The following is a 55,374-nucleotide window of genomic DNA, read 5'->3' as shown; positions in this document are numbered from 1 at the left end:
CGCGGGACTTCGGGCAGCTGTGCATCCACATCTTCAGCACAGCTATTTCTTCTGCCCTCTGGCCGAGCTTCCGGTGGACGACGGCTGCCTGCTCGGTGTAGCAGGGAGCGGGCTCCCAGCCTCCGCTGTCGCGTTTGGCCGCTTCGTAGCAGAGGACCAGGGCTTCTGCGAGCCTGCCTTCGCGCTTCAGCTGCTTGATCGGCTTCACGAGCTCCAGGTAGTGGATCCCATCAACCCTGCCGCGCCTGAATTGCTGCGCCTGCTCCCCTTCACCCTGCAGAGCTTCCCGGACCATCGTTGCCTTCTGAACGTGGGAGTGGTTGATCCGCTCCTTCGATGTCAGGGCGGGCGGGTTGTCCCGGGTGTGGGCCCATTCCGGCTCGCCGGCACCCAGCCAGACGAACGCCTTTGGCGAGCAGCTTCTGATCCCACAGCACATGCAGCTGATATGGCGCCGGCCGGCAAGGGAAGGTCCTTTGCAGCGTACGACGGCAGGCAACCCACCTTCTCGCCATCAACCAACACAGCGACGGCGTGCGGATCGACAGGCTTCTCAGGATTCCGTTGCAGTTGGGCCTGGCCCTCGTAGTATCCCCGCTCGCCGAGCCCCTTCCGGTCAGCAAGGGCTGCGACGGCGTCGTTGGCGAACGTGGTCGTGCCGGCCACTTCCAGGCAAGGGCTGAAGTGCATGGGGACTCGTATTTTCAATGCCTGCTGGCTGGGCGCTTGAGCACCAGAGGTATCAAGGACTGGCTCCGCGTGCGAGCCCCCTCCTAATGCGCTACGCAGCCAGCTTCCAAGCCCCACTAATGCCCCAAAAGTCCTTGGCGATTCTGGTCCGCCGGGGCTGACTTTACCAAGCAGCCATCAGCAACCGCGCACCCTTGCCGTACGCGGCCGCGTAGTCAACTGGGCTCCAGCCACCGCGCCTACAGCTCGCCACTCTCTTTCAAACCACCCCGAGTAGGCCACGCCGGCGGCGATGCTCAGCTGAGCTGCAGTGATGAGGCCGACAATTGGAAGCACCTCCGGAGACCTGCCGTTGGGTGTGAACAGGACCAAGCCGGCTGCGATCAGCACCGTACCGATCACCGAGACTTTGATGACGTTCGGATTGATTCGGATGCTCTGCTCCACGCGCGGGATGTCAGAAGCAGGCTTCGGAAGCTTGCGCGAGAACCGCACCCCCAGCGTCAGGAGCCAACCCAGGGCGGAGATGGCGGCACCAAGGACCATCGTGATGACTCCCCGTCCCGGATCCTGACCGAGGAATCCGGCCAGCAAGGCATCCAACGCTTCCGGGGATCGCGATCACAGCCCTGTACCACCAGGCAAAGAAAACCCAGGACCGGCGCTGCGCGTAACCGAAGGCCTCGGCCCGCGGATCTGTTGCCGCCGCGACCGCGGCACCCCCCAATGTCATGGGTCACGCAATATCCGCTAAGTCAGCGCGGGGACCATGACGCACACCGTGGCGTTCCTGCCGCATCCGGAGTTCCTATCCGGCAGCGGCGTCGAGAGGCCGTCCGCTTTCATCAAGTGGTACGCCCCGCTCGTCGATCAGGAAGTCCTCGATGACTGCCCCCGAGGCGGTATCGATTATAACGATGGAGTCAGCCGGCCAAGCGGGGTCGGGGACAAGGTCGTAGTCAACATCTGAAATGAGCGTGCTGTTTTTCGCCCTGTTGAAGGCATCAACGATCTTTCCGGTGCGCGTGTTGACGGTCACGGTCTCCTGGGGAAGGCCATCTGCGCTGCTGGAAACAGGGGTCGAGTTCCACCACCCCTCATAGCCGCCGATTGGACGGTCTGCCACAGGCGTCCGAGCCACTGGCGTTTCACTGGAGTAGCCTGCGTGAATGCCGATGGCGGCGCCGCCGACAAGGATGGCGGCCGCGCCGGCTATGCCCAGGATCAGTTTCATGTTTTCCCCCTTTGTGATGCGTGACAGCACCATGCCGCCGCGGTGAAGCAACTCGTAGGTCCTTGCCGTTGCCGATGAGCACAGAGCTCCGAAAAGCAATGACTGCACGGAGATGCCAACGGCCGGACCGTCACGCAGATCGGCTCGCCACTGTTCCTCACGGTCTTCCCTGAGGCGAACCGGAGTCAAGGCCACGGAGACAGCAAGGACAGCCTCAATGAGCCTCATGCCCCTTGCCACTGGCCCTCAAAGGTAGCGGGCGAAGGCCTGGTCGCAGTCGTCCGGACCCGAAGTCGGTAGGTGTTCACGTAGTCCTGCGCCAGTGGCCGGGCTTCAGCCAGCAGCCGGTAGTAGCGCCGGCGGGGCCCCTTGCGATCCTGGCTGGAGTCCCATTCGCCCTGGATCCACCCGGCAGCTTCAAGGCGGTCCAAAATCGGGTAGACAGTGCCGGGCTTCTTGCCGACGTCCTTCACAATCTGCAGGCCCCACACACTCTCGGCTGACAGCAGTGCCTCAAGGACCAGTGCGGTGGCGGGTGTGACCCGCCCCAAGTTCTCCATGCACTAAATCTAGCTATATAGATTTAGAAGTCAAATGCAAAGCTCCAGGTACCGTCTGCCCGCGTTCTACAACAGATGGACCGATGGCAGTCGTGACGATGCTCCGGTTTCTCACGAACTCTAGCTTGCGCGACACTATCTCAAAGGTTCCAAAGAGGCTGAGCATCGCCGCCGGCGTGGCCTACTCGGGGTGGCTCCCGAAGAACCGCGCCGAGTTGTACTCACGGTGGCTGGAGCGCCGCTGACCGTGGCCACAACCAATCGAATGAACATGGGGACCGATTTGTGTGATCGACGCCTAGTGGTACCAGGGACGGCCTGAACTGAAGGTCGAAGGAGGCATACTTCGCCCACGCGTCGAGGAGCTCGTCATTGACCGGCGTGCAGAAGGGGCGGTATGCCACCCTCCAACGGGCCTGCGGCTTACCACCGGCGGCGGCGATCGCGGCGCACGGCCCCGACGCAGAGGATGATCGCGCCGGCCACGAGCACTGCCCCGATGCCCTGCAGACCCGGGGAGTCATCTGCGCCGCCGAGCACGAAGACGGCCACGCCAATCGCCACGATGAGAAGTGGCACCAACCAACTCACGACTTCTCCGTGACGTCCCCAGCAGCGTCGTCGTCGGCGACCCACTCGAGTAGGTCGCCCGCTTGGCACTCCAGGACCCTGCACATCGCGTCCAAGGTGCTGAAGCGGACCGCCTTGGCTCGGCCGTTCTTCAGCACCGCCACGTTGGCAGGGGTGATCCCGACGCGCTCGGCGAACTCCCCAACGCTCATCTTGCGCTTGGCCAGTTCTACGTCGATGCGGACGACGATGGCCATCAGATCACACCTTCCATGTCGGTCCGTAGTGACGTCGCCTGCCGCAGCAGATCCCGCATCACCACGATTAGCAGAACCAGCACCGCACCGATCAGCGTTATGCCGATCAACACCGCAGGCGACCCGGGGTCGCGCAGGTCGGGGGTGAAGTAGATGTACGCGATGAGTGAGCTGGCCATGGCAGCCAGCAGCAGCCACGCCACGACGAACGCCCACATGATCAGGTCCACCCACCGCAGCGAGGCCGCGGTGAAGATCCGGTCGCGCTGAACCAGGGTCAACAACCGCCAAACACACACGATTACAACCTGCAGACACAGGGCTTCCAGTTCCCAGAACAGCAGCATCGGCCACCGCCAGGGATCGAATGCCGGCCCCTCCTCGGTCGTGAAAAGAAACTCGCCGGGAAGCGACAGGACTTGGGCGACCAGCAACCCAAGGAACACCATTACCAGCAGGACCCGAAGCGGGAGGACTAATCGAGTAACAATATGCATGCGTTAAGAGTCGTTTGTATTCTATCGAAAGTCAATGCGTTGTGGTGATGGAGGCACACCACGCGGCCCACGTACAGAAGAGGAGTAGAGTCGAGTTCGCAAAGGATCGCTTGGCAATGATGAAGCTGCCTGAAGGCGGGTATCTCGATGGTGGGTGTCGGCACGGACGGCCCTTGCAACTGAGATGGCCCCAATTAGAGCCCAAGTCGACATTCCACTGAATATGGGGAAAAGTGCTGCCAGAAGTTGAAGTTTGCTGCCAAGTGCTGGGACGCACGTCCTTTTGCGCAGGGCCTTAATTCCCACTGAACCCTCCCGACCAACTCTCAACGGAGCCCCTGGTCAAAGCGAGTCGGTCTTCCGCCCCGTTTCGCCATCGATGAACACCTGCACCGCCACGACATGCGCTTCCGTCAGGCCCTCTTCGGGTACCGGCTTCTCCAATAGGACAGGCTGGTTAAGGTGATGGGCCCAGTCGTGCACATCAGGTCCGAGGACGTCATCGATCCAGACGACCGAGTCCCAGTCCGCCTCACCGGCAGCCTCCATCCGTTCCAGCCACCGAGCCACTGACGACAGTTTGGGTGTCGGCTCTTCAGCGTCGCTGTCCTGCATTTCCACCGTCACGCGCAGGGGTTCCACGTCGAGTTCAAGCTGTGCGTCCAGGTCGGCCACGACGTCCGCCGGCGAGGTCGTCACCCAGGCGATCCGGCCTTTGGTAGCGAGCCGTCGCACCAGGGCAACCTTCGCGTCCGAGAGATGCAGGTCCGGACTGTCGCCATCACCATGATGGACCTTCGGGTTCAGTACTCCGTCGACGTCGAGGAGGATGATCGGCTTCATGAACGTGACCTTAGTCCGTCTTATAGCCGCGCGGTAGCCGGTAACTAATATCTGCCTGCTGGCAAAAATCGCTCTCTGCTTCGACGACCACCGGAGCAACCAGGGCACCGGCCCCTGTTGGGACTTTCCCCGGGCGTTACTAACCGGTAACCGCTGGCTGGCACAGGCCGGTAGCGGACGTGCGTTGCTAAACTGCCGTCCATAAGCGGTGCGACCTCGAGGAGGGCCAGAGGGTGGAGGCAGACATGCCCTGGACGCCTCGTGATCCGTGGTGGGTGCGGGACAACCTGCGCGAAGCCATCGACCGGCTGGTCGATCTGGGGTACACGGTCCGCGGGGGACAGGGCGAAGACCCGGAACTGATTGATCCCGGTGGATCGGCGGTGCAGACCTGGCGGGAGGACTATCCCTACGAGCAGCGGATGTCCCGTGAGGAATACGAGGCCGAGAAGTACCGGCTGCAGGTCGAGTTGCTGAAGTTTCAGTACTGGGGCCAGGACCACGGACTCAAGAGCGTCATCGTTTTCGAGGGCCGCGATGCCGCCGGTAAGGGCGGGACTATCAAGCGCTTCACCGAACACCTGGATCCCCGCTCGGCCCGGACCGTAGCGCTGGGCAAACCCTCGGACCGTGAACAGGGCCAGTGGTACTTCCAGCGTTACATTCAACACCTGCCCACGGCCGGCGAGATCGTGATGTTTGACCGGTCCTGGTACAACCGCGCCAACGTGGAGCGGGTCATGGGCTTCTGCACTGAGGAGGAGTACAGCACGTTCATGGGGCAGGCGCCCCTGTTCGAGAAAATGCTCGTCGAGTCCGGGATCCAGCTGAACAAGTTCTGGTTCTCGGTCACCCGCCACGAGCAGCGTACCCGCTTCGCCATTCGACAGATTGACCCGGTCCGGCGCTGGAAGCTCTCACCCGTGGACCTTGCCTCGCTGGACCGGTGGGACGACTACACCGCGGCCAAGGAGGAAACGTTCCTGCGCACCGACACCGACCACGCGCCATGGATCACCATCAAGTCCAACGATAAGAAACGCGGCCGGATCAACGCCATGCGCTACTTCCTCAATCAGTTCGAGTACGACGGCAAAGACACCTCCATCGTGCACGACTCCGATCCGCTCATCGTCCGGCGGGGACGCGAAGCTGTCGGCGACTAGGGCGTGTCGCTTTATTGCCGTAACCAGATGACGACGGCGTAAAGGACGACGCCGGCGCGGTAGGTTAGTGCGAGCTTGTCGTATCGGGTGGCGATGGCGCGCCATTGTTTGAAGTCGAAGTTCACGGGGCGGCCGCGCCGTGAACCGCGGCGCTTGCGATTCTCGATCTGATCAGAGGGTTCAGGGATGACCGTCCTAATGCCACGGTTACGCAGCAGTGACCGGTTTGCCGAGATGAGTACGCTTTGTCACCCCAATACTGCGTCCGGCCGGGTTCTAGCGCGGCCACGGCCAAGACGAGGGACGCGCACTGCGTCCATCACGACGGGGAACATCGGTGAATCTCCGGCCTGGCCCGGGCAAGTCCGCGAGTTCATTGACGCAGGCCGGATCGGCGAGGTTGTCTCAATGCACGCGCGCTTCCACTTCGTGATGGACCGCAGCCCGGGATGCTATGCCATCGACATTATGAACATGGTGATGGGGCGGGGCCCGGTGAGCGTATACGCCAAGGGGACGAGCCCGACGGACACTGTGGAGACCACTGTCGCCGCGATCCTGGACTACGACGGCGTCATCGGAACCCTGAACTGCGGCTTTGAAGGACCCCGCACCAACATGTTCCAGAGCATCGGCACAAAGGGACAGATCACACTCGACAAGGCGTTCGACCCGGACCCCGGGGACGCGGCACGGGTGACGGTCTCGCTCAGGGACGGCAGCACGGAAGTCTTCGATATCAACGAAAACCCGGTCACCGTCGAAACCGAATGGTTCAGCACATGGGCCCGCAGCGCGGGGCAAGAGGTTGTCCATCAGGAACTGACCGAGCAAAACCTGGCCGTCCGGCTCGCCATCCATGAATCCCTCGCCGCGGGACTCCCACGCAACGTAGAACCGGTGCACGCCGTGGAACACCACTTACTTCAGGAGCAATAACAATGACGTCATCAACCACTTCATCAGCGGATCCGAGGCTGCAAGCACCGAACCGACACCAAGCCCGTCTACAACTCCGCCACCGGCGCCGTCACCGCAGAGCTGCGGCTGGCCAGCCAGGCGGATCTTGACGCGACCGTCGCTGCGGCCAAGGCGGCCGCTGTCACCTGGGGCGACATCTCCTTGGCCTAGCGCACCGCAGCGCTGTTCAAGTTCCGCGAACTCGTCGCATCCCACGTGGACGAACTGGCGCAGCTCACCACCGCAGAGCACGGCAAGGTGCTCTCTGACGCAAAGGGCGAGATCGGCCGCGGCCTGGAAGTCATCGAGTTCGCCTGCGGAATCCCGCAGCTGCTAAAGGGGGGGAATACTCGGACCAGGTCTCCCCGGTATCGACGTGTTCTCCTTCCGGGAGCCGATCGGCGTCGTCGCGGGCACACCCTTCAACTTCCCGGTCATGGTGCCGTTGTGGATGGCGCCGATGGCCCTCGCCATCGGCAACACCTTCATTCTCAAGCCCTCCCACCGGGTTCCGTCAGCAGCCATGCTGCTGGCCGATCTCGCGGATCTGCTGGTCAAGAAGGTCGAGGAGCGCGCCGTGGCCGTCAAGGTCAAGAACGACACGGGACCCGACGCCGCCATGGGACCGGTCATCAGTTCCGACTCCAGGAACTTCATCGTCAGAACCATCACCGAAGCGGAAGCCGCGGGAGCGGCGATGGTGGTGGACGGCCGCGACCTGGTGGTCGCCGGCCATGAGGAAGGCTTCTGGGTGGGCCCCACCGTCATCGACCACGTCAGGACCGAAATGAGCGCCTACACCGAGGAAATCTTCGTGCCGGTCCTCGTGGTGGTCCGTGTGCAGGACCTTGAGGAGGGCATCCGGCTCATCAACTCCAACCCGTACGGCAATGGCACAGCGATCTTCACGTCCTCCGGTGCCGCTGCCCGGAAGTTCCAGCGGTCTGTGGATGTTGGGATGATCGGCATCAACGTGCCCCTGCCGGTCCCGGTTGCCTACTACTCGTTCGGCGGCTGGAAGGCTTCGCTGTTCGGCAACAAGCACATCCACGGTCCTCAAGGGGTGTCCTTTTACACCCGCGGCAAGGTCATCACGTCCCGCTGGCCCTAAGCAAGCCACGCCTCCGGTGCATCGTACAGCTTCCCCTCCAATTGAACGGCTCCCGGTACGGGCAGCCCTCACCGAGGCGTTGAAGGACCGGCTGCGCTCATAGTCAACGCAGCCGGTCCAGTCTCGCCCACGGCCAGTGATGATCGTCTGGTCCAGGTTGACCCGTAACCCCTAACGCTGGCTCGCGAGGACCCGCCCGGCGATCATCGGGCATATCAGAATGAACAGGAGTCCTTGCCGCGAGTCACCGCTCAGGAGTTATTGAAGTGCCGGCTCAGCCCGGTGTCAACGGTGGGGGCTTTGGATGGTTTGATTAGTCGGTGCTCCGTCTCAGACGCCTCGTGGTCCTTATCCTATTTGCGGTTTGTGTCACCATCGCTCTTTCGTTTTGGGTGCTTGGGCAACCTGCCGCCGACGCCAGTCGTGCCTTTTCTCCACCGCCGCGAGCGGAGGCTGAGCTCGAAATGCTGTCCCCAGGCATGACCACCGCCGTGAACGTAACCAGAAACCCGGAGGCCGATTGGGTTATCCGGGCTGCAGGGCAGACCGGAATCCCTGAACGCGCGCTGCGGGCGTATGTTGCCGCGGCTGTGACCGTGAATGCTACTGCTCCGACGTGCGGGATCGGTTGGAACACTGTGGCGGCCGTTGGTTCCGTCGAAACAGCACACGGGACTTACGGCGGCGGCAGCCTAACCGCGGCGGGGCAGGTGAGCCGCCCAGTTGTGGGCCCCGTTCTCGACGGTGCCGGATTCGCGGCTATCGCCGACACAGACGGGGGTGCCCTGGACGGGGATACCCGCTGGGACCGTGCTGTGGGACCGATGCAGTTCATTCCTTCCACGTGGCAGCTCGTGGGGCGGGACGGGAACGGGGATGGAACGGCGGATCCGTTCAATATCGACGATGCCGCCCTCAGTGCCGCGACCTATCTGTGTGCCCACGGCCGTGACCTCACCACCGCGGACGGGTGGACCGACGCGATCTACGCCTACAATCAGTCCGATGTTTACATCCGGCAAGTGCGTGATGAGGCAACGGCATACGCAGCAAACGCAGGCACCGCAGCAAACGCAGGCACCGCAGGATGAGACCACGGTTTGATAGTCAATGCTCTCCTGCGTACGAAGAAGTATCGGATCTGTTCACGGCCGGGAGGGGGCCGAGCGTAGCTTCGTTGGAATAAGCGTCGTGAGTCTCCAGCTAACGCCGCAAGGGTTCTGCAGCCCTCGAACTGTCTTGGATTCCGCATGTTTTGGCGAATTTCCTGTGTTTGCAAGGGCCGGAAGACAGTCCGAGTCCCACCTCGGGAACAAGCCGATGCACCTCTCAGCCCGGTTCTAAGAATCGCCCGAGCACGACGACCTAGCAGGCCGACCAAGCAGTGGACGTGTGGCCGGCACCACGGACATGCCTACCCAGGGCGTGCGGTGGTTGAAGTTAGCGTGGAGTAACCCCTTCTAACCATTAGGACCATGAAGACCACCTGTTCTCCCGCCAAAATCCTGACCGCTGTGACCGCCTTCATAGTGGCGGGGTCGCTAGTAGGTTGTGATGCTGCAGCCAACGCCCTTGAGGTCCTCGAGCTTCCTCCAAGCATCGTTGCCGATGCGCCAGCTCCGGCCGGGCCGGCCTCTGCCAGTGACGCCGCCAAGGCCCTAGTTCAGTTAGAGAGCATCCCGGTGAAGGGCCGCGCGCCTAAGACTGGTTATACCCGGGACGAGTTCGGACCGGTGTGGTCGGACACGGACCACAACGGCTGCGACACCCGCAACGACATCCTCGCCAGGGATCTGACCAACGAAACGTTCAAGCCCGGCACCAACGACTGTGTGGTCACCGCCGGAACCCTGGCCGACAAGTACACCGGCACGACCCTTAACTTTGTCCGCGGCCAGGGAACGAGCTCGGAGGTCCAGATAGACCACATCGTTCCACTCAGCGACGCATGGCAGAAAGGCGCACAGCGGCTTAGTGCCGTCCAGCGCAAGCAACTCGCCAACGACGCCCTGAACCTTATGGCAGCTGACGGCCCGACTAACAGTGCCAAAGGTGACAAGGACGCCGCCACCTGGCTGCCGCCGAACCGGGCGTTTCGATGTGAGTACGTGGCACGCCAAACTGCCGTCAAGGCCAAATACGACCTCTGGGTCACCCAGGCGGAACACGACACGATCGCTGGGATTCTCGAAGGCTGCAGGTAGACCCAAGGAACCGCGGGAGCCTCCCCACCGGCTGCATCGACGCAGAAAGCCTTTTGATGCAGGTGGGATGCGCACGAAAGCGTGGAACGGATGCACGGACCCCCTGGTTTGGTAGCTGAAGGCGGGAAATTATGTGCGGCCCCGCCGGCGCAGGTAAGTCGACAATCGCCCGACAGCTTGCGAGCGCTGGGATGGTGCCGCTTTCTTTCGACGAGGCTGCATGGCACATGAGCCGCCGCCCATGCCTCTGGCTCCGGAGACTCAGCGCGAGATCGAAGCAGCCCTTCAGGCCGTTATAACTGTCATGTAGATGGTTTCGCTTGCGCGCAAGGAAATGACCCTCCTGCTGTGCCGGAGGCTTGCAGCGCCTGCGGAGTTATCACGCCTGCGAGCAGTGCCTGTCGGACGGTAGAGGCCCCACCGGCGATGTCCACGCCCTTGTCGCCGGCGGCCTGGCGCGCTGCGGAGTAAGCTGCCTCGAAGCCCTCGGTCGCGAAGTGGAATGTCGTCCCGCCGTCCATCTGGATCGGACTACGTCAGTGAAGGGTCAGCACGAACACCGGCTTGGTACGGCGGTTCGGAACCCCACCACCCGGTCCACACCTCATCCCAGTACGCGCCGCGCTGACGCATGAGCCAGTTATTCGCGACCCTGTCGGCATCGTTGGCCCGCGGGTCGCCGATGCAAACGAACTCGTCCAGACCTCGCCAACTTCCGCACCTGTAGGGTTCTACAGATGGGGGACTGGAGATACACTCGCGGGCGTCAAAGATTTGCTAGGACTGGTATGTGGCTTGGATTCGCCGCGCTAACAATCGGTATTCCCGCCTACTGCGCCTCGGTTTTCTGGATCCAATGTCCGCCAGAATACGGCTACTCACCAGGGCAGACGTCCTGCAGGGAAGTCGAGAATATTTCAACGTTCACGGGCTTACTAGTCTTACTCTCCGGTCTTACCGCTGTTATTGGTGCAGGATACGGGGCCGCTGCCCTGGTCCGACGAGAACAGCCCTGGCCTGCCTTGGTCCCCGTCGCCATCGTGGCTGCCTTACTGGTCAACTGGATTCTTCGCTAGTAGTGCACGCTCGTTGGTCCTGAGCGTAAGCCGGCAAGCTGCGCAGCAGCTCGCTGGCCGCCGGGCCAGGCATCGCATGGGGGGCTGCGATGCCAGGCCCGGCGCTCTGACTGTGTGAGTCATGGGGGCTAACTCCTAAGCCAGACATGCAAAGCATGCAGTGATGACCTTGGGAAAACCCTTCGACCGTGACCTTGCAGAAACCTTGCGAAAACCCTATGGACTGGAACTCCAAGGCCCCTGGCCGCTTCGTGCAGTGTCTACGGGCATCGGCGACACCCCCTGACGTAGGCAATCATTTGAATCCTTGCGCACGGTGGGTGGGCGGACCCGGGCTTCCGGACGCGTGGCTGGAGCGACTATCAGTAGCGGGGGTCCACACAAAATTCGCTATAGCCTCCGCCTTATGAGCGCATATGATCAGGCCTCGTTGACCTCTACGACCAAGGCAGTCCAGATGGACCAGATCACAACTTCTATCGCGCCCTTGCCGATGAAGTCTCCGCTCAATCGGTCCTCGATCTTGGATGCGGAACTGGCATCCTCACCGTCACTTTCGGGTGGAGGACGAGAAGTTGTGGGTATAGACCCGTCGCCCGCCGTGCTCACGTACGCACGTTGCAGGGCGGGAGCCGATACTGTCGAGTGAATTCGCGGTGACAGCAGCAGCATTCCCCGAGGCGGATTCGACTACGCAATGATGACGGGCAACGTGGCTCAGCACATTCCCGCCTCCTCGAAGAGCAGCTACACACAACGGGCTTCGAAATCGAAGCTACTTACGGTGGCTGGAAACGTACGCCTTTTACTGAGAACAGTCCCCTCATCGTCCTTTTAGCTCGGGCCCGGCATCGACTCCGAGCCACCAATTGAGGAAGAACGGTCATCATGCTTCATTCCCGAAAGAGTTCCGCAGTTTAAGCGCACTTTTGAGGAATAGGCCCGAACCCCCTGCAAAACTCAATTCAGCGCTCACGGAGGGCGCTCCAGCATTCCATTGGGGACACATTGAAAATCAGATTAGCGCTTGTCACAGCGCTTTCTTTCGGGCTGCTCTTCACCGGCGTCACTGCACCAGCGGAGGCCAGTACTCCTACCTACGTGACTAATCTTCGCGCAGCAGTTCGCGCACTGCCCGTAGCGGCAGAGAACAACGCCGGGTACGACCGGAACCGATACTTCGGGCAATGGAATGACCAGAACAGGGACTGCCAGAACACTCGCGCAGAAGTTCTCGTTTCCGAGAGCAGAGTCGCCCCTAAGTACACGACTTCCCGTCAATGCACCGTTGCAAACGGTAAATGGGTGACCACGTTCGATAATCGCACGCACACCTCAGCAAGTACCGTGCAGATTGACCACATGGTGCCCGTGCACGAGGCGTGGGGTTCGGGCGCCAGGGCGTGGACGCAGGCGCGCCGGGTCGCGTTCTATAACGACCTTGGGTACGCGGGCTCGCTGAGCGCCCAGACCAGCAGGTTGAACTCCTCCAAGCAGGCTTCCGGGCCTGAGCAGTGGCTGCCGCCGGCTAACGTCTGCTTGTACATTGCACAGTGGGCCACTGTGAAGGCCCGTTGGAGGCTGACCGTGGATAAAGCGGAAAAGGCCGCGCTGATCAGGCACGCGGATAAGTGCGCGCCGATGCGGCTCTCCATCACCAGGGCATAGGCCGGTCCGTCGCACGCCACTGCAGCAGGCGATACCTCATATTTGAAGCACAAGTCTGCAGCAACACTCGTTGTGGTTCCTTCGCGCTATCGTTTCCCGTAATGCGTGCGGCTTCTGGCGGCCGCCGTGGGCGGGTTGGTACCAACGGCAGGGACACACACAAGGGGTTCCAATGGGTGATGGACTGACCACTGGCCGGTTGGAGCGTCTGTTTACCGGGTCGGTATGGGCAGAGGGCCCCTTATGGGTTCCGTCGTCGCAGACGGTGCGCTGGAGCGATATCCCGAATGACCGCATTCTCGAGTTCGACCCGGCCACGGGGAACACCAGGGAATACGCAGTCGGGGTCGAATTCACCAATGGCCGAACCATCGACGCCGAAGGCAGTGTTGTGCAGTGCAGTCACGGACGCCGCCGGGTTGAGCGCGACCGCGGGGGCACAGTGACACGATTGGTCGATTCCTTCCAGGGCCGCCGGCTGAACTCGCCTAACGACGTCGTAATTGCCCGGGACTCGAGCATCTGGTTCACCGACCCGCCGTACGGGATCCTTCCCGGCACGAAGGAAGGGCACGAGGGAGAGCAGGAGTACGGCGGCTGTTACGTGTTCCGCTTCGAGCCTGCTTCGGCAACCCTCACTCCGGTGATTACCGACCTCGTCTACCCGAACGGCCTCGCCTTTGCACCGGATGAGTCTGTCCTTTACGTTGCGGACACAGCCGGTCCCGGTCGCGGGGTGCCGCTGAGGATTGCCGCCTACGACGTGCGCGACGGCGCGTGCAACCCCCGCGGAACAGTTCTTGAGCTTGAAGAAGGCCATGCTGCTGACGGCTTAAGGGTAGACGTCCAAGGCAGGATCTGGACCTCTGCCGGCCCCGCCGTCCGGGTTTATTCACCGTCCTTCGAACTCCTGGGCACAGTGGCAGTGCCCGAGAGAGTATCGAACTTGTGTTTCGGCGGCCCGGACGGCCAGGACCTTTACATCACCGCCACCACCAGCCTGTACCGGATCCGCACCACCACACGCGACGCGGCGCTGAACCATCAGCCCACCGACAACTGATCACGAGGATCAGCATGCAATACCGAACCCTGGGCGGCCGAACCGGCGCCGTCGTTTCTACCTACGCGCCGGGAACCATGACCTTCGGTGCCGAGGCCACCGAGGAGAACTCACGTGCCATTCTGGACGACTACTTCGCCGCGGGCGGCAATTTCATCGACACCGCCGATGTCTACAGCGCCGGGGTGTCGGAGGAGGTCATAGACCCGCCGGTTAGCCTGCAGCCCTGTACAGCCTGCTGGTCCGGGAAATCGAATCTGAAATTGTTCCGGCAGCGCTCGACGCCGAAATCGGCCTGTTGCCCCGGTCACCTTTGGGCGGTGGCTGGCTATCGGGCAAGTACAAGCGGGACCAGACTCCGACGGGAGCCACGTGGCTGGGGGAGAACCCCGAACGTGGCATGGAGGCCTGGAAGGGCCTATCCATACGGACCCATGGCGCAGGAGCAGCGCAACTGCAAAATTGAGGGTGGACGGTAGGCACTAGCGGATAACCCGGTAACGAACGTGCGTTACAAGGCGGGTGCTGCTCACTTCCGTCGGTTCAAGCTTGAGGTTCCCGACGCCGTCGAGCAGCCGCTCGCCTCCTCCGAGGACGAGCGGCGCGATGTGGAGCCGCAGTTCGTCGATCAGTCCGGCCGAAAGGAATTGGCGGGCAGTTTCGGCACCTCCAGCTACCGCTACGTCTCTGCCGGCAGCCGCTGCCCGCGCCTGGACCAGTGCCGACTCTATTCCGTCGTTCACGAAATGAAACGTGGTACCGCCCTGCATCTCCACTGGCGGACGTTCATAATGCGTGAGGACAAAGACGGGGGCGTGGTATGGAGGTTCTTCGCCCCACCAGCCGCGCCAGTCCTCATCCCACGGGCCTGTTCCCGGACCGGCGAACATGTTGCGGCCCATGATGTATGCGCCCGCGGAGAGGATCCCCTCCAGTGCCGCTGCGTTGGCCTCGGGTTCCTCGAACTGCCACCGGTGCAGTTCCTCCCCGCCTTCGCCCAACGGGTTGGAATGGCTCTGATTCCGGCCGGCAAGGAAGCCGTCGAGGGATACGGTGAGATCGCAGGTGACGCTGTTCATGGCTTCCTTCAGCGGTGGCCGTTTGTTCAGGGCGTGGATCGATACCGGCCATGCTATTGGCGTTCGACGGCGGCCGGAAGAGGCAACAATGACGGTGCCCTTGAGCGGGCGGCGGGTTAGGATCGGCCGCATGGAATCCGTCGTTATGTACAGCCTCAGTGAGGGCGTCGACCGGTCACGCGTTATGGAGACTTACCACCGCCATCAGGAGTACTTCGAAGCGTTCCGCGCCGCCGGCGGCGGGCTACTTGCATTGGGCCCGTTCCTCACCGCGGATCCGGCCGGCGCGTCGATGGGGATCTTCACCTCGCGGGAGGAAGCCGAGCGGTTCATCGCAGACGATCCCTTCGTTATCGAAGGGCTGGCCGTTCCACGCGTCCTCGAGTGGGATGCGGTGCGGTTCGACAAGGCGGATTAAGTTCCTTGCTTATTGGAACACGGCGGCAACAGCGCTGATCTCGACCCTAGCGCCGGGAACCCCCAGCGCTGCGACCCGCGCTCCGGTCCACGGCCGGTTCGGCGGATGCGAGCTCCGGCCCGATCGCTCCGTAGGCCGCTGCCAGGTCGACGCCTTCAACGAAGGGCACCGTCCACTGCACGACGTCGCCGACCGTCGCGCCGGCAGTTGCAAGGGCGATTTTCGCGTTTTCGAGGGCGCGGGCAGACTGCGCAAGCAGAGGGGTAGACCCGGCCCCTTGAAGGTCTGATCGCTTCGGGGATAGCATTTCCGGCACCTGCCATCAAAGGAGACGGTCATGGGAGAGACAACGAGCCAGGGGCCATCAGCCGAACTCATGGTTGACCTCATCATTTCCCTTGACGGGTACGCCTCGGCCGAGGGATGGCCCGGCTGGTGGGGCCTGGAGGGGCCGGAATACCTGGCCTGGCTCGAGGAGGAGGGGAAGAAGGACTACGCCTTCCTGATGGGCGCCAACACGTACCGGCTAATGTCCAGCATGTCGGATGAGGCCGCGGCGGAAGGCTCCGGATTTTCGGAGGAGGAGGGTGCTAGCCTCACCGGCCTGGCCGCCGTGCCCAAGGTCGTCTTCTCCTCCACCCTGCGGGCGCCCCTGACCTGGCCGAACTCGGAGCTGGTGGCGGGTGACGCGGTGGAGGCCGTGCGGGAGATGAAGCGGACCGGGACCAGGCCTTTGAGTACCCTCGGCAGCCTAAGCCTCAGCCGGTCGCTGCTGGCCGCCGGTCTCGTGGACAGGTTCCGGCTGGTCGTGTTCCCGGTGGTCACGGGCAGCACGGGGCGGGAGCGCATCTACGATGGCTATCCGGACGTGGCACTGGAGATGGTGGACAGCAGGACTTTCGATTGTCGGCTCCAGTTGCTGGAATACGTCCCGACCATCCTCGACGGACCGCCTGGCAACCGCTGAAGCTGTTGCAGGAGACATGCGGTGAACAGTATTTTGGGGCATGGCCAAGAGGATTTCGGATGCGGAGTTCTCGGACGCTGATGGCGTAGCGGATTGGCGTGTACTTTTCTGGGGTGCGAAGACCAGCTTCGATACGGACGATTTTGCACACCACGTGGTGAACATCGCTACCTGGCAAGGGCGCGAATAACGACCGCTGGATTGTCCGGTTTACCCTATGACCCGGTCCGGATGCCGTTTTCCGCAACAGGCGGCATATGCACGATCGTCCATATTCGCGCGCGCTTATGCCATGGGAACAGGCTGCGGAAGTCCATAGGCTTGCAACCGTGATGGATGCCAACGAACACAAGAGCCACATTGTTTTGCCCGACGCGCCGCCCGAGCAACAGGCGGTCCTGGAGGCAGGCGGCGTTGCCTGCTGGTCCGAGCCGGTCTCGATTGATACCTATGCCCCGGGGGAGCCCGACCGGTATCCGCTGTTCCTGGACCGGCGCGTGTACCAGGGTTCCAGCGGCAAGGTTTACCCCATGCCGTTCATCGACACCATAGAGGCATCCAAAAAAGCCCACCTTTGGCATGCCATCCACCTGGAGAACGAGTACGTCCGCCTGATGCTGCTTCCGGAGATCGGCGGCCGCATCCACATCGGCTTCGACAAGGCCGCAGGCTACGACTTCTTCTACCGGAACAACGTGATCAAGCCCGGCCTGGTGGGGCTGGCGGGACCTTGGATCTCGGGCGGTGTGGAGTTCAACTGGCCGCAGCACCACCGCCCCGCCACCTTCCTTCCCGTGGAAACCTTCGTAGAGAGGAACGACGGCGGCGGGGTCACCGTGTGGCACTGCGACCTGGACCCGCTGCAGCGGATGCGCGGAACCCACGGAGTCCGGCTTCGCCCGGGCAGTTCCCTGATCGAGGTGGAAGCCCGGCTGTACAACCGGACGGATGAGCCACAGACCTTCCTGTGGTGGGCGAACGTTGCCGCCCGCGTCCATGGGAAGTACCAGTCGTTCTTTCCCACCGATGTCCGGTACGTGGCGGACCACGCCCGGCGCGCGATCACCGCCTTCCCGAGAGCGGACCGGCCCTACTACGGGGTGGACTACCCGGCGCTCGCCGGGCAGGGTGTCCAGCCGCATGCGGACCGCATTGATTTCTACGTGAATGTCCCGGTCCCCACCTCCTACATGATCACTGACACCGAAGACAGCTTCTTCGGCGGCTACGACCATGAAGCTGAGGCAGGGTTCGTGCACTGGGCTGACCGCAGCATCTCCCCGGGCAAGAAGCAGTGGACGTGGGGGAATGGTCCGGTGGGCAAGGCGTGGGATGCGCACTTAACGGACGACGACGGCCCTTACGTTGAGCTGATGTCCGGCGTCTTTACGGACAACCAGCCTGACTTCAGCTACCTGGCCCCCGGGGAGACCCGCACCTTCAGCGAGTTCTGGTACCCGATCCGCCGCATGGGTCCGGCGCACCAGGCGAACCTCGACGCCGCCGTCTCACTCCAGCTCGACCTGACAGGGGGCAAAGCCACCGTGGGCGTCTCCAGCACGGCCCACCGGGAGGTCACCGCTATTGTCCTCAAGCTCAAGGGTGAAAGCATCCACTCGTGGACTGCCCGGATCTCACCCGCCCACCCGTTCTCCGAGACCGTCGAGTTGCCCGCCCCAGCGGAGGAAGCCGACCTTACGCTGCAGGTCCTGGACGGGGACCGGGAACTCATTTCGTGGTCCCCGCGCAAACAGGAGGACAACCCCGAGGAGCCCTGGGTGGCTACTGAACCGGAGCCGCCGTCGGCCATGGAGAGCCAGGACGAGCTGTACGTCACCGGAACACACCTGACGCAAAACCGGCACCCCACCCGGTCACCCCTGCCGTATTTTGAGGAAATGCTCCGCCGGGATCCACTCGACTCCCGCGCTTCCGTCGCGCTGGGATCAGCCAACTACCGGGCGGGACACTATGAGCAGGCACGGACGCTCCTGGAAAACGCCCTTGCCCGGCTGACCCGCCGCAACCTGAATCCGCCCAGTGGGGAGGCCAGCTACCGGCTCGGCCTCGTCCTCGAGCGGATGGGCCGGATGGAGGACGCACAGGAGCGTTTTGGGAAGGCGGCCTGGGACAAGGCATGGGCGCATCCATCGCACCTGGCCCTGGCACGCCTGGCCCTTCGGGCAGCACAGCCGGCTGAAGCACAGCGGCACGCCGAAACCGCAGTGCGGCTGGACCTGGCAAGCCCCGAAGCGAAGCACTTGCTGGTCCTGGCCTTGAAAAAGGCCGGACGCCGGGACGAAAGCTCCCAACTGTTGCAGGACGTCCTCGCGTCTGATCCGCTGGACCCCGCGGCGTTGGCGCTTGACGGCTCCCCCAGCGCAGCGGACCCTAAAACGTCCCTGGCCGTTGCTTGTTGGCTCGCCCGCGCCGGCCAGTGGCAGCTCGCGCTGGACCTCACCGGCCGGGCTGCGCCGGCTGACGCCAACAAAGTATTCGGAAACCCGGAGCCACTCCGCCGCTACCTCCGCGCGGGCTGGCTGGACGAACTGCTGGACCCGGAGGCTGCCTCCGCGGAACGTTCCGCGGCCAGGCACACTGACACCACCTACGCGTTCCCTTACGGGCTGGACGACTACGACGCGCTGCACCGAGCCCTCGAGGCAGACCCCAGGGACACAGTGGCGCATGGGTTGCTGGGGTGCTGGCTGCTCGACGCCGGCCGCACCGGGGACGCCTTGGCCCACCTGGAGCAGTCCATGGCATGCGGATCCCAGGATCCCGTCGTGTGGAGGAATGCAGCAATCGCCAGCGTCAACACTGGTGGCGACACGGGCACGGCTGACTCGTACTTGGAGCATGCCCTGGAACTGAGCCAGGACGACGCCCGGCTCGTTTTTGAACGTTCCGTCCTGGCGGGCCTTCGAGGGGTGCCCGTCAAAGATCGGATTGCCGGCATCGAACGCCATGGCCGTTCCGTCCTTGACCGTGATGACCTGGCGCTGCTCTACGTGAACCTGCTCATCGACGCCGGGCGGGTGGAGGAAGCCCTGGACCTCATGTGCACCCGAACCTTCCAGCCCTTCGAAGGTGGCGAGGGGATGGCGCTCGCAGCCTACGACCGGGCGGCGGTCCAGCACTCCCGGACGCTGATGGAGCAGGATCCGACGGCGGCGCTCACCTTGCTGCGCGGCGGCCTGGACGCTCCCGCCAACCTGGGCGAGGGCCGGCACCCAGCGGACAATATGGCCGAACGCCTGGTAGCGCTCGGCGACGCGCTCGACCTGTCGGGGGACACAAAGGCTGCAGCCGACGCATGGAACCGCGCCTGCCAGGACAGCACGCTGGCTGTAGGCACCACGCCCACCGGCTCCGCTGATTACTGGAAGGGCGTGGCCCGCACCAGGCTCGGAGGGCATACCGAGGCGGAAAGGGTGTGGCAAAGCCTGGAGGCCCGGGCCGATGAGCTGGAGGCCACACCCGCCGCACCCGACTACTTTTCAACATCCCTCCCGGAACTGCTGCTTTTTGAGACCGACACCGCAGCCGCGCGGAAGAAAACGGCTAACACCCTCCGCACCCTGGCCGCAGACGGCCGCGCCCTGCAGCAACGCACCCACCAGAAAGAAGGGGTAAACCTGTGACCGAAGAACCGAGATATCTCGGGTCCGGAGCGATCGACAGTGACACTGCCTCCCTGACGGGAGCGCCGCCGTCGCACCTTCCAGCACGCCTGACCATCAGCCTCTGGGACTTCTCCTGGTACACCCGCGCAGAGGACGGCGGCCCGTACGCCGACCTGGACGCCGCCTGCGCGAAGGCGGCAGAGCTCGGGTACAACACCATCCGGATCTGCGCCGCCCCGCTGCTGCTTTTCGGCAACCTTGGCCTCGACGGCCTGGCCACTGATCTGGAGATTGAGGGGCTCGGGAAGTCGCCGGACGGCGGGTTTTACGGCAGGGGCACGCGCTGGTACGACGCCCCCGGAGGCTATCGCCTCAACCTGCAGGAGCGGCTCCTGGATCTCTTCGAGGCCGCCGCCCGGCACGGACTCGTTGTCATCCTGGCCAGCTGGGAATACCAGCAGTCGACGGTCTTCGCGGGCACGCCGGCATGGTTTGACGCCATCGACGCCGTCCCGCTCCATGGCAGGTACCGGGTCCTGGCGGACGCTTGGGACCGGCTCATCGGGGCGCTTACTGCAGCCGGTCACCGGGAACGCATCGCCTTGGTGGAATTGCACAACGAGGTGGACTTTTCCATCCTGCCAGCGCTCGCCGACGGTGGCACCGAGCAGCTGCACCGGCTCCGCTCGCTGCATCCGGACCTGCTGGTTACCGCCAGCTATGGCAAACCTCCCCACCTGGCCATGCACGCCATGGCCGACGGCCTCGGCGCGGCGCAGTTCCACGTCTACAGTTACGGAGTGCTGGACGCGCTGCAGCAGCAGATCGACGTCCGCTCTGACGGGACTTTCGGCTTCCCCAATCAGGCCCTGTCTGCCCTTCTGCGGCCCGACGCGCCGTCGGTTGCGGAGTACGGACGCCTGGCCGACTGGAAGTACCGTGCCACCGTGGTGACCGACCAGATGTTCTACGGCTACGACTGGATTGACCCGGACACCTGGGACGCGTGGCTCTACAACGAATACGGGACGTACCGGGAGGTGATGCGGCGGGAGATCGAGTCGCGCGTCAGCGCCATTGCTGCGTGGGCCCGTTGGAAAAAGGTCCCCGCGGTGGTTGGCGAGGGATGGATCGGCTACACCCCGCTCCACGGCACGTTCGAGGAAGGGCCCATTGGACGGGACCTTGCCGAATGCGGCATCCGCACGGCGCTGAACCACGGAGTGTGGGGCATGGTCCTATGTTCCAACGCGGCTCCGCATCACCCGATGTGGGCCGACGAGGTGTGGCAACGCCGCATGAACAGCCTCATCCTCGCCGCCGCTGCCAGCTGAAAGAATCCACACATGCGCTTTGATCACAGCATTCTCGAACACAGCACCCTCGAACAACAGGGCCCCCTCGAAGAAGCGGGCAGCGTCCAATTCCTGAAGGCAACCCACCGGCCCCACGAACTGGGCCAGCAGTTCCCGCCCATGAGCAACACCGAGGACCCGCACAGCAGGTGGCGGCTCACCAGCCACTACATCGAATGCGCGGGCCGTCCCGCGGTGCCGGTGTCAGGCGAAATCCACTTCAGCAGGCTGCCCCGGAGCCGCTGGGAAGAGCGGCTGCGGCTGATGAAGGCCGGCGGCATCACAGTAGTCGCCTGTTATGTCTTCTGGATCCACCACGAACGATCCGAGGGTGCGGCGCGCTTCGACGGCAACCTGGACGTGGCCGCGTTCGTCCGGCTGTGCGACTCTCTTGGCTTGGACGTGGTTCTGCGCATCGGGCCGTGGGCGCACGGCGAGGTCCGCAATGGCGGCTTCCCGGACTGGGTGCAGGCGGCCGCCGTCGAACACCGCACAAATGATCCCGCCTACCTGGCCCTGGTGGAGCGCTGGTTTAACCGCCTGGGCGGGGAACTGCGCGGGCTGACCGGCCCGGACAGCAACGTGGTTGGCATCCAGCTGGAAAATGAACTTTACGACCAGCCCGGACACATCACCGTGCTCAAGAAGCTGGCCCGCTCGGCCGGACTCAGCGCCCCGATCTGGACGGCGACTGCCTGGGGCGGAGCTGATATCCCTGAAGATGAGGTCCTGCCGGTCTTCGGCGGCTATGGTGACGGTTTCTGGGTGGACGCCGATGCCCCCTGGGACCCCACGTTCCGGCAGCACTACTTCTTCAGCCACCAGTGGGACGACCCCGGCATCGGCGCCGACCTCCGCCAGCACTTCTCCGGCAGCGATGCAGCATCACCGCGCTCGCCGTCCGCCCTCTACCCGGCGGCCACGTGTGAGCTGACCGGCGGCATGGCGACGGCGTATCAGCGCAGGCCGTGGCCCAAGGGCAGGGATGTGGCCGCCGTGGCCAACAACAAGATCGGCAGCGGCTCCGGCTGGCAGGGCTACTACATGTTCACCGGCGGCACGAATCCTCCCGGCGGCCTGCAGGAATCCCAGGCAACGGGCTACCCGAACGATCTACCGGTGTTCGACTACGACTTCCACGCCCCCATCGGCGCTACCGGCAGGCCGGCTCCCAGCTTCGGCCTGCTGCGCAAGCAGCACGCCTTCCTTGCCGCCTTCGGCGACCGTTTGGCACCGATGCCGTCGACCCTCCCGGACCAGGTGCCGGCCGGCATCGAGGATTCGGAGACGCTCCGGTGGGCGATGCGCTCGGACGGGTACTCAGGGTTTGTGTTCATCACCTGGCACCAGCCCCATATCCCGCTGCCCGCCTTCGCCGCAGCGCAGTTCAGCCTGTCAATCGGCGAGGACAGGGTGACCTTCCCCAGCAAACCCGTCTCCATCCCCGCCGGAACCATCGCCGCCTGGCCGGTGAATCTCGAAATAGCGGGAGTGCGCCTCAACTGGGCCACGGCGTCACCGCTGACCCTGTTGGCTCCGGAATCCTTACCAACCCTGGTTCTCGCTGCCGAGGCCGGAATATCGCCGCAGTTGTGCCTGCCGGAGGGAACAACGCTTGAAGGGCCTGCTTCTGCCTTGGGTGGCAACGCGTACGCCATCGATGCCACACACCCAGTAACCCTGACCGCGAAGTCCCCGGAAGGTTCCTTGAATATCCTCGTCCTGCCGCCTGAGCTGGCCGACCAGGCGTGGGTTTTGGACACACCGCGTGGACGGGATCTGGCCCTGTCGGTAGACCCGCTCTGGGTCGGTGCGGATGGGCTCCTGGCCGGGAGGTCGCTCGGATCTCCTTCCGTTCGGCGGTACGCGAGTGGGACCGCCCAGTTCGAGGACGTCGACGCGGCGGCGATGCAGCCTGCACGCGTGCGGGTGGCACTCAGTGCAGAAGGGATCCGTGCCGCAAAACCCGTCCCTGCTTCCTTCGGTTCCCTGGCCGGCCGGGCGGCCGCCCCCAATGATGCCGCCATCGAGGAACTGGCGGAGGTTTACAAGATCGACCTGACGACGGCGGGATACCTTGCCGAGGCCGGGCATTCGGAACTGGAGATCGAGTGGGCCGGCGACGTTGCCCGGCTGCTCGTTGACGGCTCATTGGTTGCCGACCGCTTCTGGGACGGTTCCCCGTGGGTCATTGACACGCACGACGCCGGCATCCGCCCCGGCTCGGAGCTCCAGCTTCAGATCCTTCCGCTCCCGAAGAACGCGAAGGTGGGGCTGCCGCTGGCAGCCCAGCACCGGCGTGACTCGCTGGACGGTGACCTGGCCGCCCTGGATAAAGTGGAGCTGCTCCACTGGACGCCGTGGCATGAAAATCCCGCCTGACCGAATCCTTCCGGCATAGTATGGACGTTTCGTGACGGAGGGAGCGGGCTTGGAGCGGGCAACGGGGTTCCAGAACCAGCGGCTCGTGGTGGTTCCGCGGCCGCTGGTCGCAGAGGCACTCACCCGCCCAATCACCCGTCGTCTCGTCGTCACCGACGCGGGGGTCTTTCCCGCTGCTGAGGCGCATGGGCGGTACCGTCCGCAGGGCGCAGAGGAAACCATCGTTATCCTCTGCGTCGCGGGAACGGGGTGGGTGGAAGTCGCCGGTTCCCCGTACGACGTCGGCAATTCCACCGCCGTCGTAATCCCCGGCGGAAAGGGGGAGGCACATGCGTACGGTGCCTCGGGAGAAGACCCATGGACGATCTGGTGGTGCCACGTCCGAGGTTCCGACGCCGCCGAGCTCGTCGAGGAGTGCGGAGTGCATCCGGGCCGGCCCGTTATTCCGCTGGTGGCCGTGGACCGGCTGACGGCCATGCTGGACGAGATCATCACGGCTCTGGAACAGGACCAGTCGCCTGCCCGGCTGGTGGCCACGGCAGGGATGGCCTGGAAACTGCTGACTACGCTGGCTGTGGACCGCAGGCTCCCCGAACAGGGGACCCCACTACAGCAGGCGATGAAGTTCCTGGAGGACAGGGTGGACGGTGCCATCCGGCTGCCAGAGCTGGCCAAAGTAGTGGGCGTATCGTCGTCGCAGCTGAGCAAGCTGTTCCGGGAGGCAACCGGCGGGGGAGTGCTTGCCCACCATACTGCCCTGAAGATGGCCCGGGCGCGGCTCCTGCTGGATACCACGGACCTGACAATGGCGGAGGTGGGGCGCGAGATCGGGCTGAACGACCAGTTCTACTTCTCCCGCCAGTTCCGGCGGATGCACGGGGTCAGTCCCAGCACGTACCGGGCGGAACGGAAGGGCTGACGGGGTTATTGCGGCCGTCTGCCCGAACCCCGATGGGCGTCCCGCCACCGCGCTGGCCGGAAGGCGTAATCGCGCGGGCTGAACAGGAGCGGCGGTCGTCGCCCCCGATGTGCCGCCGATCCAGCCAGTGGCCGATTTCGTGCGTCGCGGTCCGGCCCAGTTCGAACGGAGATTTGGCCGTTCCACCCTTTCTCGAGGGAACTTCGCCCTGGGTTTGATCAGTGCGCGTTACCGGTGCGTTGCAGCGGCCAGGGCGCCGGGCCGTGGCTGTCACGATAGTCGTCCGCCGTTACTGCAGTGTGGCGACGGAAACCCCTTCAAATGGCGCCGATCTTTGGCAGTCCGGCACAGACTGCGGAAAGTGGTTGTTGCATTTGTTCCAGCCCCGCGCTGAAGTTCGGGAGTACGCATGGGCAATGACGGCTATCGTCTGCAGTTGAGGCTGCTGCGAACGTGGCAACTTCGTCGGGACACCGAGGTCCTGCATGTCGCGACACGGCAACAACGGCTGATCACCCGCCTATCGCCGTCCCGTGCCGCCGCCAGCCAACGACTGAGGAGGGGGCACAATAGGTGCCATGGCTGATTCTGAAGCGGTGACAACCCAAAGCTCAACGGTCGAGGAATGGACGCAGGAACTGGCAGAGTCCAAGGGCTCGCCGGGCGGAGGGGCAGGAACGGGCGTCATGCTCGCCATCGCCGCGTCACTGGCGTCCATGGTGGCGGGCTATACAGAACCAAGCCCGGACCAGGGCGGGGAGCTCGCAGACGTCCACGCGCGTGCGCGTTTACTCCGAGAGGCCGCCCTTCAACTGGCCGACGACGACGCTGCCGCCTCCGAAGCGTTCGGTGCTGCTTTCCGCCTGGAACCAGGGCAGGAGCGCGACGACGCGATCCACCGCGCGTCCGTGAACGCCGCGAAGGCATCGGCCGTGCTGGGCGAACGGGCCATGGCAGCCATTGAAGACCTTAGCTGGCTCGCTTCCAACGGGAACCCGGCCCTCATCGCCGATGTCACCGTCGCATTCGGTGCCCTCCGGGCTGCAGTGACTGGGGCGCGCACGAACGTCAGTTTTGACCTCGCAACGCTTCGATCCGCCGGTGCCACGCTCGAAGGGATCCGCGAAGAGCATCCAGTTCTGTGGACGACTGTCCAGCAGCTCAACTCGGCCCTTGACCGGATCGACCAACTGACAGCCGGGGTGGATCACCGGGCCGCCCCCACCGACACCGGCACCTTGGACTAGAAGGATGCGAGCCAGGAAACCCTTATTTGCGCGGGTCCTGCACAGCTGCAGGTCGATTCGCTGCGTGGGCCCGCCTGGTGTCCTAAACGAGCGGTCACGGGTAGCGCCTGCCGGTGGGGTCATGTGGCAGCATGCCGTTCCGCAGCACGCGCCGCACCCGTCGCTGCAGGGCAGCAACTTCGGCGGCGTCGAGTAGCTCCGCGACGTCGGAAGGAACGGCCTCCGCGAGGGCAGTGATGTCCTGCAGCAGGGAGACAGGGATTGGTTCGCCTGCGAAATCCCAGATGACAGTGCGCAGCTTGAAGTCGGCGGCGAAGCACAGCCCGTGATCGATGCCCCATACCCGTCCATCGTGGCCGCGCAGTACGTGTCCGCTTTTGCAGTCGGTGTTGTTGGTGATGAAGTCGAACAGCGTGATCTGGGACAGGGCGCCATGGGTTTCCGGCGAGTCCTCATAAAGGGTGAAGTAGTGCTCCCGGTAATCGCACGCCACGAACCATTGCAACGAGCCGATCCCCAGGGATGCGTGCGATCAGTTCCACCCGTCCTTCTCCGAGCAGCGTCAGTTCCCGCGCCGGCACCTGCGGACTCTTTCATCCTGTCCCAATCCAGGGGGCCTCGTTTCACGGCGTCCTCAATCCGCTCAGGGGATCCGATGTCGAATTCACCTTCAGTACAGCAGGCGCCTGCCCATCAGCATAGGAAATGGCCGGACACAGAGGCAGGGCTGATCACGATCCGCTGAAACAGGTCCAGATGCGTTCCCAGGGCGTCGGCGACGGCGGCCTTGATGGGATCCGCGTGGGAGAAGCAGACGACGACGCCTCCGGGGTGTGCGGCGCGCAGCAACTTGAATGCCCCATCCGCGCCTGCATCCCGGTGAAGCTCTCACCGTTGGGGAAGCGGAAAGTTGACGGACTTTGCTGAACGGCCCGCCACTGCGGCAAGGCGGCCAGTTCGGCGAGCGCAGCCCCAGTCCAGTCTGTCCGCCACCCGTTGGGCCTGGGTCCGGCCACGCTCGGACAGGTACAGCCCTGGCGCCGGCCCGGGCAGCACCGTTCCCGCTGTGGGCGTCTCCCCATGGCGCACCAGGAGGAGAAGGCTCCGTTGGTGGCATTGTTCCAGTCATCAGCAACAGCGTAGGCGGGACAACCAGCCTGCGCGGGGCGGTTCGAAGAAATTCCTCGATTCACAGCACACGTCGGTCTACCGTGGAGGGGTGAGTGATCGACCCGATATCTTCACCGTTGGTGAACTGCGTGCCGCCGGCCATATCCAGAAGGACCTGCGCCACGAAATCCGCGACAACCTGCTCGCCGCGCTCGCCGGCGGCCGGGATCCATGGCCGGGGCTGTTCGGTTTCAGCCGCACGGTCCTTCCCCAGCTCGAGCGCGCCCTGATCGCAGGGCACGACGTGGTCCTGCTGGGCGAACGGGGGCAGGGCAAAACACGGCTCCTACGCACACTTGCCGGACTCCTGGACGAATGGTCCCCAGTGATCGAGGACTCCGAACTCAACGAGCACCCCTATGAGCCGATCACCGAGCAGTCCCGCGCCCGCGCCCTCACCGAAGGGGACCGGTTGCGGGTGGCATGGCGCCACCGCTCGGAGCGGTACGTGGAGAAGCTCGCGACGCCGGACACGTCCGTTGCAGACCTCGTCGGCGACGTGGACCCGATGCGCGTGGCCGAGGGCCGCCGCCTGGGCGACCCGGAGACCATCCACTACGGCCTGGTCCCTCGTTCCAACCGCGGGATCATCGCCATCAACGAGCTGCCCGACCTCGCCGAGCGGATCCAGGTGGCGATGCTCAACGTGATGGAGGAACGCGATATTCAGATCCGCGGCTACGTACTGCGGCTGCCGCTGGACGTGCTCGTCGTCGCGTCCGCCAACCCGGAGGACTACACCAACCGCGGCCGGATCATCACGCCCCTGAAGGACCGGTTCGGCGCCGAAATCCGCACCCACTACCCGATAGAGCTGGACGACGAAGTGGCGGTGATCCGGCAGGAAGGGCAACTCGTGGCCGACGTTCCGTCCGTCATCCTCGAGATCCTCGCCCGCTACACCCGCGCGCTCCGGCACTCCCCGGCGATAAACCAGACCTCGGGAGTCTCAGCGCGGTTCGGCATCGCGGGCGCCGAAACCGTCGCCGCCGCAGCCCTGCGCCGTGCCAGCGTACGCGGGGAGGGCGAGGCCGTGGCGCGGATCGTGGACCTCGGCACCGCCGTGGAGGTCCTCACCGGCAAAATCGAGTTCGAGTCCGGCGAGGAAGGCCGGGAACAGGTTGTGCTTGACCACCTCCTGCGCACCGCCACCGCTGAAGCCGTGCGAGCGCATTATCAAGGCATTGACCTTGGTCCGCTTGTCGCCGCGCTGGACGGCCACACCACCGTCACCACCGGCGAACACGTTACGGCGCAGGAGTTCCTCGACAACCTTCCGTCCCTCAACGGATCGCGGCTTTATGACGAGATCAGCGGCCGCCTGGGGGCGACAAGCCCGGGGCAGCGCGCCGCAGCCATCGAACTCGCGTTGGAGGGCCTCTACCTCGGCCGCCGGATCTCCAAGGAATCCGACGACGAGGAAACCATTTACGGCTAAGAGCTGCGCAGCTGGAAGCAGCAGGGCGGCCAGTACAAGAACCAGGAGGCGTCATGGGCATCCACAACCACTCCGCCAGGTATGGCAGGTACACGGGCGGACCCGATCCGCTCGCGCCGCCCGTTGACCTGGCGGAGGCACTGGACGCCGTCGCCGAGGACGTGATGGCGGGTTACTCGCCCCGCCACGCGCTGCAGGAGTTCCTGCGGCGCGGTGGCCGGAACCGTGAAGGCCTGGACGGCCTCGCACGGCGCGTCCAGCAGCGCCGTCGTGAGCTCCTGGGCCGGCACCGGCTGGACGGCACCCTCAACGAGGTCCAGAAGTTGCTCGAGACGGCAGTGCTGGAGGAACGCAAGCAGCTCGCCCGCGACGCGATGATGGATAACACGGACCGCGCTTTCCGGGAGGTGCAGCTGCAAAACCTGCCGCAGTCCACGGCGGCCGCCGTCAACGAGCTCGCTTCCTACGACTGGCAGTCCAGCACCGCCCGGGAGGCCTACGAGCGGATCAAGGACCTGCTGGGCCGTGAGGTCCTGGACCAGCGGTTCGCCGGGATGAAGCAGGCGCTTGAGAACGCCACCGATGAGGACCGGGCAGCAGTGGCCGAAATGCTGCGGGACCTCAACGAGCTGACGGACAAACACCGGCGCGGCGTGGACACCGATGCGGACTTCCAGGAGTTCATGGCACGGCACGGTGGCTTCTTCCCGGAGAATCCGCAGTCCGTCGAGGAGCTGATTGACGCCCTCGCCCAGCGTGCGGCCGCAGCGCAACGGCTGCTGCAATCAATGTCGCCCGAACAGCGCGATGAGCTGATGCGGCTGTCCGCCCAGGCCTTCGGCTCGCCCGAACTGATGGCCCAGCTTGACCAGCTCGACTCCAGCCTGCGGGCCCTGCGCCCGGGCGAGGACTGGACCGGCTCCGAACGCTTTGAGGGCCAGGAAGGCCTGGGCCTGGGCGACGGCACCGGCGTGCTCCAGGACATCGCCGAACTGGACGGGCTGGCCGAACAGCTGTCCCAGTCCTACAACGGATCAAACCTCGGCGATCTGGACCTGGACGCCCTCGCCCGGCAGCTTGGACAGAACGCCGCAGTGACCGCCCGCACGCTCGGAGAGATAGAGCGGGCCATGCAGGACGGAGGCTACCTCCAGCGCGGAGCCGACGGCGACCTCCGGTTGTCGCCGCAGGCGATGCGGCGGCTTGGCAAATCCCTGTTGCGGGACACCGCAAAACAGTTGTCCGGGCGGCAGGGGCGGCGGGACACGCGGGTGGCCGGGGCAGCCGGGGAGCAGACCGGTTCCAGCCGCCAGTGGGAGTTCGGCGACGCCGAGCCGTGGGACGTCACGCGGACACTGACGAACGCAATCAGCCGCACCGTGGCCGACGGCGGGAACCCCGCCACGGGTCTGAACCTCACAGCGGCCGACATCGAGGTCAGCGAAACAGAGGCCCGCACCCAAGCCGCCGTCGTCCTGCTCGTCGATGTGTCGTTCTCGATGGCGGCCGAGGGCCGGTGGGTGCCAATGAAGCGCACTGCACTGGCCCTGCACCACCTTGTCTCCACGCGCTTCCGCGGGGACCGCCTGGAGCTGATCACGTTCGGCCTTCACGCGCAGACCATGGATGTCGGCGGGTTGACGGCCCTGCCGGTCCGCCGGGAGCAGGGAACCAACCTGCATCACGGACTGCTGCTCGCCGGCCGTTTCTTCCGCCGGCACCCGGCCATGCAGCCCGTCCTCCTTGTGGTGACCGACGGCGAACCTACCGCGCATCTGCTGCCGGAGGGCGAGCCGTGGTTTTGCTGGCCATCGGACCCGGAAACCATCCGCGTCACCGTCGCTGAGCTGGACCGGCTCAGCCGTGCAGGGACACAGACCACGTTCTTCCGGCTCGGCGACGACCCAAGCCTTGAGCGGTTCATCCAGCGCATGGCGCGGCGGGTGGGCGGCAGGGTGGCCGCGCCCGACGTCGGTGGGCTCGGGGCCGCCGTGGTGGGGGAGTACCTGCGCGCGCACTTCCGCGGGCAGGTTTTCGGCGACGCCGACTGGGTTTCCTGAATGTCCTGGCCGGGGGCATCGATTCAGTAGCGTGGCCTCACGCGTGCGCCTACTTGGGCACGGTGAGGATCTCAGCACCGTCGTTGGTGATCGCGATGGTGTGTTCACTGTGTGCTGTCCGGCAGCCTGTCGCGCTTCGCAGCGTCCACCCATCGGGATCGGTAATGAGTTCAGCGGTGTCGGCCATCACCCAGGGCTCCAGTGCCAGCAGCAGCCCGGGGCGGAGGGTGTATCCACGGCCGGGCCGTCCGGTGTTCGGGACGTGCGGGTCCTGGTGCATCGTTGACCCGATGCCATGGCCTCCAAACTGGGTGTTGACCGGGTAGCCTGCGTCGCTGAGGACCGTGCCGATGGCGTGGGAGATGTCACCGATGCGGGCTCCGGGGCCGGCAGCGGCAATCCCTGCGTACAGGGCGCGTTCGGTCGCGTTGATCATGGTGATGCTCTCCAGCGGCTTTGACTCGCCCACGATGAAGCTGATGGCAGAGTCTGCGGCGATTCCGTCTTTGGAGACGGCGAGGTCGAGCGTCAGCAGGTCGCCGTCGGCAAGTGTGTAGTCGTGCGGCAGTCCGTGCAGCACGGCGTCGTTGACGCCCGTGCAGATGTAGTGGCCGAACGGCCCGCGCCCAAAGGACGGCGCGTAGTCCACGTAGCAGGACACTGCTCCGGACTCGACGATCATGGTCTTGGCCCACCCATTGATGTCCAGGAGGTTGGTGCCCACCGTGCTCCGTCTCTTCAGCGTCTGCAAAATGTCAGCCACCAAGGCACCTGCCTGCTTGGCCCGGTTCAGTTCGGCGGAGTTCAGGATCTCGATCATGCGGCGCCTTTCCCACGCACTAATAACTGTCCCGGCCATTATCCTCAATCCGGCAGTAGCCCTGTGATCCGTCAGGGGAGGGTTTCCTCGGCCGGTCCCTTGTCCGGGTGCTCCGTTGACGCGTTGGCCCGATCGGCCGGGGAGCCCTGCCGCCGGCTGGCCACCAGGAACGGAACTGCCAGGCTTTGGAAGATTCCCGCCAGGGCCAGGGACACCGGATAGCCGTAGAGGTCGGCACTTCTGCCGAGCACCGGCTGCACCACCACGCCACCGCTGGATCCCATCAGCGAGTCAAAGCTGAGGACGGTGGCGCGCTGCTTTGACGGGATCATATCGTTCACATATGCCTGCCGCACCGGCATGGCCGCGGAATCGACTACTGCCCACAACGTCAACAGGACCAAAGCCAGCCAGAACACCCGGGTAAAGCCGAGCACCACAAGAAGCACTGCACTGATACTGCCGCTGAGGATCAACACCGAGGTGCGCTTGTGGAACAGGCGTCGGACGTGGGGTGCGAGCCAACCACCCACCACCTCAGCGCCGGCCACGATGGCCGCCGCCAGCCCGGCGACCGAATAGGCGCGAGGGTCGCCAAAAAGCTCCAGCAGGTACGGCTGCAGGGCGTAAAAAACATAGATTCCGACGCCGGCACTGAAGGGGGCTGCCAGCATCACGTACCGTACGGGCGGGATTTTCAGGCCGTTCTCGATCGAGGCGGACAGCACCGCCCGAGTTGCGCGCAAGGGGTGCGTTGAGCGCTCAGGGGTGAACCCGACGTCGTGCATCAAGCCCAAGGCGACCGCGAACATGGCCAGCAGCACGCCCACCCGCACCAGGAACGGCACACCTAGGTCAGTGGCTTGGGCGATCACGCCACCAGCCACCGAGCCGGCGAGCATCGCCACGCCCGCGACCATTTGCCCGCGCCCGAACACGGCCTCCAGCCCGCCTTCGTAGCCCGAGTAGCGCAACGCATCAACAAGCCAAGCCTCAACAGCACCGGAGAAGAAGGTGAAACCCAGGCCAAGCAACACCGACACCACAGCCCACAGCGGGAACGGGGCGGAGAACTGCCACAGAAGGTAGTAGAGGTAGGTGGACCCCGCCAGCGTTACGGTGCCGAGCAGGAACGACACCCGGCGGCCCCAGCCGTCGGCGACGACTCCGGTGGGAACCTCGAAAATCACCATCCCCACCGTGAAGAAGGCGTTGGCGGCGAACGCCTCGAAATTGCTGAGGCCCGCGTCCAGCAGGAACAGCGTGTTGACGCCCCAGATGAACGACGCCGCAAGCGTATTACCCAGCGTCAGCGTCAGGTAGACGCGCTGGATCCTTCGGGCCGCGGCGTTCATCGGTTCGCTGGCCCGGCCCCTGCGTGCAAGGAACACGAGGCCATTCTCGCCCTGTTCAGGCCCCTTGTGCCAGAGGCGGCGCGCCGCTCCCGCCCCAGTAGGCCTCTTTCGTGTCAGGATCAGGGTATGCCTGACCGCCTGATGCTGCTGGACACCGCCTCCCTGTACTTCCGCGCCTTTTACGGCCTGCCCGATTCCATCCGCCGCGCCGACGGTACGCCCGTCAACGCTGTCCGCGGGCTCCTGGACATGATCGCCCGGCTGACCACGGACTACGGGGCCACCCATCTCATCGCGTGCTGGGATGACGACTGGAGGCCGCAATGGCGGGTGGACCTTGTCCCCACCTACAAGTCCCACCGCGTCGCGGAGGCCATCACGGACGCCCCCGACGTCGAAGTGGTGCCGGACGCCCTTGAGGCGCAGCTTCCCATGATCCGGCGGGTACTCGGCCTGGCCGGGATCGCCATCGTCGGTGCTGCCGACCACGAGGCCGACGACGTTGTGGGCACCTACGCCAGCTACGCCGACCTACCTGTCGATGTGGTCACCGGGGACCGCGACCTCTTCCAGGTCTGCGATGACGCCCGCCAGGTGCGGGTGGTATACACCGCGCGGGGCATGAAGAACCTTGAGATCATGACCGAATCCGTGGTGGTGGGGAAGTACCGCGTCCTGCCCCAGCAGTACGCCGATTACGCCACCCTGCGCGGCGACGCGTCAGATGGCCTGCCGGGTGTGGCCGGGATCGGCGAAAAGACAGCAGCGTCATTGCTCCTGAAGTACGGCACCCTCGAAAACCTGCTTGAAGCTGCCGCTGACCCGCAGAGCGGACTGTCGTCACCTGTCCGGGCCAAGCTCGATGCCGCTTCCGATTACCTTGTGGCCGCGCCCGCCGTCGTACGCCTTGTGCGGGACCTTGACCTGCCTTCCCTGGAGGAAGCCGGTGCCCAGCTGCACCCCGTCACCGGCGATGCCCGCGCAGAACTGGAACGTCTCGCCACTGAATGGAACCTCGGCGGATCGGTCAGGCGGCTGCTCGACGCGCTGGACCGCACGCAGTCAAGCTGAGACTTCAGTGCGCGTGCGGTGGCGCCTGCGGCAGACGCTTACCGCGGGCGCACCCGCGAAACTGTCCATTTCTTGAGCAAAAGTGACATGTTGGGCCGGCATTCCTGCCGTTAGGGTGGCTTCAGTGGTTCAAGCAGCCGGGCCGCTCCATTGGGGGATTGGAGTGCTCGTGGCTGATAGCCCGGACAGGCGCGGCAGCGCCAACGGGGACCCAAAGAAAAGCGGTACCGGCGGTACCGGCGATGCGGAACAGCAGGCGGATGCCCCTGCCGCCGCGCCCGACAAAGAGCCCCGCCGTCCGCGCCTTTACGGCTACGACCCCGACCAATGGCCGAAGTTGAACTGATGCCGGCTTCTGCACCGGGATGCCCGGCCAGCGCCACCAGCAGACAAGCCAACCGGGGCGTGGCTAAGCTTGGTGTGTCCGGACCACCAGCCTGCTGACGAAAGCGCGGTGAGTGCAATGCCGAAGACGGGAAAGAACCACCACGCCCGCAAGGACGAGCTTCCCTCAACCCTGCAGCGCTCGGACCAGAAGGCACAGGATACGTTCGCGAAAACCTACGATTCCGCCATGGAGTCCTACGACAATGACGAAAGCCGTGCCGCCCGCGCCGCCTTCGCTTCCCTGAAGCACAGCTACGAAAAGGTGGGGGACCACTGGGAGCCCAAGGAGAAACGCGGCCCCTCGGATGAACGGGCGGAAAAGGGACCCAACGCAGCTGAAGCCACCGCCGGCGGCGTGGACGCCAACGCCTCCAAAAAACATTTGCTGGAGCGCGCCCGGGAACTGGACATCGGCGGCCGCTCAAAGATGGACAAGGAAGAACTCGTCAAAGCGCTGCAAAAGGCAAACGAGGCCGCAACACGCAAGGCACGCGAAAAATAGAAAACAACCAGGCAAAGACGCCAGGAGGTTCCGATGTCGGTCAAAGGCACCAAGGACGCAGCAGGCACCGCAGGACGGGGCGGGCCGGAAGGGCGCCCGGGCAACGGCTCTGCCGGCATTTCGCCGCGGGACCCGGCCACGGTCAGGAATGTGGCACTCGTCGGCCGCTCCGGCGCCGGCAAAACAACCCTCGTCGAGGCACTGCTTGAGGCCAACGGGATGATCACCCGGAAGGGCTCGGTGGTGGACGGCACCACAGTGAGCGATTCCGATCCTGCCGCCATTCACCAGCAACGCTCAGTCGCGCTGTCAGTGGTCCCGCTGCCCGTGGGAGGAATGAAGATCAACCTCCTTGATACCCCCGGCTATCCTGACTTCATCGGGGAGCTCCGCGCAGGCCTTCGCGCCGCCGATGCCGTCCTTTTTGCCGTCTCCGCCGTTGACGGCGTGGATGCGGGCACCACCGCGATCTGGCAGGAGTGCCAGTACCTGGGGATGCCCCGCGCTGTGGTCATCACCCGGCTGGACCATCCCCGGGCTGATTACGACGGCGTCCTGGCCGCCTGCCGGGCGGCGTTCGGCGACACAGTGCTTCCGTTGTACGTCCCTGTCAGGACCGATGGGGACCTCAGTGGCCTCCTCGGCCTGCTGTCCGGGACGGTCTTTGAGTATTCGCCGGGCACCGCGGGTGCCACGGCACGAACCGGGGATCCGCAGGAGCTTGCGGCGGCTGATGCTGCGCGGGCTGAGCTTATTGAGGGGATCATTGCGGAAAGCGAAGATGAAACTTTGATGGAGCGTTATCTTGGGGGCGAGGACATCGACGCCAACGTGCTCATTGCGGACCTGGAAACCGCCGTCGCCCGCGGCTCCTTTTTTCCCGTGGTGCCCGCCTCGGCGCTCACCGGGCTGGGCACGGCGGAACTGCTGGAGCTGCTCACCAAGGCGTTTCCCTCACCGCCGGAGCGCAGCCTGCCGCGGGCAACCGACCTGGCCGGAGCGCCGGTCCGTGCCCTTTCCTGCGACCCTGAGGGGCCGCTGGCGGGCGAGGTGGTCCGCACAACCGTGGACGCCTTCCTGGGCCGCGTCTGTTTGGTCCGGGTGTTTTCCGGAACCCTGCGCGGGGACACCCCGGTGCACGTGAGCGGACACGGACTGGCGGACCGCGGACACCAGGACCACGACACCGACGAGCGCCTCACCCACCTCTATTCGCCGCTCGGAGCCACCCTTCGGCCCGTGCCCTTTTGTATCGCCGGTGACATCGCCGCGGTAGCCAAACTGGGCAGCGCCGAGACAGGAGATACCATCTCGGCCAAGGACCAGCCATTGCTGCTGGCCACGTGGGAAATGCCCGAGCCGCTGATGCCGGTGGCGATTGAAGCCGATTCCCATGGCGACGAGGATGCCCTTGCCCGCAGCCTCGGAAAGGTGGCTGCCGGCGACCCCACCCTTCGGGTGGAACGGAACGCCGAAACGCACCAGCTGATTCTTTGGTGCATGGGGGAGGCCCACGCCGAAGTGGTGCTGGACAGGCTGCGCGACCAGGGCGTGAAGCTGCACACCGTGGACGTCGTGACGCCGCTGCGGGAAACCTTCTCAACCCGCGCCGCAGGGCACGGGCGCCACGTCAAACAGTCCGGCGGCCACGGCCAGTACGCTGTCTGCGATATCGAGGTTGAGCCGATGGCCAGGGGCACGGGCTTCGAATTCGTCGATAAAACGGTGGGCGGTGTGATCCCCGGAACTTATATTTCTTCCGTTGAGAAGGGCGTGCGTGCGCAGATGCAAAAGGGCGTTGCTTCCGGCTTCCCGGTGGTGGATGTGCGCGTGACCGTGGTGGGCGGAAAGGCACACAGCGTCGACTCCTCGGACGCGGCCTTCCAGGCAGCCGGTGCCCTTGCTTTACGGGAAGCTGCGGCCGCGGGCAAAATCCAACTGCTGGAACCTGTCTCGTCCGTGGCGATCAGCGTCCCGGACGAACACGTGGGGACGGTGATGAGCGACCTGTCGGGGCGCCGCGGCCGGCTGACGGGCACCTCCTCCGGCGGGGACCGGACCGAAATCACCGCGGAAGTGCCGGACCAGGAACTGCTGAAATACGCGGTGGAACTGCGTGCACTGACGGCGGGCACCGGCACCTTCAGCCGCCACTACATCCGGCATGATCCCGTCCCCGGCAACATGGCCGCTGCCGGGGCCGGCAGGTGATCCTGGGGTTGCAGCGGGAATAAGGCCCTGAAAAGTCAGGGCACCTGCGGGGCGTGCTGCTCAGCCGGCCGGGGCGTGACAGTCATGGATGCCACCTGTTCAAGCCGGGGGTGCAGTTGGTCGCCGCCCTCCACCACGCCTTTCTGCCACCACAGCTTCACTCCTTCGGGGACGACCTCCAGGCATGCCAGGTTGTTGTCGAACCACGGGCCCTTGATGCCTGTCCACCGGAAGGGCGGGTCCGGAACCTTTGCGGAGCGCGCCGCCAAAGCACCCAGGGATGCCGAGAGCCCGTAGGACGAAAGGCCCGTGACGTATCGCATCAGCCGTGGCAGCGGGTTACGGATAGGAGAGCACACCGCTTGGATGATCCTGCTCCCGGTTGCCCGCCGCACTTCCGAGACGTAGGAGAAATGGACGTCCCCGGACAGGAACATCACCGTCTCCGGAGCGCTCCCGCGTTGGCCGTCGGCCACTTCGGCGGCCATGGCGGCCACGCGTTGAAAGCTCTTCTGGAACGCGGCCCAGTGTTCAAGGTCCAAAGCCCGGCGCAATTTCTCTGCTGCCTTGGCTGGGAGCTTTCCCCAGGCGCCCTCGGCAATGGCTTCGTTCCAGGACTCCACATAATGCAATCCCATTGGCAGGAGGAACGGCAGTGACGTGGCTACGAGCAGGTGGCGGAAACCGCCCCGCATGCAGCCATCAAGCCAGGCCATTTCCGAGTCGTCCAGCAGCGCCCGCCGGTCCGGAGAGAGATTGCGCGCCGCACGTGAGTCCAGCACAATCAGCCTGGTGTCACCAAAGTCCCGGCAGAGGCTCCACCGGTAGGACTTTGGGTTGGCATCGGCACGTTCAACGAGTTGGTCCAGCTCAGCACTGATGTCCAGCTCGTCGTCGCCGGTATGCCGGACCACACGCTGCCACATGGCGTCCTGCGCACGCTCCTGCGGGGAAAGGTTCCCCAGATGCTGGTAGACCCAGTACGAAGCCAGCCCCGAAACTACCCGCTCCTGCCACCACGGGGTTGCCGCCATCTCCTGCTTCCACGTTTGGGAGGAGTTCCAGTCATCCCGGATGTCGTGGTCATCGAAGATCATGGTGCTGGGAAGGGTGGACAATAGCCAACGGTTTGTGGGATCGGACCAGGCGAGATTGTACAGGTGGGCGTACTCTTCGTAGTCCTTAAGTTCCTTCCCTGGCGGCTCGTCGATGTCCCGCCGGGAGCGGATGAACTCCTGCATCTGTTTGCTGGTTGAGTCAGCGTAGACCTGGTCTCCGAGGAAGGCCACCAGATCGGGCCAGGCCGTGCCGTCGTCGGACGCCATTTGCAGGGCGTAGGCGCGCAGGGAGTCGACGCCGTGGCTTCGGTTCCCGGAGGCATCGTGCGGAACGCTGGTGCGGCAGGAGCCGAAAGCCATCCGGAGGGGCTTGCCGGGGGCCAGGGTTGCAATTTTCGACGGCGGCAGGTCGGATTCCTGGTCGGGCCACACCTGGGTCCCGTCAATCTCGAGAGTGTAGGGAGTGACAGTTCCCGGCTCCAGCCCCCTCACCTCCACCAGTGCGTAGTGGTGGCCGTGAACAGCGAAGGTGCGGGCCGCCCAGTCCTTTCCTCCCGCGCGGACCGTCACCTCCGAGGCGCTGTGCGTCTCCGCCCAGATGCTCGCCGAGGTTTCATCTACGTATCTCATCATGGGGCCGAGCACCAGGGGCGATGTCATGAATAAGTTGTACCCGCTCCGCGGCTGCGGCGCCATGCTCAGGAGCTGAGGGTGCCCCTGACGATGCTCACACTGGAGTGCGCCGGATTGCCGTCGAGCGGTTCATCGGAGATGTCCACAATGGGGTAGCCGGAAAGATCCAGTCCTGCCGGAACGTCGAAGCGGCCGGACGAGGAGTTCATGATCCCCAGGCTGACCAGCCGGGAAAGGTCCGGGGCGATCAGCCAGACTTCCTGGTACCCCCGGGCCTCCGTCTTGTCCAGCTGCACCTCGATGGTCCGTGAACCGTCGGTGGTTTCGGTCACGGTGGCCAATCCCGTGGCGGAGAACCGGTCCAGCGGTTCCAGGCGGGCCGAGGCAAGCGGAACCGGGGCGACCGTTTGATTGACGGCGACAACAACCCCGGTGGTGATCACGACGGCGGCCGCGGCTGCTGCCAGCCAAGTGGCCGGCCGGCGGAGCCAGGTCACGGTGCTGCGGGTGTCTGCGGGCAGAGGTTCCGCAGGCTGCGCGTGCGCAGGCTTCAGGGCCGCAGGACTACGGGTGGCGGGAGCACCCGAAACGGGTGAATCCTCGGCGCGGCCGGGGCCAAGCGGATCCGCCGCAACCGCCCCGGAAAGGCCCAGTGTCCGGTGGATTCCTTCCCACACGTTCGCGCCCGGACTCTCCAAGGAGCTGGAGTCGGGGGTGGTCCGGATTGCGTTGACGGCCCGGCGGAGTGCGGCGTACTCGGCTGCGCATTCCGGGCAGGAACGGAGGTGGTCGATGCTGCCGGCGTCCACAGGTTCGTCCAGGGCGAACAGGCTCAGGACTTCGGGGTCAAGGTGCTGCATGATCCACCTCCAATCTGTGTCTCAGGTGGCTAAGGCTGCGGCGGATGTGACTCTTGACCGTACCAAGGGGAAGGTTCAGTTGCCGTGAAATCTGGTCATGGGTCAGGTCGTCGTAAAACGCAAGGCGCATGATGGAACCCTGCGGTTCGCCGAGCCGGTCAAGCTCCCCGTCCAGCAGCAGCCGGTCGGCCAGGACTTCGGCGGAAGCGGAGGCCGCGGCGTCCTCGGCCCCGGGCTGGAGTTCAGCGGCCGCCAGCACCTTGCGGTTTTCCCGGGCCGACGCGCCCAGGGCATCGGTGACGGCGTTCCGGGTGATGCCGACAATCCATGCGGGCAGTTCCGCCCTGTGGGGGTCGAAAGTGGACCGTGACTTCCAGACGCGGATAAAGACTTCCTGGGTGACGTCGTCGGCCGCGCTGCGGTTCCTCAGCGCCCGGAGCGCCAGTGTGAACACCAAGGGAGAGAACTGCCGGTAGGCCTCGGCGAGCGCGGTTTCGTCGCCGGCGGAGAAGGAATGGTCAAGCTGCGGGTTCCAGCCGCCAAGGGCGGACGGGCGGGCCGCGGCCCTGCCCCCGCGCTGCTCATCGCCGGAAGGCGCCTGGCCAGAAGGTGCCAAACCGGCCTCCTTCCCCTCCTCGGCGTTGAGTGTCAGGGCTGCGGAGCGGCTCATTCCAGTTCCGCAGTGACAATGACATTGTCACTGTAGTCCTGTTTCCCGTCCAGCCATCGGCCCCCGCAGGTGACGAGCTTGAGCTGGTGCGGCCCGTCCCGGCGGAAGAGGGAACCGCCGTTGAACTTGTCCTTGGCCATCAGCTCAACGGAGCGCACCCGGTAGTTCAGAGCGGGTGCGCCGTGGCGCTCGACCGTGACGCGCGTACCCGCCGCCAGGTCCTTCAACTGCGAAAGGGGAGCCAAATCCGAGGCGGTGTCCACGTGGCCCGCCACGACGGCTGCCCCAGCCGCTGCGCCCGGGGCCGGTCCGTGCCGGTACCAGCCAGCCTGATCGAAGGCTTCGGGGATCTCCATAGCACCGTCCGGAGAGACGCTGACGTCCACGATGGTCATGCTGATGGTGGTGCCCTCGACCGTCAGGAAGCGCGGTGCCGGGTCCCGGGGAGCGGCCGGGGCAGGCGTGGCCAGGCGTAGTGGAACATCTGGCAACGCGGCGGGTGCGCCGGAGGGCGCAGGTGAAGCGGCCGGGACGGCTGCGCCGGACGTTGGGGCGGGAGGGGCGGTTTCCGGCCCTGGCGTTGCCGGTGTGCCGCATCCGGACAGCAGGGCCGCCGCGGCAAGGACGACGGCGGCCCTCGCCGTGCGTGCCTTGCCGGCCACAGGTGTGGCGGCCACGCCCGCAACGTCTGCGGAAATGCCGGACTGCTGCGACGTCGTCGTGCTTCTCATGGGAACAACCTCCTCTGCTGAGTTTGCTGGAAATCCGCGGTCTCTTCCCGTCAGGACGTCAAGGGCGGACGTGCCGAGCCCGGCCGACCGGAGGGGAATGCCGGTCGGCCGGGGTCTGGGGGTCAGGGCTTAAAGGCTGGCTGCCCTGCTCAATGGAACGGTGCGCTCAGCCAACCCTGCGCAGGGCCACCGAGCGGGAAGCAGCAGCCGCGCCCAGCAGGAGTGCGATCCCTGCAATTCCAATGCCGGCAACTGCAATGGCCTGCCCTGCGGCACCTTCGTCAGCAGCACCCGAACGTCCACCCGGAACAGCTCCCGGAGCCGAGTGCAGGCCCTCGATGGTCTGGACCGCGAGCTGCAGGTTCTGGTCCGTCAGGCTGCCCCAGGCGTACACGATGGTGTGCGCGCCTTCGGTGACCGCCACATCAGCGGGGCCGATAACGGGTTGAGTGGTTCCTGCCGCTGCCACAGCTGCCGGGATTGTGCCGGGATCCAGGGTCAGGGTCTGCTCGTTGGGGTTGGCCAGATTGGAGATGACCGCGGAGCCGGCGGCCAACACGTCCACGGCGGGAGCCGCGGCGGTGTGCCGGACGGTCAGCTTGCCCTTGCCGGGTTCGATTTGCGAGACGTCGTTGGTGAAGAGATTTGCCGTGGGCTTGCCGGCTGCGTCCAGGTTGGCCACCGCGGTGTAGTTGCCGTTGGCGGCGAGGGTCACGTCGACCGGGCCGATGACGGCAGCCGTTGCGTCTGCCGCGTCGGCGGCGGTGATGGCAAGGGCGTAGTTTCCGGCTGGAAGAGCCAGCGGACCGGCCAGGGTGCCGGGAGTGAAGTCGTCCAGGGTCCGTTCACCGTTGACCCAGACGTCCACTGTCAGCCCCGGGACTCCGTGCAGGACGGACAGCTGGGCGTCTCCTTCCGCGGCCTGGGCCGGACCGGCGAAAGCCAGTGCTGCCGCGATTGCCACTGCTCCTGATGCGAAAATGCTGGTGCGCATGATTTCTCCTTCTACGGGCCCGCTGGGCGGGCGGTTTTTGCTTACATCCCTACTACCGGCAGCGAAGTCAATTTGGATGCACATACATGGAAAAATCCCGAGAAAAATTTTCGCGGCTGTTGGAAGGGGGCAGCCCGTCTGCATTACGGCGGATGTACCGGCATGACCCCCCGTTTCGGTCCGCGTCCGTTCGTTGCAGAGCCGTTGTATAGGAGGAAGGGCTGATGGTTTGGTGAGTCAACGATCCAATGGGAGGGCAATCCATGACAGGCACCGCAGATCTTGCTCCGCGCCGGCTCCGCGATATTTTTGGAACCTTTGCCACCGGTTTGACGGTGATCACCAGTGCCACGGAGAGCGGGCCAGCGGGGTTTACCTGCCAGTCGTTCGCATCAATGTCCCTCGAGCCTGCACTCGTGACCTTTAGTCCGGCCAGGACGTCCCGTACATGGCCGGTGCTGCGGCAGGCGGGGTCCTTTGCTATCAACATCCTCCCCATAGAGCACCAGCACCTTGCGGGGTAGTTCGCAAAATCGGAAACGGACAAGTATGCCGGCGTGGGTTACTCAGCCTCTCCGCTGGGCAACCCCGTCCTTGACGATGCCCTTGCCTGGATCGACTGCACGCTCCATGCGGAGTACGACGGCGGTGACCACACCATCGTGGTGGCTGCCGTGAGGCATCTGAGCGCTCGGCAGGATGCCGAGCCGCTGTTGTTTTTCAAGGGCCGTAACGCCGGGATTACCCCGGCCGGGCGTGTGCTAGAGGCGGCCCACTAGCACCCAGGCGGCGGACGCCGTCGCAATTGCGCCAGCCCGTCCAGCCCGCCGCCCGGGTAGTGCCGATCAAAATGAAATGAACGCGACGAATTCGGCGAATCGTCAGCGCCGATGGTGACGGGCTTACCTTCACGAAATTCTCCGGCCGTTGCCGTGCGCGGATCCCCGCTGGCTGCCAGGCACTTGATGACGATGTCACGGTCTGTCAGCATCCCTTTGAGCCTGTTGTCCTCGCCACAGATCGGCAATGATCCAACGTCGAGCTCCTTCGTCTTCCGGGCTGCTGCCTCAAGCGCTTTGCTCTGCCCACACACTCCGCGCCGCCGCGGCGGCTGACCAGGGGGTGGGTTCTTGCTTCACCGGAATCAGGTAGTAAGCTTGCTGATCAATACTAGTAAGCTTGCTGATTAATTGAGGATAGGAGTAGGGCCATGGGCACAGTTTTTGCTGCCGCCACGGCGCTTGCGGTTACCACTGCTGGAGCAGCCGCGGCTCTGAGTGCACCCTTTGGCGCTGCCGGGAATGGGGGCCAGTATCTTGCTGGCCATGCACTGTTGGGGCTGGGCCTTGGCTACTCAATCGCCATCCTGCTACGGAACGCAACGAGGCGCCTTATGACCGGGCGTTCCGCAGGCAAGGAGAAAGCGGGTGCTGTTCCAGCACCTGCTCACATGGCCACGGTCACCGTACTGCCTGCAAGGCCCCCGGCGATGACACCGCTGCGGGGCAGGCATGCCGCCTAAAACGCAGCCTCCGCCTGAAGCTAAAGACGGCAAACCTAGCCCGAAGCGCCTTCGCTACTGGCTGACCGCAGTCGCGCTAACGGCAGTAGCCGGCCTTGCGGCGGCCCTGGTCGCTGGCACCCCGCTCCTGCGGCCTGCTGATTCTGATGAAGCTACGCTCCGGGGACTGCAAGTACGGGTGCTGACCATCAGCCAGGCTGCAGCTGAAAACCGGATGGACGGGGCCCTGGCATCGTTGGAGGCGTTGGAGAAGGATCTGAACGACGCCGCCGGGCAGGGACGGATCTCCTTGTCCAGGTATCGGGGGATTGAGGCAGCCGTGGAGTCGGTCCGTGCGGACATCACACGCCAGATCAAACCGGTGTCGGCGGCCGTGGCGCCAACGGGGGGCAGCGCTGATACCTCCGCGGCTCCCGAGCCCGCCCAGGTTTCGCAGCCAGTCCAGGTTGAGCCCCAGCCACCCGCCATAGTTCCCGCCCCAGTTCCTGCGCCCGTCGCCGTTCCGGTCCTGCCCGAACCCGCGAAGGAAGCCAAGGGCAACGGCAACGACAAGGGCAACGGCAAGGGTAACGGCAAGGACAAGGGAAAGCCCTAGGCGAACTTCCGGCAGAATGGACGGATGACTTCACCGGGCAGGCAGCAGCCAACCGCCGGTAAACCCTTCGACGTGGGGGCTATCGGGGCTGGCCTGGCCTTCGCCAATTCAGAGCATGCACTGACTAAAGCCCTTGCGGGCGCCGGCAGCGAAGGCGGTTCGCGCGCCGCGGTAGTGCAGGCGCCGCCAGGGACCGGTAAAACTACTCTCGTTCCACCGCTGCTCGCCAATATCACGGCGCTGAGTACTGGACGCGTGGTGGTCACGCAGCCGCGCCGGGTTGCTGCCCGTGCCGCGGCGCGCCGGCTCTCGGTTTTGGATGGCAGCCGGTTGGGCAGCCGGGTTGGTTATACGGTGCGCGGAGAGCGGCAGGCAAGTTCCGAAACGCGCATCGAGTTCGTGACGCCCGGCATCCTGCTGCGCCGCCTCCTGTCCGACCCCAGCCTCGACGGGGTAGCCGCGGTGGTCCTGGACGAGGTCCACGAACGGGGGCTTGAGACCGATCTGCTCATCGGCATGCTCGCCGAGGTCCGGGAGCTGCGCGGGGACCTCACCGTCGTCGCCATGTCCGCAACCCTGGACGCACCCCGGTTCGCCGCCCTGTTGGGTACCGACGACGGGATCCCGGTTTCCGTCGTGGGCTGTCCCTCGGTGCTCCACCCGCTGGAGACGGAGTGGCGGCCTGCTGCTGGAGCCCGTCTCGACGGTAGGGGAGTCACACCAGCTTTCCTCGACTACCTTGCCTCTACCGCGGCAGAGAAATTCACGAGTGCGCTCAGCGAAGACAGCTCAACGGATGCCCTGGTCTTTGTCCCTGGTGCGCGGGAGGTCTCCCGGGTGGCTGCGGGGCTTCGCAGCCTGCTGGGACCTGGCGTCGAGGTCCTCGAACTTCATGGCCAGGTGGGCACGGCTGAGCAGGACCGCGCGGTTTCTGGCCGCGTAACCGGCGGCCGCGCCAGGATCATCGTGTCCACCGATCTCGCTGAGTCCTCCCTTACTGTCCCGGGTGTCCGGCTGGTCATCGATTCCGGCCTCACCCGGGAGCCTCGGCGCGACGCCGGCAGGGGCATGAGCGGACTGGTCACGGTTTCCTGCTCCCGTGCCTCGGCGGATCAGCGCGCAGGGCGCGCAGCACGCCAGGGTCCCGGGCGGGTGATCCGCTGCTACGACCAGCAGGCCTTCGGTGCCGCCCCGGCCCACGTGACGCCGGAAATCAAGGTGGCGGACCTAACCGGGGCGGCACTGCTCCTGTCGTCCTGGGGTTCCCCGTGCGGAGTGGGGCTCGCGCTGCCCGACCAGCCGCCCCAGCAGGCAATGGACGAGGCGATGGAGGTCCTGCGCGAACTTGGTGCAGTGACAGAGGACGGCCACACCACCGCCATGGGAAGGCTCCTGGCCACCATTCCGGCCGATCCGCGGCTGGCCCGGGCCCTGCTTGACGGGGCGGCATTCGCGGGACACGTGCCAGCTGCGGAAGCAGTGGCGCTGGTAACGGGTGACTATCGTGCTCCCGGCGCTGACCTGACCCGCCTGCTGTCCCAGGTGCGGAACGAAACAGGGCCGGAACGGCGGCGCTGGGCTGAGGAATCCCGCCGCCTGGCAGCCCTGGCGAAGCAAAGCGCCCTTTCCGCTACGACCGCACGGCCCGCGACGGTCACGGGTGCGGCGGTGGTGGGCGCCGTCGTCGCCCTCGCCTTCCCTGACCGGGTGGCACGCAGGGTGGAAGGGGACGCCCCCAACCGCTACCTCCTGTCCTCCGGGACCCGTGCCGGCCTGCCCGCCGGCAGCTCATTGTCCGGCCATGAATGGCTGGCGGTGGCGGAAGTGACCCGGGCCCACGGGAGGGACTCTGCCGGAACCGGCGCCGTTATCCGCTCGGCGGCGCCGCTCTCGCCCGAACTGGCGGAGGCTGCCGCGTCGCACCTCCTGACCGACGCCGTCGAGGCGCAGTTTACGGCCGGCCGCGTCTCGGCCCGGAGGATGCGGCGACTGGGCGCGATCGTCCTCGCGTCCACGCCGGTCCGCCCATCACCCGGCGAGGGGCGCGCGGCAGTAGCGGGTGCCCTGCAGAAGGAAGGCCTTGGCGTCCTTGGCTGGTCGACGGCGGCCGACGCTTTGCGCCGCCGTCTGGCCTTCCTGCACCGCGGGCTGGGTGCGCCGTGGCCGGACGTCGCGGACCAGGCGCTGCTTCTGCGGCTGGATGAATGGCTGGGGCCGGAGCTTGAAGCCCTGGCCGGAGGAGCAGCCGCACGCGCCATCGACCTCGGCGATCCGCTGCGCCGTTTGCTGCCCTGGCCCGAGGCGGCCAGGCTCGAAGACCTAGCCCCGGAGTGGCTCGAGGTGCCAAGCGGATCGCGTATCCGGATTGAGTACCCTGACGTTGCGGACGACACTGGGCGGCCGGTTGTGGCCGTCAAGCTGCAGGAGTGCTTTGGATGGGCAGCGACACCGCGGCTGCTGAACGGCCAGGTACCGGTCCTCTTCCACCTGCTGTCGCCGGCCCGGCGGCCCCTGGCCGTTACGGACGATCTGACGTCGTTCTGGTCCGGCCCCTATGCGCAGGTCCGGGCCGAAATGCGCGGCCGCTACCCCAAGCATCCCTGGCCCGAGGACCCTTGGACGGCCCCGGCCACCGCACACGTCAAGCGGAGGAAATAGCCACCCAAAGGGCGGATCCCGGCTTGATGGAGGGCGGCGTGAGATCTCCGATACACAGTCGAAACCTCGCGTCGATGGACTGAAACAACCGGTGGCTAGGCTCGGTTCCACCTGGACGACGTTGTCCACACCCCGACTCGAAGGACGTGCAGATGTTTCTCCTCACCAGCCTCAACCTTTTGCTCGACGGCCAGCGTAATGATGACAGCCGATCCCACAGCGGTGGCGACGGAAAGTCGGATTCCCCGCAAGGACAGTTGAGCTCCGCCGCCTGGGAAGGCTGGTGGCAGGACGACGCCGCGTAGCGGCCTCCAGCCGTCCGTCGGGCATCCGCCCAACCTGCCGTTGGCACCCTGCCGCGCGGCCGGTATCAGGAGTGGGCGCGAATGAATGCAGCCACCGGCGCGGCGAGGGAAGCACCCACCTCGTCTGCAGTGCGTTTCCGGCCGGCGACAACAAAAGAGTGATCGCCGCCCTCCATCCACTGGAGAACGGCGTTGGTCCCGATCCGTGACACCACGCCCGTCAGGATCTCCGCTGTGGCGAACGTGTCGCGACTGCCCTGCAGGAACAACATGGGCGTCGTGAGCCCGTACAGGTGCTCGTCCCGCAGCTTGTCCGGTTTGCCCGGTGGGTGCAGGGGATAGCCCAAGTAGACGAGCCCCGCGGCTTCCATCCCGTCTGCCACCGCCATGGATGCCATGCGCCCGCCGAAGGACTTGCCGCCCGCCCAGACCGGGCCGTCGTCGTTATGGGCTGCTGCCTGCTCCGCCGCCGCGGCCATGGCAGCACGCCATGTGGCGATAGCCACCGGCGGCCGGTCCGGGAATTTCCGGCCTGCTTCGCGGTATGGAAAGTTGAACCGCAGCGTTGCTGTTCCCAGCTCATTCAATGCTGCCGTGAACCCGCGGAGGAACGGGTGCTCCATTCCGGCACCGGCTCCGTGGGCCACCACGAGGGCTGCAGATGGATCATCCGGGCGGGCGTACGCGGCAGTGACAGTAACGTCGCCCACAGCGAGGGTCAGGTGCACTTCTGAGACGGGCATGCCTCCATCATGCCGGACCCGGGACACCAAATCCGTCCGCGTTCCGTAGCCGGGGTGTACGTTGTCCCCATGGCGAGCGAACAGACCACCATTACAGTTCCAGGCCCTCACGGCGAGCGCGAGATGCGAATTTCCAGTCCCAGCAGGGTGCTCTGGCCGGACCTGGGCATCACGAAACTCGACCTGGCACGCTATTTCGCCGACGTAGGTGAGGCGTTCATAGCCGCCAACGGCGACAGGCCGGTGGCGCTGCAGAGGTACAAGGACAACGTTGAAGGCGAGATGTTCTTCTCCAAGAACCCGCCCAAAGGAACCCCCGAGTTCATCCGGACGATGAAGGTGGTCTTCCCGAGCGCCCGTTCCCATCCGATGCTCGTGCTGGACGAACCTGCCGCGCCCATCTGGGCGGTCCAAATGAACACCATTGTTTTCCACCCCTGGCCCTCCCGTGCCGCGAACACGGACAACCCGGACCAGTTGCGCATCGACCTGGATCCGCAGCCCGGCACTGATTTCGGTGATGCCGTCCCCGCCGCTCTGGTGCTCAAGGAAGTCCTGGCCGAGGCCGGGCTCACCTGCTTCATCAAGACCTCAGGCAACAGGGGACTGCATGTGTACGCGCCCATCGAGCCCACCCGCGAGTTCCTTGACGTGCGGCATGCCGTGATTGCCGCCGCCCGGGAAGTGGAACGCCGGATGCCGGAAAAGGTCACTACTGCCTGGTGGAAAGAGGAACGTGGGAAGAAGATTTTCCTGGACTTCAACCAGGCCAACCGCGACCGCACCATCGCCGGCGCCTACAGCCCCCGGGCGCTGCCGCACGCCTCGGTGTCCTGCCCCATCACCTGGGATGAGCTGGAGACCGCGGATCCAAAGAACTTCACCATCCTCACCGTCCCGGACCGGCTGAAGACGGTGGGTGACCCCTGGGCGGAGATGCACAGCAGCCCGGGAACCATCGACACGCTGCTGGAGTGGTGGAACCGCGACCTCAAGGACGGCCTCGAGGAAATGCCCTTCCCCCCGGACTACCCGAAAATGCCTGGGGAGCCGCCGCGGGTACAGCCCAGCCGGGCCCGGAAGCAGGATTAGGGACGGAAGCAGGGTTAGCGGCCTATTCGAAGCGGGACGGGTCGCCTGTCCCGCGCCGGACCACCTCGGCCACGCCGCTGGAAAAGTCCACCACCGTGGTGGGCTCGGATCCGCAGTCGCCGGCGTCGATCACGGCGTCCACCTGGTGGTCCAGGCGCTCCTTGATTTCCCAGCCCTGGGTCAGCGGGTCCTCCTCGTCCGGCATGAGCAGGGTGCTTGAGAGCAGCGGCTCGCCGAGCTCGGCCAGCAGCGCCTGCACCACGCGGTTGTCCGGGATCCGGACGCCCACAGTTTTCTTTTTGGGGTGCAGCAGGCGCCGCGGAACTTCTTTGGTGGCCGGCAGGATAAAGGTGTAGCTCCCCGGAGTCACGGACTTGATGCTCCGGAAGACGTCGTTGCCGATGTTCACGAATTGCCCCAGCTGGGCGAAGTCGCGGCAGACCAGCGTGAAGTGGTGTTTGTTGTCCAGCCGGCGGATGGCCCTGATCCGGTCCAGGGCGTCCTTGTTGCCCAACTGTGCCCCCAGCGCATAGCAGGAGTCCGTGGGGTAGGCGATCAGCCCGCCGTCGAGCACTATTCGCACTGCCTGGGTGATGGCGCGGGGCTGGGGATCCTGGGGATGAACGTCAAAGTATCTGGCCATGCACCCGAGCCTACGTTCCCCGCCCCGCCGCCGCACGCATTCGCGGCCGGGGCGTACCCCCACCAGCCAACTGGGGCAGCTGCCCCCTACCCGGAGGGCGGTCACTTGGGGCAGGATGTTGTCTGGTTCCATCCCTTTCGGTACAACTCAAGGAGATCCAGCCATGCCCACCACCCTCAACCCGTACCTCGGGTTCCGCGACAATGCCCGCGACGCCATGAACTTCTACCAGTCGGTTTTCGGCGGCGAGCTGACGCTGAGCACCTTCGGGGAGTTCCAGGCCAGCGAGGACCCCGCGGAGGCGGAGAAGATCATGCATGCCATGCTGACCACCACCCAGGGCCTGGTGCTGATGGGTGCGGACACGCCCAACGGCATGGAGTTCAGTGGAGGGTCGTCCATCTCCATCTCGCTCAGCGGTGATGACGAAACGGAACTTCGCGGCTACTACGAAAAGCTCAGCGGCAACGGCGGGAACGTCACCGTGCCCATGGAGCAGGCTCCGTGGGGAGACGTCTTCGGCATGTGCACGGACCGCTTTGGTGTGGCCTGGCTGGTAAACGTCAACAACCCACAGGCAGCAGCAGGCCAGGCAGCCGGGTAGCCACCCGGACAGTGCTTCCTTGAGGAGGGGCGCCACGCAGTGCGAGGATGTATGCGTGGAGTCCCTCTTCGAGATCCTTGACGATAAATGGTGGCTCGTTTTTCCAGCTTTGGCCTTTGCCGGTCATTGGGCGAACTCGTGGCGCAAGGCCACCGACCGCCGGCACCAGCGGAAGGTGGAGCTGTACAAACTCAGGAACCAGACACGTGAGGCGGAGAGAGCCTCTGCCGCGGAGGTGGAGTCACTGGTAGCCGCCCATGATGCTACCAACAAGCGCTGGCTGGACTATGAGCTTGACGTGGGCAAACTGATTGACTTCCCGCTTATGACAGACGTGCGGGAACCCCTGACGGTGGCGTTCCTCCGTGCAAAGCGGGAAGCTGACGGGCTGCGGCCGGCATCAGCGGCGGACATAACGTCCCACTCCCGCCTTGAGGCTTACCGTAAGGCAGTCGACACTTTCAGCGTGGCACTGGATATAGCTGAGCGTGAAGCCAGGCGCATCCGGGACAGCAAGTTCACCGGGCCCGAGCGGGAACGGCTTGCCACCGCCCGGCAGTTGCTGAAAATCGCGGAAAACCATGCAGCCACGCCGGCAGAACGCCAGGCCGCCTACAAGCGGGCCCGCCGGGAGCTGGACGGCCTCATCGTCCTGCCCGATGTGACAGTGGCGGCACTTGAGGACACGATCGCACCCATGCTGGACCCCGGCGCGCGGCCTTCTGATTCCCACCACGGCTGAACACCCGGGAGACGCCGTGGCCGTCCGAACGCTCTACCTCGACGTCGACGGCGTCATCTGTCCTTTCGGTCCCGAAGGGCGCAATGGCTGGGGAACACCGTGGAGGCGTGCTGACGCCGGGCTGTTGCCGGTGGCGTTCGCGCCTGAACTCGTGAAGGAATTGAACAGCCTGGCCGCAACGCCGGAGTTGCGGTTTGTCTGGCTCACCAGCTGGGAAGACCTGGCGCCCCAATACCTTTGCCCGGCCATCGGCCTGGACGGCGGCCGCTGGCCCTTCCTGACAGCCGAAGGTTCCGGAAGCGGACCCGAATGGTGGAAGCTCCGAGCCATCCAGGCCGACGTTGAAGCGACGGGACCCTCTGCTGTTGCCTGGGCGGATGACCAACTTGCATTCGAGGCGGAAGCCCAGGCCTGGGCGGGGGTCATGGGCCGGCGCCTGCTCACGCTGTCGCCGAACCCCAGGTGCGGAATCGAGCCCGCGGAACTGGAGCGGATACGGTCGTTTCTGCAGGGACCGTTGTTTTGACCTAATGCCGGGTACGCGTACGATCGATAGGGTTTCACGCCGGTTGTGTTAACAGCGCAGGTCATTCCAAGCAAACAGCTGGTGAATTATGCTGTGCAAGGCAGCCGGGGGAAAGAAACCGCTGAACGTCGACTCTGCAGATTGGGCAACAGGTGGATATCACCTTTATGGTGGCGCTGGTCATCGGACTGGCACTATTTTTCGACTTCACGAACGGCTTCCACGACACAGCGAATGCCATGGCCACGCCCATCGCAACCGGTGCCATCAAGCCGAAAACTGCGGTCACACTCGCGGCCATTTTGAACCTCGTGGGTGCTTTCCTGTCCACGGAAGTGGCCAAAACGGTCTCGGGCGGCATCATCCGAGAAGGATCCGACGGCGTGCAGATCACGCCGGAGATCATCTTCGCCGGCCTCATGGGAGCAATCCTGTGGAACATGGTCACTTGGTTGAAGGGTCTGCCGTCGAGTTCCTCGCACGCCCTGTTTGGTGGTCTGATCGGTGCGGCCATCGCCGGCATCGGCTTCAATTCCATTAATCTTGAGGGCCTGCTGCAGAAGGTCATCCTGCCTGCGATCTTCGCGCCGCTTATCGCCGGCATCGTCGCCTACATCTGCACGCGCCTCGCTTACGCTTTGACGTCGCGGCACGACCCCGAAACCGGCAGCAAGCTCACCCAGAAACGCGGCGGCTTCCGTACCGGGCAAATCTTCACCTCCAGCCTGGTGGCATTGGCCCACGGCACCAACGACGCCCAGAAGACCATGGGCATCATCACGCTCGTCCTGATCGCTGCCGGCACCCAGGCACCGGGTTCCGGCCCGCAGTTCTGGGTTATCGCTGCCTGTGCCTTGGCCATCGCCATCGGTACCTACGCCGGCGGCTGGCGCATCATCCGCACCATGGGCGCCGGGCTCACCGAAGTGAAGCCCGCGCAGGGCTTCGCTGCCGAGACCAGCACCGCGTCCGCCATCCTCGCGTCCTCGCACCTCGGCTTTGCGCTCTCCACCACCCAAGTTGCGTCCGGTTCCGTCATCGGCTCCGGCATGGGCCGCAGGGGAACCAGTGTCCGCTGGAACATGGTGGGCAAGATCGCACTGGGCTGGCTCTTCACTCTTCCCGCGGCCGGCCTAGTCGGCGCGCTGACAGCGCTGCTGGTCAAGACCGGGGTGGTGGGCGTGCTCATTGCAGCCATCGCCGGCACCGCCGCCGTCCTGTTTATGTTCTTCTATTCACGTAAGTCGGCCGTGGGCCATCACAACGCCATCGAGGTGGAAGAGGCCGGCCAGGCGGTGCGCTTCGCCAAGAAGAAGGCCATGGCCCGTGCACGCGCCAAGGCCAAGGCCCACGCGAGGACCAGCGCCGAAGCAAACACCAGCGCTGGGGCCACTACCGGCGCCAACACCAGCGCCGCAGCTGACACCCGTGCTGATGCCAATACCAATGCTGAGGCCAACTCCGATACCGAAGCCGAAGCCGTGACAACGAAGGATGCCCAGCGATGAAGTGGTTGGAACTGCTGACCGTGGCCGGTGCCACGCTGGCGGCCGCAGTGACCGTGGTGGTTCTCTACTCGCTGGGCGTTCGACTGACGGCCATTGCAGGTGACGTGCGCCAGGCGTCACCCGGCATGAAACGGTCCCTTGCTTTTCTCTGTTTCGGCCTGTGCGGACTCGCCGTCCTCTTCGGGCTGTACCTGATCATTCCGTACTTCTCCGGCTAACACGCGCCGCCGCGGGCACCAAAGCACAGCTGCTTGGCCGTTGGCCTGACCGCGGCGGATCGTTAGGCTGGAGCCATGTCACGGATCCAGTACTTTGTAGCCGCGTCCCTTGACGGTTTCATTGCCACATCTACAGATGATCTTGGCTGGCTCCTTCAGTTCGACGGGTTTGAGGGCGGCAAGGAAAGCTACGAGACGTTCATGGCGGGCGTTGGCTGCATCGTTATGGGCGGCGCCACCTATGCCTGGCTGATGGAACATGAGCCGGGCAATTGGCCCTATCCAGACACTCCCTGCTACGTCTTCACGCGTCACGAGCACCAGGCGCCTCCCGGGGCGGACCTCACATTCGTGCGAGGGAGTGTCAACGAGTTCGTTGCAGACTTCAGAGCCGACGCGGGAGGCAAGAATGTCTGGGTGGTGGGCGGTGGAGACCTTGCCGCCCAGTTCGCCGACGCCGGCCTGCTGGATGAGCTCATTCTCTCCGTCATTCCCGTGGTTCTTGGAGACGGCAAGCGGCTGCTCCCATTGACGGGCCCGACGCCGCCATTAGAGTTGACGGCCTCGCGCGCCCTCGGCAGGGGCATAGTCGAGCTGCGGTACCAGCTAAGCCGCGGCTAAGTCTGTCTAAACTCGAACTCGGTGGGCGAGCCGGTCGAAGCCTGCGCCAGGTCTATCCGTCGCGGGCATGGAGGAACCGCTGCAGTCCGCCTTCACCCGGGGACAACCCTAGGTAGACAAAGTCCGGAAGAACCGCCAGCGTTCCTCCCCACCTTTTCGGTTGCGGTGTCAGTTGCTGTGGCCAGTGGGGTGGTTCCCAGTCGTGGTGTTCGGCTTTGTAGTGTCGGCCGGTGGGGGAGGTCCAGGCGGGTGGTTCGTTTTTGGTGGCTGGGGTGGGTGTCCAGCCGGTGGCGTGTTTGAGGTGGTGGTGTTTGGGGCAGAGTTGGCCGAGGTTGGTGATCACGGTGGTGCCGCCGTGGTGCCAGGCGGTGAGGTGGTCGGACTCGTTGTCGAGCGATGGGTTGTTGCAGCCGGGGAAGGTGCATTTGCCGTCCCGAAGCAGCAGTGCTTTTTTCATGGCTTTGGTGAGGCGGTAGTTGGTGCGGCCGATTTCCAGTGGTGCGCCGTCGCTGGGGTCCACGAGGACCCGGTAGAAGGAGCTTGTCCCGTCTGCGACGAGTTTGCGGGCCATGGAGGCGGGTATCGGGCCGTAGCCGTCCAGCAGGGCGGGTTCGTCGGTGGCGCCGAGCAGGGCGAACACCGGGACGGTGACGAGCACGTCAACCTTAGGTGCAGGGATCTTTCCTAGTTCGACAAGGTCGTCACTGCCACCGTGTTCGTTGCGGTGGTTACCCGTGGAAGGTGCCTGGAGGAGCAGGCCGGCGGCGATGTCAGGCCCTATTTGTGCGAGCGTGCGGGACTCGTCGGGGCGTTGGAGGCCGCGGGCGAGGGCGGTGGTGCGGTTCCAGATGGCGCAGGCGGTGTCACCGGGCAGGTACAGCGAGATCCATGCCATCCCGTCCCGGTCCGGGGCGTATTCCATCCGCCGGTCCGCGGCGCACCTGGCGTGGCGTTTTTCGAGTGTTTCGGGGTGGTGGCGTTCGCGCCAGGCACGGACCTTGCGGCGGAACCGTGAGGGCACCAGTTCACCGGGGGCTGCTCCGCGGGCCGGGTGGGGTGCCTTCGGGTCGAAGAAGTGCGCTACCAGGGCCGCGGCGCCGGCAGGGGCAAGCCCTTCGGTTTCGTCGGCGATGATCCGGGCGTGCATCCAGGACATCGCCCCGGAGGACAGGGCGGCCATTGCGGTGGCAGGGAGCAGATCTGCCGGGACGCGGTGATGAACGCCGCGGCGGCGCCGGAGCTTACGGTCAGGACTCCCGCGATTTCCTCGACCACAGACATCTCCCCGAACGCGCGGTCCTGGCGGGAGGCGTCCGACGGGGTCATGGCCTGCTGGAGTTCCATGATGTCCGCCGCATCCCTGGCCTTAAGCCCAGCAAGTTGTCCTTCCAGGCATTTCATCAGGGCAAGCCGCTCCAGCCGGATATCGAGCTTCCGCGCAAAAACATCAACGACAGGGTCATCAACAACGGAGTCCGCGGCAGCGTAGCCAACAACAGCAGTCGGATCTGACCCAGCAGCAACAGCGGCAGGACCTGAACGTGCAGTCCCGGCATACAGCCGGGTGTCCTTCAGGACCAGCTCATCAAGGGCCGCAACGGAGGTACGAATACCCTTCATCGCCACCGCTGTACCCGCCCCGATTCCCATAGAGACATCTTCTAATGAGGGTCTGACAGTAATGATGGAAGTGGCTTGTGCCGCGGTGTGACTCTGGGTCTGACTGACGCCCGCTTCGTTGGTTT

At 65.0% G+C, this 55,374-nt stretch carries 52 protein-coding genes and 8 pseudogenes (1 of these 60 only partly in view); 34 read left to right on the top strand and 26 right to left on the bottom strand.

Features of this window, described 5'->3' with window-relative positions; genetic code table 11:
• The 8 genes from CXQ88_RS19290 to CXQ88_RS19250 all read right to left on the bottom strand — a co-directional run.
• On the bottom strand, nt 1–439 hold the 5' portion of the coding sequence (locus CXQ88_RS19290) for a hypothetical protein (RefSeq protein ID WP_104045731.1). 50 nt of this gene lie to the left of the window's left edge; 439 of the gene's 489 nt are visible here — the first part of the coding sequence; its start codon is at nt 437–439; the stop codon falls past the left edge of the window.
• Between the two features lie 428 nt (nt 440–867).
• Complete coding sequence (locus tag CXQ88_RS19280) at nt 868–1,284, bottom strand: hypothetical protein (RefSeq protein WP_146069247.1); 417 nt, start codon at nt 1,282–1,284, stop codon at nt 868–870.
• A gap of 214 nt (nt 1,285–1,498) precedes the next feature.
• Complete coding sequence (locus tag CXQ88_RS19275) at nt 1,499–2,152, bottom strand: hypothetical protein (RefSeq protein ID WP_104045728.1); 654 nt, start codon at nt 2,150–2,152, stop codon at nt 1,499–1,501.
• Entirely contained in the window at nt 2,149–2,484 is a 336-nt protein-coding gene (locus tag CXQ88_RS19270) for a PadR family transcriptional regulator (RefSeq protein ID WP_104045727.1), read from the bottom strand. Before CXQ88_RS19270 ends, CXQ88_RS19275 begins: the two co-directional genes overlap by 4 nt.
• A 423-nt stretch (nt 2,485–2,907) precedes the next feature.
• Nucleotides 2,908–3,063: a DUF3188 domain-containing protein gene (locus tag CXQ88_RS22000; RefSeq protein ID WP_219816360.1), complete on the bottom strand. Its 156-nt coding sequence runs from the start codon at nt 3,061–3,063 to the stop codon at nt 2,908–2,910.
• An 8-nt stretch (nt 3,064–3,071) separates the two neighbouring features.
• On the bottom strand, nt 3,072–3,311 hold the full coding sequence (locus CXQ88_RS19260) for a helix-turn-helix domain-containing protein (RefSeq protein ID WP_104045726.1): 240 nt from the start codon (nt 3,309–3,311) through the stop codon (nt 3,072–3,074).
• Entirely contained in the window at nt 3,311–3,808 is a 498-nt protein-coding gene (locus tag CXQ88_RS19255) for a DUF2975 domain-containing protein (RefSeq protein ID WP_104045725.1), read from the bottom strand. The genes CXQ88_RS19260 and CXQ88_RS19255 overlap by 1 nt, the downstream gene beginning before the upstream one ends.
• Nucleotides 3,809–4,150: 342 nt before the next feature.
• Nucleotides 4,151–4,651: an HAD domain-containing protein gene (locus CXQ88_RS19250; protein ID WP_104045724.1), complete on the bottom strand. Its 501-nt coding sequence runs from the start codon at nt 4,649–4,651 to the stop codon at nt 4,151–4,153.
• Nucleotides 4,652–4,896: 245 nt separating this feature from the next.
• Here CXQ88_RS19250 and ppk2 point away from each other — a divergent pair, with 245 nt between their 5' ends.
• Entirely contained in the window at nt 4,897–5,817 is a 921-nt protein-coding gene (ppk2, locus tag CXQ88_RS19245; protein WP_104045757.1) for a polyphosphate kinase 2, read from the top strand.
• An 11-nt stretch (nt 5,818–5,828) separates the two neighbouring features.
• On the opposite strand, the pseudogene CXQ88_RS22745 reads toward ppk2, so the two are convergent.
• Nucleotides 5,829–6,176, bottom strand: a pseudogene (locus tag CXQ88_RS22745) (transposase); the annotation flags it as partial.
• A 49-nt stretch (nt 6,177–6,225) separates the two neighbouring features.
• Between CXQ88_RS22745 and CXQ88_RS19235 the strand changes: the two are divergent.
• Nucleotides 6,226–6,756 carry a Gfo/Idh/MocA family protein gene (locus CXQ88_RS19235; RefSeq protein WP_258062015.1) on the top strand — a complete coding sequence of 177 codons (531 nt, stop codon included), beginning with the start codon at nt 6,226–6,228 and terminating at the stop codon, nt 6,754–6,756.
• 22 nt (nt 6,757–6,778) lie between these two features.
• Nucleotides 6,779–7,888: pseudogene (locus CXQ88_RS19230) on the top strand (aldehyde dehydrogenase family protein).
• A gap of 68 nt (nt 7,889–7,956) precedes the next feature.
• On the opposite strand, the pseudogene CXQ88_RS22740 reads toward CXQ88_RS19230, so the two are convergent.
• Nucleotides 7,957–8,076, bottom strand: a pseudogene (locus CXQ88_RS22740) (hypothetical protein); the annotation flags it as partial.
• Between the two features lie 303 nt (nt 8,077–8,379).
• Between CXQ88_RS22740 and CXQ88_RS19220 the strand changes: the two are divergent.
• The 6 genes and pseudogenes from CXQ88_RS19220 to CXQ88_RS19195 form a co-directional block, all read left to right on the top strand.
• Nucleotides 8,380–8,979 (top strand): lytic transglycosylase domain-containing protein, encoded by a 600-nt coding sequence (locus tag CXQ88_RS19220; RefSeq protein WP_373637794.1) that lies wholly within the window; start codon nt 8,380–8,382, stop codon nt 8,977–8,979.
• 384 nt (nt 8,980–9,363) lie between these two features.
• Nucleotides 9,364–10,092, top strand: a complete 729-nt coding sequence (locus CXQ88_RS19215) for an HNH endonuclease family protein (RefSeq protein WP_104045721.1) — start codon at nt 9,364–9,366, stop codon at nt 10,090–10,092.
• Nucleotides 10,093–10,223: 131 nt separating this feature from the next.
• Nucleotides 10,224–10,391: a hypothetical protein gene (locus CXQ88_RS22735; RefSeq protein WP_373637793.1), complete on the top strand. Its 168-nt coding sequence runs from the start codon at nt 10,224–10,226 to the stop codon at nt 10,389–10,391.
• A gap of 1,878 nt (nt 10,392–12,269) precedes the next feature.
• Nucleotides 12,270–12,836, top strand: coding sequence for an HNH endonuclease family protein (locus CXQ88_RS22730; RefSeq protein WP_373637792.1), 567 nt, complete (start codon nt 12,270–12,272; stop codon nt 12,834–12,836).
• A gap of 172 nt (nt 12,837–13,008) precedes the next feature.
• Entirely contained in the window at nt 13,009–13,899 is an 891-nt protein-coding gene (locus CXQ88_RS19200) for an SMP-30/gluconolactonase/LRE family protein (protein ID WP_104045719.1), read from the top strand.
• A gap of 14 nt (nt 13,900–13,913) precedes the next feature.
• Nucleotides 13,914–14,314: pseudogene (locus CXQ88_RS19195) on the top strand (aldo/keto reductase); the annotation flags it as partial.
• A 67-nt stretch (nt 14,315–14,381) separates the two neighbouring features.
• Here the strand turns inward: CXQ88_RS19195 and CXQ88_RS19190 are convergent.
• Entirely contained in the window at nt 14,382–14,978 is a 597-nt protein-coding gene (locus CXQ88_RS19190) for a dihydrofolate reductase family protein (protein ID WP_104045718.1), read from the bottom strand.
• Between the two features lie 130 nt (nt 14,979–15,108).
• Here CXQ88_RS19190 and CXQ88_RS19185 point away from each other — a divergent pair, with 130 nt between their 5' ends.
• A complete protein-coding gene (locus tag CXQ88_RS19185) occupies nt 15,109–15,396 on the top strand; it encodes a YciI family protein (RefSeq protein WP_104045756.1) in 288 nt (95 codons plus the stop codon).
• A gap of 46 nt (nt 15,397–15,442) precedes the next feature.
• On the opposite strand, the gene CXQ88_RS19180 is transcribed toward CXQ88_RS19185, so the two are convergent.
• Complete coding sequence (locus CXQ88_RS19180; RefSeq protein WP_258062013.1) at nt 15,443–15,703, bottom strand: hypothetical protein; 261 nt, start codon at nt 15,701–15,703, stop codon at nt 15,443–15,445.
• A 30-nt stretch (nt 15,704–15,733) separates the two neighbouring features.
• On the opposite strand from CXQ88_RS19180, the gene CXQ88_RS19175 reads away from it, so the two are divergent.
• The 7 genes from CXQ88_RS19175 to CXQ88_RS19145 all read left to right on the top strand — a co-directional run bounded on the left by CXQ88_RS19175 (nt 15,734) and on the right by CXQ88_RS19145 (nt 25,892).
• A complete protein-coding gene (locus CXQ88_RS19175; protein WP_104045717.1) occupies nt 15,734–16,363 on the top strand; it encodes a dihydrofolate reductase family protein in 630 nt (209 codons plus the stop codon).
• Nucleotides 16,364–16,403: 40 nt separating this feature from the next.
• A complete protein-coding gene (locus CXQ88_RS21995) occupies nt 16,404–16,553 on the top strand; it encodes a hypothetical protein (RefSeq protein ID WP_181037611.1) in 150 nt (49 codons plus the stop codon).
• Between the two features lie 142 nt (nt 16,554–16,695).
• Nucleotides 16,696–20,007, top strand: coding sequence for a DUF5107 domain-containing protein (locus CXQ88_RS19170; RefSeq protein WP_104045716.1), 3,312 nt, complete (start codon nt 16,696–16,698; stop codon nt 20,005–20,007).
• Nucleotides 20,004–21,323, top strand: a complete 1,320-nt coding sequence (locus CXQ88_RS19165; protein WP_104045715.1) for a cellulase-like family protein — start codon at nt 20,004–20,006, stop codon at nt 21,321–21,323. Before CXQ88_RS19170 ends, CXQ88_RS19165 begins: the two co-directional genes overlap by 4 nt.
• 12 nt (nt 21,324–21,335) lie before the next feature.
• Nucleotides 21,336–23,726, top strand: a complete 2,391-nt coding sequence (locus CXQ88_RS19160) for a beta-galactosidase (RefSeq protein ID WP_104045714.1) — start codon at nt 21,336–21,338, stop codon at nt 23,724–23,726.
• A gap of 31 nt (nt 23,727–23,757) precedes the next feature.
• On the top strand, nt 23,758–24,645 hold the full coding sequence (locus tag CXQ88_RS19155; protein WP_258062012.1) for a helix-turn-helix domain-containing protein: 888 nt from the start codon (nt 23,758–23,760) through the stop codon (nt 24,643–24,645).
• Between the two features lie 578 nt (nt 24,646–25,223).
• Nucleotides 25,224–25,892: a cyclodeaminase/cyclohydrolase family protein gene (locus CXQ88_RS19145; protein ID WP_104045712.1), complete on the top strand. Its 669-nt coding sequence runs from the start codon at nt 25,224–25,226 to the stop codon at nt 25,890–25,892.
• A gap of 94 nt (nt 25,893–25,986) precedes the next feature.
• Here CXQ88_RS19145 and CXQ88_RS19140 read toward each other — a convergent pair whose 3' ends face one another.
• Both CXQ88_RS19140 and CXQ88_RS19135 read right to left on the bottom strand, forming a co-directional pair.
• Nucleotides 25,987–26,397 carry a hypothetical protein gene (locus tag CXQ88_RS19140; protein ID WP_258062011.1) on the bottom strand — a complete coding sequence of 137 codons (411 nt, stop codon included), beginning with the start codon at nt 26,395–26,397 and terminating at the stop codon, nt 25,987–25,989.
• 118 nt (nt 26,398–26,515) lie between these two features.
• A pseudogene (locus CXQ88_RS19135) lies at nt 26,516–26,948 on the bottom strand (histidine phosphatase family protein).
• Nucleotides 26,949–27,111: 163 nt separating this feature from the next.
• On the opposite strand from CXQ88_RS19135, the gene CXQ88_RS19130 reads away from it, so the two are divergent.
• Both CXQ88_RS19130 and CXQ88_RS19125 read left to right on the top strand, forming a co-directional pair.
• Nucleotides 27,112–28,500: a sigma 54-interacting transcriptional regulator gene (locus CXQ88_RS19130; RefSeq protein WP_104045711.1), complete on the top strand. Its 1,389-nt coding sequence runs from the start codon at nt 27,112–27,114 to the stop codon at nt 28,498–28,500.
• Between the two features lie 53 nt (nt 28,501–28,553).
• The gene (locus tag CXQ88_RS19125) at nt 28,554–30,560 is read left to right on the top strand and encodes a vWA domain-containing protein (RefSeq protein WP_104045710.1); all 2,007 of its coding nucleotides are present in this window, start codon (nt 28,554–28,556) and stop codon (nt 30,558–30,560) included.
• Between the two features lie 49 nt (nt 30,561–30,609).
• Here the strand turns inward: CXQ88_RS19125 and map are convergent, their stop codons facing one another.
• Together map and CXQ88_RS19115 are read right to left on the bottom strand one after the other, a co-directional pair.
• Complete coding sequence (gene map / locus CXQ88_RS19120) at nt 30,610–31,380, bottom strand: type I methionyl aminopeptidase (RefSeq protein WP_104045709.1); 771 nt, start codon at nt 31,378–31,380, stop codon at nt 30,610–30,612.
• Between the two features lie 71 nt (nt 31,381–31,451).
• Nucleotides 31,452–32,735, bottom strand: a complete 1,284-nt coding sequence (locus CXQ88_RS19115) for an MFS transporter (RefSeq protein WP_104045754.1) — start codon at nt 32,733–32,735, stop codon at nt 31,452–31,454.
• Between the two features lie 126 nt (nt 32,736–32,861).
• On the opposite strand from CXQ88_RS19115, the gene CXQ88_RS19110 reads away from it, so the two are divergent.
• The 4 genes from CXQ88_RS19110 (at nt 32,862) to CXQ88_RS19100 (ending at nt 36,906) form a co-directional block, all read left to right on the top strand.
• A complete protein-coding gene (locus CXQ88_RS19110) occupies nt 32,862–33,806 on the top strand; it encodes a 5'-3' exonuclease (RefSeq protein ID WP_104045708.1) in 945 nt (314 codons plus the stop codon).
• A gap of 169 nt (nt 33,807–33,975) precedes the next feature.
• Nucleotides 33,976–34,152, top strand: a complete 177-nt coding sequence (locus tag CXQ88_RS21990) for a hypothetical protein (RefSeq protein WP_181037610.1) — start codon at nt 33,976–33,978, stop codon at nt 34,150–34,152.
• A 117-nt stretch (nt 34,153–34,269) separates the two neighbouring features.
• Nucleotides 34,270–34,695, top strand: a complete 426-nt coding sequence (locus CXQ88_RS19105) for a ChaB family protein (RefSeq protein WP_104045707.1) — start codon at nt 34,270–34,272, stop codon at nt 34,693–34,695.
• 33 nt (nt 34,696–34,728) lie between these two features.
• Nucleotides 34,729–36,906 carry an elongation factor G-like protein EF-G2 gene (locus CXQ88_RS19100; protein WP_104045706.1) on the top strand — a complete coding sequence of 726 codons (2,178 nt, stop codon included), beginning with the start codon at nt 34,729–34,731 and terminating at the stop codon, nt 36,904–36,906.
• A gap of 35 nt (nt 36,907–36,941) precedes the next feature.
• Here the strand turns inward: CXQ88_RS19100 and CXQ88_RS19095 are convergent, their stop codons facing one another.
• The 5 genes from CXQ88_RS19095 to CXQ88_RS19075 all read right to left on the bottom strand — a co-directional run bounded on the left by CXQ88_RS19095 (nt 36,942) and on the right by CXQ88_RS19075 (nt 41,852).
• Nucleotides 36,942–38,624 (bottom strand): alkaline phosphatase D family protein, encoded by a 1,683-nt coding sequence (locus tag CXQ88_RS19095; RefSeq protein WP_104045753.1) that lies wholly within the window; start codon nt 38,622–38,624, stop codon nt 36,942–36,944.
• 38 nt (nt 38,625–38,662) lie between these two features.
• The gene (locus tag CXQ88_RS19090; RefSeq protein ID WP_104045705.1) at nt 38,663–39,457 is read right to left on the bottom strand and encodes an anti-sigma factor; all 795 of its coding nucleotides are present in this window, start codon (nt 39,455–39,457) and stop codon (nt 38,663–38,665) included.
• Entirely contained in the window at nt 39,444–40,127 is a 684-nt protein-coding gene (locus CXQ88_RS19085) for an RNA polymerase sigma factor (RefSeq protein ID WP_104045704.1), read from the bottom strand. The genes CXQ88_RS19090 and CXQ88_RS19085 overlap by 14 nt, the downstream gene beginning before the upstream one ends.
• On the bottom strand, nt 40,124–40,858 hold the full coding sequence (locus CXQ88_RS19080; RefSeq protein ID WP_104045703.1) for a class F sortase: 735 nt from the start codon (nt 40,856–40,858) through the stop codon (nt 40,124–40,126). Before CXQ88_RS19080 ends, CXQ88_RS19085 begins: the two co-directional genes overlap by 4 nt.
• 166 nt (nt 40,859–41,024) lie before the next feature.
• Nucleotides 41,025–41,852, bottom strand: coding sequence for a DUF4397 domain-containing protein (locus tag CXQ88_RS19075; protein WP_104045702.1), 828 nt, complete (start codon nt 41,850–41,852; stop codon nt 41,025–41,027).
• A gap of 263 nt (nt 41,853–42,115) precedes the next feature.
• Here CXQ88_RS19075 and CXQ88_RS19070 point away from each other — a divergent pair.
• Nucleotides 42,116–42,631, top strand: a pseudogene (locus CXQ88_RS19070) (flavin reductase family protein).
• Here CXQ88_RS19070 and CXQ88_RS22650 read toward each other — a convergent pair.
• Complete coding sequence (locus CXQ88_RS22650; protein WP_306737167.1) at nt 42,628–42,843, bottom strand: hypothetical protein; 216 nt, start codon at nt 42,841–42,843, stop codon at nt 42,628–42,630. The pseudogene CXQ88_RS19070 and the gene CXQ88_RS22650 sit on opposite strands and share 4 nt — an antisense overlap.
• Before the next feature lie 24 nt (nt 42,844–42,867).
• Nucleotides 42,868–42,945 (bottom strand): annotated as a pseudogene (locus tag CXQ88_RS22725) (CBS domain-containing protein); the annotation flags it as partial.
• Nucleotides 42,946–43,363: 418 nt separating this feature from the next.
• Between CXQ88_RS22725 and CXQ88_RS19055 the strand changes: the two are divergent.
• The 3 genes from CXQ88_RS19055 (at nt 43,364) to CXQ88_RS21985 (ending at nt 46,932) form a co-directional block, all read left to right on the top strand.
• Nucleotides 43,364–43,969 (top strand): hypothetical protein, encoded by a 606-nt coding sequence (locus tag CXQ88_RS19055; RefSeq protein WP_146069246.1) that lies wholly within the window; start codon nt 43,364–43,366, stop codon nt 43,967–43,969.
• A gap of 24 nt (nt 43,970–43,993) precedes the next feature.
• The gene (hrpB, locus tag CXQ88_RS19050) at nt 43,994–46,627 is read left to right on the top strand and encodes an ATP-dependent helicase HrpB (protein WP_104045699.1); all 2,634 of its coding nucleotides are present in this window, start codon (nt 43,994–43,996) and stop codon (nt 46,625–46,627) included.
• 152 nt (nt 46,628–46,779) lie between these two features.
• Nucleotides 46,780–46,932, top strand: a complete 153-nt coding sequence (locus CXQ88_RS21985; RefSeq protein WP_181037609.1) for a hypothetical protein — start codon at nt 46,780–46,782, stop codon at nt 46,930–46,932.
• Nucleotides 46,933–46,997: 65 nt separating this feature from the next.
• Here CXQ88_RS21985 and CXQ88_RS19045 read toward each other — a convergent pair whose 3' ends face one another.
• On the bottom strand, nt 46,998–47,675 hold the full coding sequence (locus CXQ88_RS19045) for an alpha/beta hydrolase family protein (RefSeq protein WP_104045698.1): 678 nt from the start codon (nt 47,673–47,675) through the stop codon (nt 46,998–47,000).
• Between the two features lie 69 nt (nt 47,676–47,744).
• Between CXQ88_RS19045 and ligD the strand changes: the two genes are divergently transcribed.
• Complete coding sequence (ligD, locus tag CXQ88_RS19040) at nt 47,745–48,767, top strand: non-homologous end-joining DNA ligase (protein ID WP_104045752.1); 1,023 nt, start codon at nt 47,745–47,747, stop codon at nt 48,765–48,767.
• Nucleotides 48,768–48,789: 22 nt separating this feature from the next.
• Here the strand turns inward: ligD and CXQ88_RS19035 are convergent, their stop codons facing one another.
• A complete protein-coding gene (locus CXQ88_RS19035) occupies nt 48,790–49,410 on the bottom strand; it encodes an L-threonylcarbamoyladenylate synthase (RefSeq protein ID WP_104045697.1) in 621 nt (206 codons plus the stop codon).
• Between the two features lie 163 nt (nt 49,411–49,573).
• Between CXQ88_RS19035 and CXQ88_RS19030 the strand changes: the two genes are divergently transcribed.
• From CXQ88_RS19030 to CXQ88_RS19005, 6 genes are all read left to right on the top strand, one after another.
• Nucleotides 49,574–50,014, top strand: a complete 441-nt coding sequence (locus tag CXQ88_RS19030; protein ID WP_104045696.1) for a VOC family protein — start codon at nt 49,574–49,576, stop codon at nt 50,012–50,014.
• 55 nt (nt 50,015–50,069) lie between these two features.
• The gene (locus tag CXQ88_RS19025; protein WP_104045695.1) at nt 50,070–50,756 is read left to right on the top strand and encodes a hypothetical protein; all 687 of its coding nucleotides are present in this window, start codon (nt 50,070–50,072) and stop codon (nt 50,754–50,756) included.
• 16 nt (nt 50,757–50,772) lie between these two features.
• Nucleotides 50,773–51,282, top strand: a complete 510-nt coding sequence (locus CXQ88_RS19020) for an HAD domain-containing protein (protein WP_104045694.1) — start codon at nt 50,773–50,775, stop codon at nt 51,280–51,282.
• 152 nt (nt 51,283–51,434) lie between these two features.
• Nucleotides 51,435–52,790 carry an inorganic phosphate transporter gene (locus CXQ88_RS19015; RefSeq protein WP_104045693.1) on the top strand — a complete coding sequence of 452 codons (1,356 nt, stop codon included), beginning with the start codon at nt 51,435–51,437 and terminating at the stop codon, nt 52,788–52,790.
• A complete protein-coding gene (locus tag CXQ88_RS19010; protein WP_104045692.1) occupies nt 52,787–53,008 on the top strand; it encodes a hypothetical protein in 222 nt (73 codons plus the stop codon). The genes CXQ88_RS19015 and CXQ88_RS19010 overlap by 4 nt, the downstream gene beginning before the upstream one ends.
• 75 nt (nt 53,009–53,083) lie before the next feature.
• The gene (locus CXQ88_RS19005; protein WP_104045691.1) at nt 53,084–53,629 is read left to right on the top strand and encodes a dihydrofolate reductase family protein; all 546 of its coding nucleotides are present in this window, start codon (nt 53,084–53,086) and stop codon (nt 53,627–53,629) included.
• Between the two features lie 52 nt (nt 53,630–53,681).
• Here the strand turns inward: CXQ88_RS19005 and CXQ88_RS19000 are convergent.
• A pseudogene (locus CXQ88_RS19000) lies at nt 53,682–55,249 on the bottom strand (DUF222 domain-containing protein).
• Between the last annotated feature and the right edge of the window lie 125 nt (nt 55,250–55,374).

The organism is Arthrobacter sp. ZGTC412 (genome assembly GCF_002929215.1).
Classification (GTDB): domain Bacteria; phylum Actinomycetota; class Actinomycetes; order Actinomycetales; family Micrococcaceae; genus Arthrobacter.
This window is presented reverse-complemented; position numbering and strand designations above follow the sequence as displayed.

What these genes read in the sequence shown, in the direction of transcription:
- CXQ88_RS19275 (WP_104045728.1), bottom strand. Translation starts at nt 2,152, where the DNA reads ATGAGGCTCATTGAGGCTGTCCTTGCTGTCTCCGTGGCCTTGACTCCG.
- CXQ88_RS19270 (WP_104045727.1), bottom strand. Translation starts at nt 2,484, where the DNA reads ATGGAGAACTTGGGGCGGGTCACACCCGCCACCGCACTGGTCCTTGAG.
- CXQ88_RS19260 (WP_104045726.1), bottom strand. Translation starts at nt 3,311, where the DNA reads ATGGCCATCGTCGTCCGCATCGACGTAGAACTGGCCAAGCGCAAGATG.
- CXQ88_RS19255 (WP_104045725.1), bottom strand. Translation starts at nt 3,808, where the DNA reads ATGCATATTGTTACTCGATTAGTCCTCCCGCTTCGGGTCCTGCTGGTA.
- CXQ88_RS19250 (WP_104045724.1), bottom strand. Translation starts at nt 4,651, where the DNA reads ATGAAGCCGATCATCCTCCTCGACGTCGACGGAGTACTGAACCCGAAG.
- ppk2 (WP_104045757.1), top strand. Translation starts at nt 4,897, where the DNA reads ATGCCCTGGACGCCTCGTGATCCGTGGTGGGTGCGGGACAACCTGCGC.
- CXQ88_RS19235 (WP_258062015.1), top strand. Translation starts at nt 6,226, where the DNA reads ATGCACGCGCGCTTCCACTTCGTGATGGACCGCAGCCCGGGATGCTAT.
- CXQ88_RS19215 (WP_104045721.1), top strand. Translation starts at nt 9,364, where the DNA reads ATGAAGACCACCTGTTCTCCCGCCAAAATCCTGACCGCTGTGACCGCC.
- CXQ88_RS22735 (WP_373637793.1), top strand. Translation starts at nt 10,224, where the DNA reads ATGTGCGGCCCCGCCGGCGCAGGTAAGTCGACAATCGCCCGACAGCTT.
- CXQ88_RS19200 (WP_104045719.1), top strand. Translation starts at nt 13,009, where the DNA reads ATGGGTGATGGACTGACCACTGGCCGGTTGGAGCGTCTGTTTACCGGG.
- CXQ88_RS19190 (WP_104045718.1), bottom strand. Translation starts at nt 14,978, where the DNA reads ATGAACAGCGTCACCTGCGATCTCACCGTATCCCTCGACGGCTTCCTT.
- CXQ88_RS19185 (WP_104045756.1), top strand. Translation starts at nt 15,109, where the DNA reads ATGGAATCCGTCGTTATGTACAGCCTCAGTGAGGGCGTCGACCGGTCA.
- CXQ88_RS19180 (WP_258062013.1), bottom strand. Translation starts at nt 15,703, where the DNA reads ATGCTATCCCCGAAGCGATCAGACCTTCAAGGGGCCGGGTCTACCCCT.
- CXQ88_RS19175 (WP_104045717.1), top strand. Translation starts at nt 15,734, where the DNA reads ATGGGAGAGACAACGAGCCAGGGGCCATCAGCCGAACTCATGGTTGAC.
- CXQ88_RS21995 (WP_181037611.1), top strand. Translation starts at nt 16,404, where the DNA reads ATGGCCAAGAGGATTTCGGATGCGGAGTTCTCGGACGCTGATGGCGTA.
- CXQ88_RS19170 (WP_104045716.1), top strand. Translation starts at nt 16,696, where the DNA reads ATGGATGCCAACGAACACAAGAGCCACATTGTTTTGCCCGACGCGCCG.
- CXQ88_RS19160 (WP_104045714.1), top strand. Translation starts at nt 21,336, where the DNA reads ATGCGCTTTGATCACAGCATTCTCGAACACAGCACCCTCGAACAACAG.
- CXQ88_RS19145 (WP_104045712.1), top strand. Translation starts at nt 25,224, where the DNA reads ATGGCTGATTCTGAAGCGGTGACAACCCAAAGCTCAACGGTCGAGGAA.
- CXQ88_RS19125 (WP_104045710.1), top strand. Translation starts at nt 28,554, where the DNA reads ATGGGCATCCACAACCACTCCGCCAGGTATGGCAGGTACACGGGCGGA.
- map (WP_104045709.1), bottom strand. Translation starts at nt 31,380, where the DNA reads ATGATCGAGATCCTGAACTCCGCCGAACTGAACCGGGCCAAGCAGGCA.
- CXQ88_RS19115 (WP_104045754.1), bottom strand. Translation starts at nt 32,735, where the DNA reads ATGAACGCCGCGGCCCGAAGGATCCAGCGCGTCTACCTGACGCTGACG.
- CXQ88_RS19110 (WP_104045708.1), top strand. Translation starts at nt 32,862, where the DNA reads ATGCCTGACCGCCTGATGCTGCTGGACACCGCCTCCCTGTACTTCCGC.
- CXQ88_RS19105 (WP_104045707.1), top strand. Translation starts at nt 34,270, where the DNA reads ATGCCGAAGACGGGAAAGAACCACCACGCCCGCAAGGACGAGCTTCCC.
- CXQ88_RS19100 (WP_104045706.1), top strand. Translation starts at nt 34,729, where the DNA reads ATGTCGGTCAAAGGCACCAAGGACGCAGCAGGCACCGCAGGACGGGGC.
- CXQ88_RS19095 (WP_104045753.1), bottom strand. Translation starts at nt 38,624, where the DNA reads ATGACATCGCCCCTGGTGCTCGGCCCCATGATGAGATACGTAGATGAA.
- CXQ88_RS19090 (WP_104045705.1), bottom strand. Translation starts at nt 39,457, where the DNA reads ATGCAGCACCTTGACCCCGAAGTCCTGAGCCTGTTCGCCCTGGACGAA.
- CXQ88_RS19085 (WP_104045704.1), bottom strand. Translation starts at nt 40,127, where the DNA reads ATGAGCCGCTCCGCAGCCCTGACACTCAACGCCGAGGAGGGGAAGGAG.
- CXQ88_RS19080 (WP_104045703.1), bottom strand. Translation starts at nt 40,858, where the DNA reads ATGAGAAGCACGACGACGTCGCAGCAGTCCGGCATTTCCGCAGACGTT.
- CXQ88_RS19075 (WP_104045702.1), bottom strand. Translation starts at nt 41,852, where the DNA reads ATGCGCACCAGCATTTTCGCATCAGGAGCAGTGGCAATCGCGGCAGCA.
- CXQ88_RS22650 (WP_306737167.1), bottom strand. Translation starts at nt 42,843, where the DNA reads ATGCTGACAGACCGTGACATCGTCATCAAGTGCCTGGCAGCCAGCGGG.
- CXQ88_RS19055 (WP_146069246.1), top strand. Translation starts at nt 43,364, where the DNA reads ATGCCGCCTAAAACGCAGCCTCCGCCTGAAGCTAAAGACGGCAAACCT.
- hrpB (WP_104045699.1), top strand. Translation starts at nt 43,994, where the DNA reads ATGACTTCACCGGGCAGGCAGCAGCCAACCGCCGGTAAACCCTTCGAC.
- CXQ88_RS21985 (WP_181037609.1), top strand. Translation starts at nt 46,780, where the DNA reads ATGTTTCTCCTCACCAGCCTCAACCTTTTGCTCGACGGCCAGCGTAAT.
- CXQ88_RS19045 (WP_104045698.1), bottom strand. Translation starts at nt 47,675, where the DNA reads ATGCCCGTCTCAGAAGTGCACCTGACCCTCGCTGTGGGCGACGTTACT.
- ligD (WP_104045752.1), top strand. Translation starts at nt 47,745, where the DNA reads ATGGCGAGCGAACAGACCACCATTACAGTTCCAGGCCCTCACGGCGAG.
- CXQ88_RS19035 (WP_104045697.1), bottom strand. Translation starts at nt 49,410, where the DNA reads ATGGCCAGATACTTTGACGTTCATCCCCAGGATCCCCAGCCCCGCGCC.
- CXQ88_RS19030 (WP_104045696.1), top strand. Translation starts at nt 49,574, where the DNA reads ATGCCCACCACCCTCAACCCGTACCTCGGGTTCCGCGACAATGCCCGC.
- CXQ88_RS19010 (WP_104045692.1), top strand. Translation starts at nt 52,787, where the DNA reads ATGAAGTGGTTGGAACTGCTGACCGTGGCCGGTGCCACGCTGGCGGCC.
- CXQ88_RS19005 (WP_104045691.1), top strand. Translation starts at nt 53,084, where the DNA reads ATGTCACGGATCCAGTACTTTGTAGCCGCGTCCCTTGACGGTTTCATT.